Below are 57671 nucleotides of genomic sequence, written 5' to 3'. Positions count from 1 at the left end.
CGGCCACCACATCGTGGCAGGATAGGCCACCCACGGCCCTATCGCGCAAAAGGGGCCAGCACAGGCTGCTCGGCTCACCGCAGGCAAGCCCTGCCATGATGGTTCGCATATGGCCGCTGACCGCGCGGGGAGCGCTGTTTCCGGCCATGAAGGAACGGAAAAAGCAGTCGGCAGCCTGCGGCTCCACAGTAATGACCTGCGGCGCGGCATCACCCCACACGGCAGCAAAATACCCAAGCACCGCCGCCGCAAAGGACCCCACCCCGGCCTGCAGAAAAATATGGGTCGGCGGGCGCAGTCCGCAATCCCGCCACTGTTCGTCTGCTTCCAGAGCCAGGGTCGTATACCCCTGCATGATCCAGAGCGGCACCTCTTCATACCCGTCCCAGGCCGTGTCCTGCACAAGCACGCCGTCCGTTTCCTGCGCGTGCTGCATGGCCAGACGCACGGTATCATCATAGTTGAGGTCGGTTATGGTGCATTGCGCTCCGGTCTTGCGGATGTTTTCAGCCCTGACCGGCGCGGAGCCTGCGGGCATGAAGACCGTGGCCCCCATGCCGAGCTGCTGGGCAGTCCAGGCTACGCCCCGGCCGTGATTGCCGTCAGTAGCCGTCACCAGGGTAATCTTTCCCAGCTGCTCATGCACCTCGGCGGAGCGCAGCAGTTGCGGGCTGACCCGGCTCATGGGCAAATCAAGCCGCCGGGCCAGATAACGCGCCACCGCGTAAGAACCGCCCAGCACCTTGAAAGCATTGAGGCCAAAGCGTTGCGACTCGTCCTTGACCAGAATTTCGCCAAGCCCCAGTTCATGAGCAAGATTTTTCAGTCGTACCAGCGGCGTGGGCGCATAGCGGTCAAAGCCCTGATGAAAGGCGCGGGCAACACGGGCAACTTCCGGCCCATAGACCTCAACATCCGCCGCATCGGCAGTGCCTGTGCACAGGCTGTTGGGACAATAGCTGACAGTATTCACGGCTGCTCTCCTGTAGGGCGTGGCTGCCCGATTGATATATACCGAGGCTTGTGTCCGGCAGCGGGCAGACCCGCCGCAGCATGGCGACAATATCTTCTGGACCAGTTTCGCGTTGAAACGCCCTGACAGCTGCGCGGGCAGACATATGCCACAAAAGTGCAGGACAGTTCCGCTACCGAAGGGCGTATGGATAAAGACCGCAACACATATGCTTGCCATGGCAAACGCGTAGTGAGTGTCTTCAAAAGAGAGTAGCAAGAAAGGCCCCTTATGCAAAAGGGGCCTTTTTCGCTCTTTTCATAAAACCTTGCGCTGCGCCTTGCAGGCCGCAGGGATTTTTGCCCTGTCTGAAAATGCCGCACTGCTTTCCGCGCCGGAAAGGCCTGTTCAGTTGGAATTGGCCGTGCGTACAAAAATATTATAGGCCTGACGACTTTCCTGGGCGGTATTGTTCAGTTCCTGCCGCACCGGGCTGTAAAAGCCTTCGTCCAGCCCCCGGGCCAGAAAAACCTCATACCGGGCAGCCTGTTTAAGAAAATCACGATAGGCCCGCTCCACCTCCGGGGCAGCCGGAAATGGCGGCTGCCCGGCCCGGCGCAGCCCGGCCTCAAGCCTGCTCCGCACCTGCCCGAGAGCCTGGCGGTCGGGTGTCTGGGCGGCCAGCAGCTCCGCCGCGGTGACGTACAGGCTGAAAATATTTCTGGCTTCCAGAATCTGCCGCCTGAGCGGATGCCCGTAAAGCAGCGCTTCTTCGGCTTTGACGGCCCGCTCCTCCACAAGGGCCAGATACCCGTCCCGGGCGGCCATAAAGCGCTCATGCCCCTTTTCCAGACTGGCCGCCAGGGCGCGGCCCTTCACGCCATCATCGCGGATATTTTCATCCCGCACATAGCGCCCCAGCGTCGCGTAGTCGGCCCGCATGCTCTGGATGCTCTTTTCCATATCTTCGACCCACTGGGAAAGGGCCGCGGCTGCATCCTCGCCGAACATATCCGCAGGAGCCGCCAGACGACGCGCAAGCACCTTGCCATCCCCGCCAGGCGCAGGACGCGGGGGCAACGTCCATTCCCGCAGGTAATGGCGCACATTTTCCAGCATAGCCTCAGCCTGGGCATAGTAGGGTTCGGCCAGAGTGGCCGCAGCCACGTTATAGAAAGCCACCAGGGCGTCGGCTTTTTCAAGCTCTTCCTGTGAGGGCGGCGGCCCCTGAACCTGCTCTTCATAGGGCAAGCGGTCCTGCGAAGCCCTGTCGGCCCCGGCGCGATCCGTTTCCGGCGCTTGCCGTGCCTGTTCCTTTGCTGCGGAAAAGGCGTCTTCATTGCCGCCGGAGTCGCAACCCGCAAGGAGCAGAGCCATAAGGCAGGCAAGCAGTATATATAATCTTTTTTTCATAGTTCAGACGCAAAAGCCCCACAGGCAACCTGCGGGGCGTGCTGTTATACGTTGCTCAGGCCGAGGCCACGCGGGCCGCAATCCAGTCATTGAGACCCGTAAGGTCTTCGGCCCAGGGGTAGGCGGTGTCCGAAGCCGGCTTGATATCCGGCCCCACGCCGTAAAAAAGTGTACCCACTTCTTCCGCTACATCGCGGTCTGTGGGGGCGTCTCCCACCATAAGCACATTTTCCGGGGCCAGGGGCAGGGAGGCCACAATCTGGGCCAGAAGCCGGGCCTTGGCCGGGGGAGAGCCGTGAATGGACGTAAAGTACTGATCCAGCCCGCGCTCGCGCAGCACAGCCTGCACTTCTTCATGGGGCGCACCGGAACAGACATAGAGGGGCAGCCTGCCCTTCCAGGTGTCCAGCACATCCTTGACGCCGGGAATAAGCGGGCAGCGGCGCACTTCGTCCAGGGCGTATTCTGCAAACAGGCGGCCCAGTCTTTCGGACTCGTCCTGCGTTATCTCACGGCCGAGCACTTCGTTGTAAAGCCATTCAAATTTCCTGTATCTGCTCACACCGCCGTGCAGGCTGTGGTACATGACAAAGCGGTCTTGCGCCTCCTGCCCGTAAGGCGCGGCAATGCGGGCAAAGGCGCGGGTTTTTACGGGCACACTGTCCAGTATGACACCGTCACAGTCAAAAACAATACATTGCAGTGACATAATTATCCTTTTCGGCATCCGGGCGTATGCCCTGAAGTGATCTTTTCCCGGCAGGCCGGATGTGTCTGCGCCTGTTTTCTGCAAGAGCTTTTGTACTTTCTTACAAGGTATTCACTAATCCCATTGGTGCAACTCCGGGGAATAGGGCTTTTTTATAGAAAGGTACTTGTGCCATGCCTTAACGGCCAAAACTATCTTTTGACGAAGCGCCCGCACAAAGGGACTTGGCGGCAACAGCCCTTACGCGATCTGGCCGCCCACAGGTTGTCCGCTCTGCCCGCGCATGCCGATGACACGGGCCGGAACCCCGCCCACTATGCTGAAGGGGGCCACATTGCGGGTAACCACGGCCCCCGCTCCCACCACCGCACCGCGCCCGATGCGCACATCGGGCGTAATGACGCAATTGGCCCCTATCCATACGTCTTCTTCAATAATGATCTCGCCCGGCACGTGCCCCTGATGCATCATGGGCACATCCTGACGGGCTATGCAGTGATTGGCCGCGCGTATGACCGTTCCCGGTCCCACGGCCGTGTGCGCGCCGATTTCAATGCGGCCCGCATCGGCCCCCACATGCACATAGGGCGACAGGGCCACGTTGTCGTGCAGCACCAGTTCGCCGTCTGTGGCAGTGATAAAGCAGCCGCGCCCAAGGCGTACGTTGCTGCCCAGGCACATACCCCGGCAGCCTGCAAGGCTCAGCCCCGTGCTGAAGCGCACCGAGCCGCAACGGGCAAAAAGCCAGCGCCAGCCTGCAAGCCGCAGGGCCAGCCCCACGGGCGTGGGTATCCAGCCGAGCAGGGCTATCCACAGCTCTTCCAGCGCAGCCCCGAGACGGCGGCGCCAGCCCGGAGCGCCATGTTCCGGCGCTGCGGTACCGGCGGATTCGGAGGGTACAGCAGGGCCGGCCTGTCCGGCCTGCCCCGCTTCTTGCGTCATGCCCGTTTTTTCGAGCGCAGCCATGATTATTTGCTATATTCCTTCATAAGGTCGTCACCTTCCATAAGGCGGCAAACGCGCACGAGGTCCTCGGGCGTGTCCACGCTCCAGGTGCGGCTGGCCGTGGGAACCATACGCACCTTTTCGCCGTATTCAAGGATACGCATCATGTCCACGGATTCGTAGATCTCCAGGGGGCTTTCTTCCATTTCGTTAAAGCGCAGCAGATAGTCGCGGCGAAAAGGAATGATGCAGACCTGTTTGCGCATGGGCACCTTGTCCGATCCCTTTTTGCGCGAAGGAATCGGCTCGCGCGAGAAGTAGAGGGCATCGTTGAACTTGTCCACCACCACCTTGACTTCATTGGGGTCTTCAAATTCTTCAAGGGTATCCATATCAGCCATGAGGTTGGTCACGTTGATGGACGGATCAGCCAGCATGGGGGCCACGGCGGCGTCGATCATCTCGGGCCGCACCATAGGCTCATCGCCCTGCACCATAACAACAATATCGGCCTTTTTGCCGGTGGCGGCCTCGATCTTGAGCAGGGCTTCGGCCGTGCGCGTAGAACAGCGCACATGATGATCGCCGGTCATGACGCAGGGCAGGCCCGCATCCTTGCAGTAATTTTCTATAATTTCATCGCAGGTGGCCACATAGGTGGAAGAAAGCGTTTTGCTCATGCCCGTGCGAAAGGCCACATGGCCCACCATGGGTACGTTGTGGATGAGGGCAAGCGGCTTGCCGGGATAACGGCTGGACCCCATACGCGCGGGAATAATGGCAATAATGTTCATACAGCGGCTCCTTATGGCCTCAAAATTTCAGAAATATTTTCAGCATGGCTCACCGTACAGGCGTTTTGGCGAGAAAGCCTGTACGAACGAAAGAAAAAAGCCGTGCGCAAACAGCGCCTAGTCGTCTGTAGCCACGAGATAGCCGCCCTCTGACTCCAGATCCGGATGCATTTCCTTATGCTCTTCTTCCATAACGCGCAGGATGCCCTGCCCGAGGTCCACGGTAAGCGGCGGCACCAGCTTGCGCCCCACCTTGGGCATGAAGGCATAGGGCGTTACCTGATAATGCCCGCTGTTGGGGTCGTTCTGGTAATTGATGACCAGTTCCTTGCCCAGCATTTCACCGATCATCTTGAACAGGTCGCCGACCCGCATGGGCTGGTTGCCGGAAATGATGATGTTCTGGTTTTCAAATTCCGGAGCCAGCACGGCCAGGGTGGCGGCGCTGGCATCATCCACATGCACATATTCGCGCAGGGCCGTAGGCGCGCCATAATAGGTAATACCGCCTGTGGAAAGAGCTTCGTACACAAAGCGGTTGATGGCGTTACGCCGGTCTGACCGGGGACCGTACAGCGAACCGTACCGCAGTATGGTGTAAGGCAGGTTGTGCATGGCCTGATAATTTTCAATATACAGCTCGCACGCCTGCTTGCTGCAACGATAAAAACCGCCCGACTTGCCGTACACGTACAGGGAACTGGCAAAGACATAGCGCTGTACCCCGGCCTGACGGCAGGCTTCGAGAATCATGACGTTGCCGAGCACATTGATGCGCGCTGTGTCCACCGGGCGGTTATTGGCTTCGCCGATGTCGGCTATACCCGCGTAGTTGAACACCATGTCTGCGCCTTCCACAGCCCTGCGCACGGTTTCTTCTTCAAGAATATTGCCCGTGAGCATGGCCTGATCAGGTCGCAGCCAGGGAGAGGGATGCAGATCAACAATTGTGACAGCATGCCCGGCATCAGAAAGCTTGTCGCAAATATGCGAACCCAGAAAGCCGGATCCGCCAAAAACGGTTATTTTCACAGTTATTCTCCCTGATCCGGCCGCTCAGCAGCATGCCAGAGAAAGACGGAATCAATGCCGTAGGCAATAAAACGGCTGCCTGCCGCGATCTGCCGCCCGAGTTCAACCGGGTCGGGCTGCACGATATGCAGTCCCATGCGGGCCTTGTGGCGCGCACAGGCGGCCGCGATGCGCTCCATAGCCGCCTTGAAGTCCTTATGGTCAAACTGCCCCGTAAGCCCCATGGAGCCGGAAAGGTCGTATGGACCGACCATTATGGCGTCCAGGCGCGGATGCGACAGGATGGCATCCAGGTTTTCCACAGCGCGGATATGCTCTATCTGCGCCACAAGAAATATTTCGGGCGCGAGGGAGCCGCGATACTCGTCAAAGCATTTGCCGAATGCATTGGCCCGGCAGAAGCCCACTCCCCTGTATTCACCGGCGGTTTCTCCGGCGGAACGCCAATGGTCCTGGCCGGGATAAACGGCCCAGTCAATGGCGCGGTCCAGTTGCTCACGGCTTTCAATCATGGGAAAAATCAGCCCTTGAGCACCCGCCTCCAGAGCGGACTTGATCTGGGTTTTCCCGGCTTCGGGCAGGCGGGCAAAGGGTGCAGCCCCACCGCATTCGATGGCCCGGAAGATGTCCGGCAGCCCGGTGCGGCCAAAGGAGCCGTGTTCCATATCCACAGCCACCCAGTCATAGCCCGCGCGAGCCATAAGCTCCGCCACATCCGCAGAAGGCAGCTGCAGCCATGTACCTACTGTGGCTTTGTCCGCAGCCAGAAGCGCGCGTATTTCATGTACGGTCATATCAAACGGCATGCCGCCGCAGGGTTGAGGTTACATCCGAACCACCAGTATACGCCCAGCCGCAGCGGCACGCAATACAGCCCAGAGGGGTCTGCTCCGGCCCTCCCATATTTGCAAGTAACGCCGGAACATGTATGTTTGCAGTGTGGACATATGCGATCTCGTCTGCCCCGGCCCACCTTTCCGTGGCAGGCCGGATTTGCAGCCCTGTTTCAACGCAGCCGGATGCGCTCCGGCGATTGGCCGCGAACCTGCCGCGTACGCCTTTCCGGCGGGCGCCCGCCCCTGCGGCCGCCAGAGCAACTTCAAGGCAAGATTGCCCGCAAGGAGGATATATGGCTCCCCAAAGCAATATCTACACGCAAACCGTGCCGTTGGGCGACGCGCTCGACAAGCTGCTCGGCGCCCTGGACACGGCCCGCGCCGCTGACGGCCAGAACCGGCTGCCGCAGCCTGTATCCTGCCCGACACAAGCTGCCGACGGGCGCGTGTTGAGTGAATTTGTCATTGCGGCCGCCGACGTTCCTCCTTCGCCCCTGGCCGCCGCGAAGGGATATGCTCTCAGGGCTGCGGACACCTATACCGCCGACAGCAACAATCCCGCTCTGCTGCAGGCGGGAAAAAACTGCTTTGCCGTCCGGCCCGGCGAGATTCTTCCCCCGGGCTGCGATGCCGTGGCCCTGCCGGTTCACGCTGCAGTGGACGGCAAGGGCGGCGTCAGTATTACGGCCCCCATGCTGCCGTGGCTGCATGTGCGCAGAGCCGGAGCGGACATGGCGGCAGGAGAAACCCTCTTCCCGCGCAATCACATCCTCCGCCCCGCGGATATGGGCGCGCTGCTGGCGGCGGGAGTTACCGAAGTTCAGGTGTGGGACCGCCTGCAACTGCACCTCGCGGCTGTGGCTGACCCTGCCCCAACGCCCGAAAAAAACGGGCCTGCCGTAACTGCCGCTGCGGACGGCATCATCCCGGCCCTGGCAGCCCTGGCTCAGGATATTGACTGTCACGTGCAAACAGCGCCCTGCCTGCCCGCCGATGCCGGTGCTGTGCGTGATTTTTTGCAGTCCGCCCTGAAGGCCGGGGCCCACGTCCTGCTGTTGTGCGCCACAGGTGATGACGCCCTGACGGCCGTACGCGACCTGATGGAACGTGAAGGAAGAATTGTGGCCCCCGCCATCGGCCTGCTGCCCGGGGCACCGGCCATGACGGCCGTATATGAAGGCAGGCCTGTCTTTTGCCTGCCGTGCTCGCCCGCAGGCAGTCTCACGGCTTTTGACGCATTGGTGGCCCCGGCCCTGCTGCTCATGTCGCGTCGCCCGGGCCTGTGTTATGCCAAAACACTTGCCGGCGATGCCGATGCTGCCGGAAAGCTGACGGCGGAGCTGGCGGCCAGTCTGCCCGCGCACCCCGGCCTTGATGTTTTTGCCCCCCTGGCCCTGGCGCGGGTCGCGGAAAAGACGGTAGCCATGCCCCTGCGAATGGGCGAGGGGCATAAAAGCGCGGTCCGGACTCAGGCGCTTGCCCACATCACGGCCAGCGGCAAGGGTATAGCCCTTGGCAGCACGGTGCGCGCCCGGCCCCTGCGCCCGGCCGACAGCCTGTACAACACGCTGTTCTGCGCCGGGGGCGATGATGTGGCGCTGGACCTGCTCGCCGACGGGTTATTGCGCCTGCCGCACGCCGTGCATCTTGTCTGCGCGGGCGCGGATGCCGCCGATGCCGTACAGGCCCTGAAAAACCGGCACTGCCATATGGCCGTGCTGCATATGGCTGACGACGACAAGGGCGGCTTCAACTTCGTCTTTGTGCAACAGCACTGGCCCGAGGGCAAGATTGCCCTGATCAATCTGGTTATCCGTCAGGTCGGGCTGGTGGTTCCTGCGGGCAATCCACGCGGACTCAAAAGCGTGGCCGACATTAAAAACATGAAGCTGCGCTGCGTTAACCGTCAGGCAGGTTCAAGCACCCGCATGCAGTTTGACGCCCTTTTGCGCCATGCCGGCATGACCCCGCAGGATGTTCCGGGCTATGAAAATGAGGTGGAAAGCCAGCTTGCCGTAGCCGCCGCCGTACTTACGGGAAAGGCCGACTGTGGTCCCGGCGTGGCGGCCGCAGCCAGAGCCGTGGGACTGGATTTTATACCCCTGGCGGGCGAGCGCTGGGACCTTGCCGTTCCCGAAGCATTCAGGGAGGATCCCCGAGTGGTCAGTGTAGAAAGCCTGCTGCAGAAACCGGAATTCAAAAAACGCCTTGAGGCCCTTGGCGGCTACAACACCCGTCTGACCGGGCAAAAACTTGAGCTTGGCGTCCGCCTTGGGGCGTGATAAGAAAAAGCCCCGCCGTCGGCAAACGGAGGGGCTGGGTATGGACCGGACTGCGGCAGATCAGTCCGGCCCTGGAGGAGGATGGGCAATTTCACATCATGGGGCGCAACGATTCAGTGTAAATTCTTGCCACAAGCTGGCGGGAAACACTGACCGGCGCTACCGAGAGCAGAAGACCCAGCGAAGGCGTCTGCTCGACGAAGTTGCAAAACTCTTCCACATCGAACTCCTGGACTCCCAAGTCCAGGAGTTTTTGCGTTATGCCCAAGCTGAATATCCAGCGTTCCACAGCCCGCGCCGCTTGGTCAGCTTCTTCGGGCATGCCCCGCAGGCCCGGGGCCACCGGCCCAAGCACATGCGCCAGCACATCGGGCTTGGCGGCGTAACATGCGCCAATCACAGCAGGCAGCAGAATGGCCAGACGCATGCCGTGAGGCAGATTTCGCAAGCGGCCCAAAGGCTGCTCCAGCGCGTGCGCCAGGTGCAGATGGCTGTTGTCAAAAGCCACCCCGGCCTGAAGGGCTGCCAGGCACAGCCCGTAACGGGCCTTGAGATTTTCCGGCTCATCCAGCGCCACCGGCAACCAGTGATGAACCAGGCGCACGGTTTCGCGGGCCAGCGTAACCGCCAGGGGGTTGGCTGCCGTGGCTGTGGCAGCTTCCACAACCCTGCAGAACGCATTTATGGACACATAGCGGCTCTGCTCTGCCGAAAGCCCGGTCATAAGGGCGGGGTCGTCAATGGCGTACCGGGGGTACATGCAGTCATGCCCCACAATGGACCTGTGGCTGCGCCCCGATACGGTGACCACGGCAAAACGGTTTACTTCACTGCCCGTGCCGTGGGTGAGATTGACGGCAACTAGAGGAAGGGCCTTCTGGGGCGTGAAGCGAAAACAAAAAAGATCTTCAGCGCTTTTACCAGGATTGGCCAGCAGTATGGCCGCACTCTTGCCACAGTCCAGAGGGCTGCCCCCGCCTATGGCAAGCACCGCTCCGGCATTGATGGCCCGCCCAAGGGCTGCGGCGTCATCCACAGTATCTGTGGTGGGGCTGGGGGTAACCCTGTTGTACAGGGCCAGCACAATGCCGTGCCTGAGGGCGGCGGCCTCGGCTTTATCCCACGCGCCCGAAGCACGGTAGGCATGCCCGCCGCAAACACAAAGAACTGCTGTTATCCCTTCGCTTTTCAACCTGCCCAGGATGGGGTCTATCTTGTCTATGGCTCCCACACCGAGGTAAGCAATGCCTTTTACCCGTACTTCGCGAACCATATTGTAATCGCAGCAGTCATCCCACATGGCAACCTCCCGCGATCACGCTGGGCTTTTATTGCGCTGCATCAAGCTAGAACGAATATAAGCTTAGGTCAAGGAGCTGCGCAATTTTTCACATAATTTTCGCGCAAATAATCCTATTGATAAAAAATTCACAACAGTGTAAATATAAAGATTATGCATTTTTTGTAATCTTTTGATGAACTTTTTTACGCCAACTCCCTGCCCCGTATCATCTTTTTTTCTCGACCTTTTTTTCTGCGCGCCGTGCGGCAAAATCTGCGCCAAATTCTCCAGAACAATATTCAAAAAACGCGTATCCCGCTACGCCGCCAACAAGCCCCATGCCCCGGCCATATCCTGCCCTCCAAAAAGCCGGATCAGCCAGCCCCGCACAATCTGCCGCACCCGCCTGCTCCCGGAATACCCGCGCAGCACGCCCTCTTCCCACTCTCCTGCGTTCGTCGGAACAGCAACATTTGCCCCGCCGGCCACATACGCCGCATTTCCGGCACATCCCCCCGCCCGCCCGCAGCTTGCCCACAGACCGGCCCGGCGGGACGGCATGGACACCCCAGGAGCCAACAGCCTGTGCCTGCGAAATACACAAGGCCCGGAGCCTTTCATGCTCCGGGCCTTTCTGCGCCAGTTGCCTGTGCGTTCACATGAACATGCGGGCAGCAGATTGCGCACAATAAAAACAGGGCTATTTGGGCACGGCCAGAATAACCTGCGAAGCCTTCACAATGGCCGTCACTTTTTTCCCGGCGGCCAGGGCCAGCTTTTCCACACTGCCCATGGTCACAATGGACGTAATGCCCGCGCCGCCGGGCAGGTCTACCTGCACTTCGGCGTTGACCGCACCGGGCGTGACCTTGCTGACAGTACCCGGAAACTGGTTGCGGGTGGAAAGAAGATAATTTTCGGCGTCATTCATCAGCAGCACAAAGCTCGCCTTGATCAGGGCCATCGCTTCAACACCGGGCTTGAGTCCAAGCTTGCGGGTGCTCACCTGGGTAATGGAAGCCACGATGGTAAGCCCGCCGTCAACGGCCAGCTCCACTTCGTCATTGACAGCACCGGAACGCACCGCCACCACTTTACCTTTGAAAACATTTCTCGCGCTGGTTTCCATAGTTTTATCCTCGTATGGGGTACTCTTTCACCCGTGACGGGCAAAAGCATGTTTTACATGTTGCCAGTATAGAGCAGGACAACACACAGCGCCACCATGACACGCTGAACAGCATAAACTGCAACAAAGGCTGCAATGACCGCCAGTTAGATCCACACGAACAGGAATCATTCCTGAAACGACAAAAAATAAAAAGATTCTCCGGCTGCGGAAGCAGACACACATCACACCGCCGCGCAATTTCTGCCATTGGCAGACGACATGCGGCGGAGATGGCTGCCGCGCTTCGCCTCTCACGCACGGCGCGAACTCTTTGCAAGCCAGCGGGGATGGTCGCAATACGGCACGCCCCAAAAAACCACAGGAATCCATACAGGAAAAGCCGGTCCAGGGACCGGCCTTTCATCATTTACGGCTTCTGCTCACATGGCCGACCGCTAAAAATATTGCCCGTGCAGATCGCAAGAGCGGCTTCAGCCAGCACGGCCGGCGTTCATGCAGGAGCGCAGCATGCCTCTGGTCCGACCTAAATATTTTCCGTTACCCAGTCCACCACCTGAGCCATGCGCTTGAGCGTATAACGCTGATGCGGATTTTTCTGGGCCAGATCTTCCAGCGTGCCGTCCAGCCGGTAGATGCGCCAGTCACCTTCGGGCAGCGCACCCTTTTCCATGCCCTCATTGATGGCGGTACGGGCCGCGCCGGGCGAACAGAAAAGCTCAAACTCCTGTACTCCGGGGTCAAGCACCACCTGCGAGCCGCTTGCAATGTCTACAATGTAATTGCCCGGAGCAAAAACATAGACAAAGGGGCAAGGCTCTGCCTGGAATTCCTGCTCCGGCTCGGGCGCCGGGCCAGCCTTGACGCAGGCCAGCAGGGGCAGGGCCAACAGTGTAACCAGCAAAAGGCGTGCTTGCATTGTCTACCTCAGTATGACGGGCGCTCGCGCCCGGTTATATGCCGCCTTTGGACGGACTGTCAGCGCCGGGAAGCAGCCATGGCCTGAAGCCTGCGGATACGCTCTTCCAGAGGCGGATGTGTGCTGAAAAGATTGGCCATGCTGCCATGGGCAAACATGGGGGACACAATGAACATCTGCTCGGTGCTGGGATTGCCTTCACGCATGGGTATGCGCCCGCTGGCCGCGCCCAGTTTGGCAAGGGCGCCTGCCAGGGCCAGGGGCTGCCCGCAAAGCTCCGCCCCGGTATCGTCGGCCAGATATTCGCGCGAGCGCGAAATGGCCATCTGCACCAGACCTGCAGCCATAGGGGCCAGCAGGGCCATCACCAGCGCCGCGATGGGGTTGACGCCGTTACCCTCGCTGTCGCGGTTGCCGCCGAAAATGGCCGTAAACTGAAAAATATTCGCCATGGTCACAATGGCGGAAGCCATCACCCCGGCAATGGTCTGGATAAGTATGTCGCGGTTGACGATATGCCCGATTTCATGCGCTACCACGCCGCGCAGCTCTTCGGGCGGCAACAGGCGCATAAGCCCTTCTGTAACGGCAACCACGGCATTTTCAGGATTACGCCCCGTGGCGAAAGCATTGGGGGCCTCTTCGGGAACCACGCAGACGCGGGGCTTGGGAATGCCCGCATTGTGCGACAGCTCTTCGACGATCCTGTGCAGGTATGGGGCTTCCTCCGGCGCGAGTTCACGCGCACGGTACATGGATAGCACGATCTTGTCCGAGTACCAGTAACTGCCCACGTTCATGATCAGGGCCATGCCAAAAGCGATGATGATGCCCGTGCGCCCGCCCAGCAGGCCGCCAAGCACAATGATGATCCCCGAAAGCAAACCCAGAAGAAGAACGGTCTTGATCTGGCTGGTCATGCAAACTCCTCACCTTGCGGAAATTATACAAACGCGTTTCACGGTGTATTGCCGGAAAATCCTCATGCCGCGCGCTGAAACGCCCTGACAGCATATAAGCATCGGGGCACGGCTGGCAAGAAGAGGCACCACGAAAAAGGCAGCAGGGACCGCACTGACCGCGCAACTGCCAGGCAACCGGATACCGCGGAAATAAAAAACGCCGCGCGGCCCCGGCGGGGGGCACTCCCCGGCAGCCCTTCTATTGCCGCCGGGCAGGCGGCCCGGCAACGATGATGAAAGCATTTCCAATGGCGGCTGTCTATATACCTGTTCCGCTTCCGTTGCGCGCCTGCCACCAGAGCTGGAAGACCAGCAGGGTCCAGAGCGGCTTGCGCAGGTCCGCCCTGCCCGAAACATGTTCGTCCACAAGGGCGCGCACGGCGGCAGGGTCAAAAATACCCTGCACCCTGAGGCTGTCTGCGCTGAGCAGGTCTTCCACAAGCGGCCGCATGCGTCCGCGCAGCCATTCAGCAACGGGAATCTGAAAACCCCGCTTGTTGCGATACAGTATCTCTCTGGGCAACAGGTCGGCAAACGCCCGCTTGAGCAGCCACTTGCGCTTGAAGCCGTGCAGTTTGCGGTCCACAGGCAGACGGGCGGCGAATTCGGCCACATCCCTGTCCAGAAACGGTGCGCGCACCTCAAGGCTGTGCAGCATGGAGCAACGGTCTACCTTGACCAGAATGTCATCCAGCATGAACTGGCGCACGTACACATGAAAGGCTCTCGCCAGCGGCGCGGCCGTGTTATGGGGCCAGTGCTCATACTGTTCGCACGTGGGCGCAAACAGGCGTTCCGGCGCAAGAAATCCCGGAGCCTGCGCCCTGAAGGAGCCGGACAATATCTCCGCCTGCATGTCGGGCGTAAAGGCCGTCAGCATGGTCTGCACCCGCTGCCAGGCCGGAGCCTGCGCGGCGCGCAAAAACGTGGCTACCGCAAGGCGCGGATTGATATATCCGGCGGACGACGGCAGGCGGCGGGCCAGAGGCTCCACAACCTTGCGCCGCAGCACGGCGGGCAAAGCGTTATACCACTCCGCCACCTTAAAGCCGATATAGTGCTCATACCCGGCCCACAGTTCGTCCGCGCCATCGCCCCCGAGCGCCACAGTGACCTTTTCGCGGGTCACGCCCGAAAGCAGCCAGGTGGGCGCAACCGAAGCGTCCGCCATGGGTACGTCCATTTTGCTGATGATGCCGGGCAGATTGTCGGCGCATTCTTCTGCCGAAAGTACGCGCTCGTGGTGGTCCGTGCCGAAGGTCCCGGCAACAATACGGGCATAGCGGGACTCGTCGTAGCTGGCCTCGGTAAAGCCTATGGAAAAGGTCTTTACCGGCGAGGACGACTGCCGGGCCATCAGCCCTGCCACAATGGACGAGTCAATGCCGCCCGAAAGAAAAACGCCCAGCGGCACATCGCTGACCATACGGCGGCGCACGGCCCGGGCCAGCAGAACCCGCAGCTCTTCGCAAAGTTCATCGGTGCTGCGGCGGTCGTTTTCGTCCGGCACGGGCATGTCCCAGTAACGGCCGGTGCGCAGGCTTCCGCCTTCAAGCACAAGCCAGTGCGCCGGGGGCAGGCTTTCCACCTCACCATACACCGTCTGCGGGGTCGGCACATATTCATAGGCCAGATAGCGCATGACGGCTTCGGGCCGCAGGGTCAGGTTCAGCCCGGCGCCCCGGCCGCGCAGTTGCTCAAGGGCCGTCAGCTCCGAGGCGAAATGCAGCCTGCCCTGCTGCACCGTATAAAAAAAGGGCTTCTTGCCGAAAGGATCACGCGCGCAAAAAAGGCGCTGCTCCACAGCATCCCACAGGGCAAAGGCAAACATGCCGTTAAAACGGGCAAGGCAGTCCACGCCCCACTGGCGGTAGCCCTCAAGGATGACCTCTGTATCCGAACTGGTCTGAAAGCACGCCCCGGCGCTGGAAAGCTCTTCTTTCAGTTCCGCAAAATTGTATATTTCACCATTGAAGACGATGGTATAACGCCCATCAACACTGTGCATGGGCTGACCGCCCGTGCCGAGGTCAATAATGGAGAGCCGCCTGTGCCCAAGGCAGACCGGGCCGTTCAGCCACTGCCCTTCGCCATCCGGTCCCCGGTGGGCGATGCGGTCGGTCATGGCCTGCACCCAGTGGCGGGCCTGGGGATCAAGGGGCGAAGCGTCCAATCGGCAGATACCGGCTATTCCACACATGATTCTTTCCAGCATTTGTAATTATTGGTAAATATGCGGGCCAAACGATCATTGTTGGCTTCAGGATCAAACATATGGGCTGCCAGCAACCGGCCGTTGCGGGCCAGGTGCGCCGCCAGGGCCGTGTCTCCGGCAAGCAGGGCAATGGCTTCGGCCAGGGCTTCGGCATCTCCCGGAGGCACGGCCAGACCTGTTTTGCCGTGCCGTACCACCTCGGGCAGGGCGTTGACCGTGGTGCTGACCACGGGCAAGCCGTAGGCCAGCGCCTCGATAACCGTATTGGGGATGCCGTCGCGGCGGCCCGAGGCGTGCACTACGCAGGGAGCGGCAAAAATATCATGCTCACCAAGAAGCCGGGGCAGTTCGTTATGCGAGATCAGACCGGGCATGGTCACATACCCTTCCAGTTTCAGCTCCTTGTACAGACGCATCAGTTCTGCCTGCATGCAGCCAAGGCCCATGGCCTTGCCGCCGCCGCCCGCCAGCGTCAGCCTGAAGTCCAGCCCCTGCCGGCGCAGAATGCCGCAGGCACGGAGCAGTACGTCAAAACCCTTGGTAACGTCAAAACGACCCAGGGCCAGCAAACGCACAGGCCGCGTCATGGGTTCGGGTACGGCTGAAGGCCGGGCTTCTTCCAGATGCGGCATCGCGCAGGCATAACCGTGCACACCGTCGCGTACGGGGGTGGCCGCAGACGCATCCTCAGCGGCCGATCCGCTCCTGCCGGGGGGTGGCGGCAGGGTCAGGCCGTTATAGACCAGTTCCACCTTGCCCTTGGCCTGTCCCCTGTCGAAATTCTCAATACGCCCCTTATCGGCGGCATTGTTGGCGCGCACAAGAAAGGCAGCCTCCAGCTTGTCACCAAGGTCCGGGTCGGCAGGCTCAAGGTTGTCGCCCCGCGCGCAGGTGGCAAAGGGCAGTCCGGCAAGGCTCCCGGCCACCCAGGCGGCAGTGGCTGTACCGCGCGGCCAGGGGGCATAAATCATGTCTATGCCTGCCTCCTTGAAACGGCGAGCCAGATAGACGCCGGCGCAAAAAGCCCAGAGATTTTCACCCAGGGTTTCAATGCAGCGCCAGCGGCGGAACATGGTGCGCCTGAAAAGCCGCCCCAGCCGCAAGGGATGTGCGACCATCTGGCGTAGCAGTTCACCCAGTATGGCCGGTAGCGCACGCGTACCCATAGTGATGGTTTCTCGCGCCGCACTGCGCATTTCCGTAGAACAGTGGCGCAGGTTGGGACCATACAGGCTGTAAACCGAAACGGGGAGGCGCTGACGCAGGCCCTGCACTTCACGGAATATAAAAGGCTGGGTGAAAAGTGGGTACCAGAGCAGCACACAGGCCACATGGGGCAGGCCGGGCGCAAATGGCGGCGAGGTGGGTTTTCCGCTTGTCGTGTCTTTTGTCATTACTTGCTCCTGAGCGTCTGCAAGGGGCAAATCCACAGGTTGTATTCCAGGGCATGCGCTTTGTTTCAAAGACAAAATGCCCTAAGGCCGCACATGATGCAACGCGCCGCGAGGCGGCGTTGATTCCGCCGGGAGCCACCTGAAAAATGGAATACGCCATTGAAACGCACAGCATGGCAGCGCTGTTCCGTTGTATGGCAACTGTGCGTGAACATTTTCCTGCCCGCAACAGTTTATGAAAAGCAGGCCCAGTCATTTGGACTGCCGTCTGCGGCCCGGTGCAGACTGCTGCTGTCCGGAGCAACTGGCCCCAGGGTTTCGCGCAGCTGTGCCATCGTCAGGCAACGCACGTTCCAGCGGGCCATGAGCCAGTCTGTCCAGGCCAGTATTTTGCCCATAAGCCTGTCCACAGCGGCGGCATCGGGCAGATGCGGCGCGCCGCCCGGCATCATTTCTGAAGAGTGCCACGTAAGGGACAACACCCGGCCGCCCCGTGCCACAAACAGCCTGGTTATGGCCTGCATGGCCCACAAGGGATGATAGACGGGCAAAAGACTCAGGGCGCCCCAGTTTTTGAATCCGGGACGCAGGCGCGGCGCAGCGCGGCCCAGCAGGCGGGGCAGGCACGGCAAAAGCGGGGTTACGCTGAGGGGAACTTCAAAAATCCGGCCCTCCGGCATGGATACCCAGTACGGATCGCGCGGTGCGCTAAAATGGTCCGGCCCGGCCTGCGGTGTGGCCCCGCAATGCAGCGGACGCACCGAGGCATCCACCAGGATACCGGCTTCAGCCAGCAACGGCCAGAGGGCGCGGTGCAGGTCCCAGCGCCCCATACGAAACGATGTCAGCGCTGCGCCCTGAAAATCCCGGCCGGCGGCCATGAGGCTTGCAAGCTTGGCAGCCATGAGAGGGCCGGGAACTGCGGCCGCGGGTACACTGGCGGCATTGTCGGCAAGGGCGGCGTCGGCCTCGGGTCCGTCAAGGGTCAGAGGCGGCGTGTTCCAGTGGTGCAGATGCGCGCCGATTTCCGCCCCGTACCTGTCGCGGGCATGAGCCAGAGCGCTGCGGGAAGCCGCATCGGCCAGCACACTGTGCGCACAGAACAGTGTGGGCCGCACCCCCCGTTCGCACAAGGGGGCAAGGCGCGTCAGACTGGCCGTATTGGCAGTGGAACAGCCCCGGCGGGCGTACTGCCCGCCGAACAGCCCTTCCTCTTCCACATCAAGGCTGACGGCAAGATAAAGATCCGGACGGCTCATGCGCCCTCTTCCGCCATGCCGGTTACGGCAAAGCTCCGGCCGGCTGCATCGTGACCATTGTCCCGTTTCCGGGCGGCGCGGGCGCATTCCGCTACATACAGGTCGTATACGGCCGTAATGTTGCGGGTGGGGTCAAAAAGGTTTTCCACCAGGGCGCGGCCCGCTTCGGCCATATCCAGCGCAGCCTGCCTGTCGGCAAGCATGCGGCGCACGGCCCCGGCCAGAGCGCGCGGATCGCGCTGCTGCACCAGCAGGCCGGTCTCACCATCAATGATCACCTCGGAAATACCGCACACATCGGTGGCAATAACCGGCATGCGGTGTGAAAGGGCCTCCATGATCACATTGGGGATGCCGTCGCGGTCGCCGTTGGTATGCACAACGCTGGGCATGACAAGCATGTCGTGATCCAGCATGAAGTCGCAGATTTTATCGTGGGGGATGAAGCCGGGCATGTCCACAAAACCGGCAAGCCCAAGCGCATCACGCATTTTTGTCAGCTTGCGCCGCCAGTTGCCGTCCCCCACAAGGGTCAGGGTCACCGGCACGTTTTCACGCCGCAGACGGGCCATGGTCGTGAGCAGTTCGGGAAAGCCCTTGGTACGGGCAAAGCGCCCCACGGCCAGCAGGCGGTACGGCGGCTGCATGGGCATGGCACACCGCCCGCGCGGGCGGAATGTGAGGCTGTTATAGATGGCGTGCACCTTGTCCCCGCCTTCGGGCGGGCAAAAGCTGCGCAGCCACTGCACGTTGGTGCGGTTATTGGTGCGGATGAAGAGCGCATCGCGCGATTTTTCCTGCAACAGGCCGTCTTCGGGATAGATATCACCCGCACGCCCCGTAAAGGCAAAAGGAATACCGGACATACGGGAGGCCACCCAGGCGGCAGTGGCAGGCCCGTTGGCCCAGGCCGCATGAATAAGCTGCACACCGTCCCGGCGACACTGCTCGGCCAGCAGAAAACCCGCCAGAAAACACCAGGTATTCTCGCCCACGGCCTCAAGGTTGCGCATGCGCCGGAAAAGCCCCTCGCGCATAAGCCCCCACACCTTGCCCGGCCGCTGTCGCAAGGCGCGCCAGAAAGCGGCCAGAACCCTGCCCGCAGCCCTGAAACCCATGCGCCGCACAGGGCCGTCATAATCGCGCATCTCTTCGCTGCAGCCCTTCAGGTTTTCACCGTACATACTGTAGGCATAGACCGGAAGGCCCCGCTGCCTGAGCTGCACAACCTCACGGAATATGAAGGTCTCCGAGGATAAGGGGAACCATAGAAGCACATAGGCGACAGCCGGAGGTGCTGCCGGCCGGCCGCGTTCCGCTCCCGCTTCTGTGGCATCGCCACTGGTAAAAGACATGTCGGTCTCCGCAGCAAACGAGAGCCGGGCCATAAGGCCCGGCCGGAGTGTTATTTTTTATTCGCCCAGGGATTCTTCGGCGTGGTCGTTTTTGTATTTTTCAACAATGGCCTGCGCCTTGGGAATCTCTTCTTTCACAGCATCGAGCGCCTTGCGGATATGCTCTTCCGTATGGGCGGCCGAAAGGAAGAAACGCAGCCGGTCTGTGCCTTCCTTGACGGCGGGGAAGGTGATGGGCATGACGTAGATGCCGCGCTTGAACAGGGCGTTGGACAGAAAACCCGCCACCATGGGGTCACCCACCATGACAGGTACAATGGCGTAGCCCTGGGCCGCGCCCGTATCAAGGCCGATGCTCGAAGCATACTCCACAAAAAACTTGGAAATCCGCTGCAGCTTGTGTACCCGTTCCGGTTCGCGCAGCATGATGTCCAGAGCCTTGTGGCAGGCCACGGCAATAACCGGGGGCATACCCACGCTGAACACAAAGCCCGGCGAACCATACTTGAGAAATTCCACCAGCTCATGCCGGCCGGCGATAAAACCGCCGCACCCGCACATGGACTTGGAGAGCGTGCTCATCCACATGTCCACTTCGTTGGCGTCAATGCCGAAGTGCTCGTGAGCGCCGCGCCCGGTTGCGCCCAGCACGCCCAGCGAGTGCGCCTCGTCCACCAGCAGCATGCAGTCGTACTGCTTTTTCAGCTGAATGATGCGGGGCAGGTCGGGAATGTTGCCGTCCATGCTGAACAGGCCTTCGGTAACGATAATGGCCCGTTTATGCTCTGCGCGCTTGGCCTTGAGAATCTCCTCAAGGGCATCGCAGTCGTTGTGATTATACGAGTAGCGCGCCGCATGGGACAGGCGTGCGCCCTGAATCAGCGAATTGTGGGCCAGACCGTCGTGAAAGATGGCGTCGCGGTGGCCAAGCAGAAAACCCAGAGTGGATACGTTGGTGGCGTGGCCGCTCACGTATACGATACTGTCTTCCACGCCGTACAGGTCAGCGAAGGCGCGCTCCAGCGCACGGTGGGGCGGGCGCTCGCCACCCACAAGACGGCTGGCTCCGGCAGAAGTGCCGTACACGGCGGCGGCCTCGGTGACGACCTCGGTTATTTCCGGATGGGCGTTGATATCCAGATAATCGTAGGTGGAAAAGTTCAGATATTCCTTGCCTTCAATGAGCGTTGTGGCCTTGGCCGCGCGCTCGTGGCAAAGAAAAAGAGGATTCTCCATCCCCATCTTGGCTCCCATCTCCACAAGCCGGTCAAAGGCGAGCTTGGAACGCATGCGGCTGAAACCGCCGGCGGAGCTTTCAGTAGCGGCAGCGGTTGTTGATGCCGCCTCTTTTCCGGCCTGACAGGAATGGTCTTTCTTCATGCCTTGTCCTCTTAATTTGTCCAAAAAACGCGCCTATCCGCACCCTGCGGCGAGCCGCCGGGCACAGAGCGCAACTTTGTAAGGATTTAGTATAGCCAAAGCGCGAAACTATGGCAAGTGCGGAATGACAAATACACAGCAGACCGCAAAACCGGCTTCCAGCAAGACTTCAGGGCACTGCGGCCGGTTTCCCGCGCGCATTTCCGGCGCATATTTACCGCTGCTCTTCTGGACAAGCACTGCGATATAACCTAACATAACGCCCTTAGCCGATCTGAGATCACGGTTCGGCCCCTTTTGACCAACCGCGCTCCACAGGCTTGAAACTTTATGCAGCAAGATCCTGCTCCTCAATACGGTAAAAACCGTACAGCGCAAAGCGCCGTTCTTTCCGGCGGGCTGCTCGTTGTGTCGCTTCCCGGCGCAACGTTTTCACGTCCCGGCTCCGAGGATTCCGGCCCTGCCCGGCAGTCTGCCCTTGCAGGGCAGGCCTGCGCCCAGACCATGGCCCGCCAGTGCTTTGACTGGCTCACCCATGCGGAAGATTCCGGCCCTGTCATGCTCTGGCTTTGCTGGAACGAGCAGAAAACCCCCACCCCGTTGGCCCAGCCTCTGGCGCTGGCCCTTGAAGGCCTGCAAAACCTCTGGCGCATCGGTCCGGTCCGGCTGCAGTGCGACCCCTTCGCCCCCGGCCTTGTGCAGGAGGCCGAAAAACTTTTGCGCCATATGCCGGAACAGGGAAGCGACGCCGTGGAAGCCCCTGGCGAAAGCGCCTCCGAAGCCCCGCCACAATGCCCTCTGGGAGTAGACCAGCCCCTATGGCCCCAGACAGGTCGCGTACCTACCATCCTTCTGCTGGACTTCACGGCTGATGAGGACAACAGGCTGCATTGCCAACCCCTGCTGCTGCGCCTGCCCACAATCACCCCGCCCTGCTGCGACACGCTTACGTGCCGCAAAAACCCGGCACGCGACACACCGGAGCAAACAGCGCCGGCGCACGCCGCCCCCGCGCTCCGCCAGCAGCCCGAAACAGACACGTCTGCCGCGCCCGACATGCCCGGCACATCCGGCGCCCATGCCGCGCCAGGCGAGATCATTCTTGACGGAGTGCGCTACGCGGAACTTCCCCAGGACGGCACAGTATGGCGCATAGGCGCCACCAGTCCCCTGTGGCGGCAGGAGCTGCTCGCCCTGCCGCGCAACCCCGATGCTGCCGCCCTTGCGGCCCTTGAGCCGCGCGGCCTGTGGCTGTCCCCTGCCCATACGCCGCCGCCCCTGGCCGTCATGTGCTGCGGGCTTGGTTCGGTCTGGCCGGGCATGGGCCGTGAGCTGTACGACAGTTTTCCTGTGGCGCGCGCGGCCATGGACCGCATCGCCGCCGTGGCGGACTGGGACGTGCTTGGCCTTATGGATGAAAAGGATGTGGAAAAGATCAGCCTCACCCGCTGGCAGTCACCCTACCTTTTCATGCTCGAATTTGCGCAGTGGAGCGTACTTTCCTCCTTGGGCCTGCGTCCCTCGCTCTTTTGCGGTCACAGCCTGGGCGAACTTATCGCCCTCTGCTTCAGCGGCATCTATTCGCCCGAAGTGGCCTGGTATATCCTGGACACGCGCGCAGTGCACATGGCCGAGCTGGAAGCCGCGGCCACGCGTGAGACAGGCATGATGGCCGTGCACGCCAGCGCGGAAATCGTGGAAGAAATCCGCGCCGCCTGGCCGACCTTGTATGTATCCAATTACAATACGCCCCAGCAATTCATCCTCAGCGGCCCGCGCGAGGCCCTGCAGGAAGCCCGCAAGAACCTGCGCAAGCGGCGCATACCGGCCATTGTGCTCAACGTAAGCCTGGCATTCCATCATCCGAGCATGCGCGTACTGCGCGATCTTTCGCTGCGCCGCCTCAATGCCCTTGAGATGCACGCTCCCAGCAGTCCCATGCTGAGCTGCATCACCACCGACTTCTACCCGGATGACCAGCCTTCCATCTGCCGCCACATCACCGACCTGGACGAAAATTCCGTTCGCTGGACCGAGTGTGTGCATGCCATGTGGGGCAGGGACGGTATCCGCCATTTTGTGGAGCTGGGTCCTCAGGATACCCTTTGCGGCCTTGCCCGAGACAATGAAGCCCGGGCCCTCTGCCTGTCGGCCGGACGCAAGGGCAAAGAAATTGAAGGGATGCGGCAGACGTGCGCCCGGCTCTACGCCCTCGGCCATCTGCGCGAAAGCGCCATCCGCGCGCGCTTCACCGCCATGCATGACGGCGAAGATGCCACAGATGCCGCGCGCATGCCGCTGCCCCACTGCGGCCTTGTGCCCGCCGGAACTCCTGACGCCGCCTGCCCCGTGGAGCACGGCGCGCAAGACACGCCATCCGCCGAACATGCGCTGCCGCCCGAAAGCCGGTCCGTTCCCCTTTCAGGAACCGAAGCAACGGCTGCCTCCGTTTCCGCCTCCGCGGCCCTGCCCGTGGTCATGGACGTGCTGGCGCGCGCCAGCGGGCGTCCTGTGGAAGATCTGCGTCCTGAAATGGACCTGCGCTATGATCTGGCCCTGCGCTCCAGCCGTTTTCCGCTCATTATCCAGGAAGTGGAAAAAGCGCTGGATATCACTGTCAATTTTGAAGACCTGCTCAAGGTTTCCACCATAGGCGATCTGGCGCGCATTCTGGGCGGTCACCCCCTTGCCGAAGGCAGGCAGGAACGCGCATCAACAGGCGCAAACCCTTCCCGTCGTGCAGCCCAGGCCTGCGCCTGCGCGCCCCTGTGCCGTTTTGCGCCCTTGCTACGGCATCAGCCGGAAGAAAGCGCCCGGGCCGAAGATGACGGAAGTCAGGCACAAGGTGCCCCTGCCCAACTGCCGCTGGATCCCTGCGGGCAGGGACTGCCCATACGCAAGGGCGACGTGCTGGCCCTGCTCTTTTTTGAACCCGATCTTTTGCCCGCGCTCATGAGCGGGCTCGCCCCGCTGGGCTGCGTGCTGGCCGTGCCGAAGGAGCAGCTTGAAGCCTGCGCTCCCCTGGTCAAGGCCGGCTCGCGCCTTGTGCCTCTTGACCTGCGTATACGCCTGCCGCAAAGCGCCACAGAAGCCTTGGCCCTGGCCGAAGAAGCCCGCATGGTTCTTGACGCGCTGGCCCACCGCGAAGGCCGCGTGGACGGCCTCATCTTCGCGCCCGCCGCCCTTGCGCAGCCGGCCGGAACAGCCCGCGGCCCGGCCTCTTCAGATGCCGGTTTCGCCGCCGCCCGCATGCCGGAGGTTCTGGAAGCTGCCATGCGCTCCGCCCTGGGGCATGGCTTGCGCTATGCCTGCCTGTGCAGCCTGCTTCTGCCCACGCAGGAAAACATGTATTGCGACGGCCCGCTGGAAAAGCGCCTTGACACTCTGGGACAGGAAGCGGGAGTAGCCGTACGCGCCGTACGCCTGCTTGAACGCGGCCTGCGAGCCGGGCTTAACGAGTGGGGCGACCTGCTGGCCCGCGAACTGCTGCGTGGCACAACGGAGCGTGTATTCTGGGCGCGGCACACCACCCTGCCGTGCAGCGATGAACCCGGCCGCCGGGGGGAGCATCCCTCTGCGAGCACCAGTCTGGCCATGGTCGAGCGGCCACGCTTCTACCCCCTGGTTTTTCCCGATCCGCACCCGCCATACCGCGGCACGGCCACACTGTTTCAGGGCGGCTGCCATTACTCCCGCTTTGCCGACACTGATCTGGCCCTGCATGGCGGCCAGCCTGGCAATGCCCTTGACGGAAACACTCCCTGGCTGCCGCCCGGCCGCGCTCTTGCGGCCCTGCTGGAAGCCTCCAGCCTGTGGCTGCCCTGGCTTACCGTAACCGGATTTTCAGACCTGCGCTTTCATGAACCGCCGCTGTTGCCGCCCGGCATCACACGCGAATGCCGCCTGACCGTGGAGGCCGAACCCTGGCTCATGCAGGACGGCGTCATGACCAGAATGTGCCGCGGCGAGCTGGCCGTACGCGAAATCACGGCCAACGGCAGGCATCTCGGCCAGTACACCCCTGTAGCCGGAGGCATGACCTTACTGGCTGCGGGCAGTGGGCAGGTGCCCCCCCTGTGGTCGCACGAGACCGGAATTTCCGGAAAAAACAGCGCTGCCGCAGTTCCCGGTCTGGACACCGAACTTTTTTATGAGGCCACCGGCCTTGGTGCGCCCTGGCGCATGTTACGAAATTTTTTGGTTTTACCAGAGCACAGATACGCGGCGCGCCTCAATCCGCCGCATGCGGCCATTGCCCCCGAGGGCAATAAAGGCTATGCTGATGTTCTGCATGTGGTGGAGGGAATGGTGCAGGCTGCCTGGCTGTCTATAGCCCAGGAAGCTGAACATGCCAGCGCGGGCATAACAGCAGTGGCCGATGCGGTACGCTGCTGGCGGCTGCACGCGGCTGGTTTTATCCGATTCGGGGCCGAAAGGGGCAAAGGGCCGTGGCATGTGGTGCTGCGCCGCTCCTGGTCGGATCCCCGACTGCTGCGTTTTGACGGCCAGGCCGTTGACGAGCGCGGCCGCGTCTTTCTCACCCTTCATCATCTGGAATTTGACCGGCGGGACCACGGACCCACCGCGCCTTAGCGCGTTCCCGCCGCAACAACCGTGACCATACCAACGCGCCGGGCGCGCGAGCCTGTAAAGGGTGCCAGATGCCGCATAACGCACGTACTTTCCTTCCAGCGCGGACCTATCTTCCGCTGCTGCTCGTTCTGACCCTTCTTTTCTCTGCCTGCGCCTCCAACAAGGCCGGACTCAAGTCGCCGGAACTCCCCGCCAGGCACTGGCTGGAAGAGGCTCCCGGGGTGCCGGTGGAAAACAAGGCCAAGCTCGAGGCTGCGGTTCCCAACCTTTATGATCCCGCCAAGGTCTTCACCTTTGAGGACTGCGTCTTTCTTACCATCCAGCAGTCGCCGCTTCTGGTCAACAGCGCGGTGGATCTGGAAATCAAGCGTGTTGCCCTTACCGACGCCGTGTGGAAATACCTGCCCGAACCACGCATGACCATGCAGGTTACCAACAACCTCACGCGCTACAACATGGACCACAAGGACACCCCCGGCGACTACGGGCGCGCCAAGTTTACCGTGGGCTTTCACGCTGCCTTTCCCAATCCTGTGGCCGCCTATTTTGAACATCAGGTGCAAAAGGCCATGGTCAATCTGGCCATCTCCACCCACCGCAAGGCCGTGGGCGAGGCTATCTACAAGATCGGTCAGGCCTACCTGCAGCTGCAGGCGCAGAAAAAAATCGTCAAAGCACAGAAAGATCTGCTGCCCATCGGCAAGGAACTGGTTTCCTACTGGCAGCAGGTGGAAGCCGTTGACGGCCGCCAGGGGGTTTCCCTCAATCTGGCAATGCAGCACCAGCGCGAGCTTGAGCTTATGCTGGAGCAGACCAAGATGAAAGAAACCATGCAGCTTACCCAGCTCAAGATCCTCGCGGGCGTGGACCCCCAGCAGCGTCTGGATGTGGACACCTCCAGCGCCGAAGAAATCCTGCGCGGTTTCAACGGGCGCAAACTCAAATGGGATGAACGCTGGACCACTACCGAAGACGACCTGCTGCTGCGCGGCCAGATCAAGCTCGGTGACTATAACATCATGGTTGCCTGGGCACAGTATATTCCCGACATGAGCATCGCCATCGACAAAAACCCGCCCGCCGGTCAGTATCAGCCGGCCAGCGGCAGTGAGGATACCTTCCTGCACCTGAACTTCAGCTTCCCCCTGCTGGACTGGGGGCGCCGTTACCGCGGTGTGCAGACTGCCCGCATGCAGAAGGCGCAGGCATTCCACGAAATGGCACGCAAGCGCACCGACTATTCCAACCGGTGGCTGCAGGCCGAACAGAGCGTGGCCCTGGCCGAAACCGAACTCAAGCTGGCACGTACGCGCTTTGACACAGCGGCCATGCAGTTCAAGGAAGCCCATATTTCTTTCAACGAAGGCATCGCCGAACTGCCCGCCGTGGCCGACAGGCAGGAAGCCATGGTGCAGGCCCAGGTGGCCCTTATCCGCGCCGAGCTGTCCTGCGAGCTGGCCCAGCTTGAATGGATGTATCTTTCCACGGCCCTTCAGGAACATTTCCTCGGCCTGCCCGCCAAAGAGGTGCTGTAATGCAACGCCTTGCCCGTCTACGCTTTTTCGCCGCGCCCGGCCTGTTTCTGACACTGGTCCTGCTGTGCAGCCTGGCATTCGCTGCCGCTGCCTCCGCGGCCGAAGGCGGCAAAAGCGGCGTGACCATCCTTACCGGCAAAGTGGTGACTACTGTTATGCGCGCCATACCCATGCCCTTTAACGGGGTGGTGGATGATGTGCTTGTCAAACCCGGCGAAGCCGTTGAAGAAAATGCCCCGCTCATGCGCTATCACCTGCACGAAGACGCCGAACGCGCCTTGCAGCGCGAAGTTATGCAGGGGCCCGGCACAGAAAGCCTCAAGAGCCAGGTGCTTGACCTTGAACGCAAACTGGCCGAAACCATCGCCCAGCGCAACAAGGCGCGTCAGCTTGCCGCCTCGGGCCTTGGCTCCCGTCAGGCTTCCGGCCGCCTTGAAGAAGACGTAACCTCTTTGCAGCGCCGTATCGAACTCACCACCACTACCATCAAAAAAGCTGAGAACAGCTTTGCCATTCGCCTCAAGGAACTGAGCAGCTATTTTGGTCAGGAAATCAGGGAGGGCGAAATCCTGCCTGAAACCCTCACCCTGACCTCCCCCATCAAGGGTTATGTGCTCTCGCTTGACGCCACCCTCAATCCCGGCACCCTGCTGCAGGCAGGGAGCATGCCCATCAGGGTAGGACAGCTTGACCCCGTGCTGATTCAGGTGCCTGTGTACGAGGCCGAAATCAGCGGCATTTCGGAAGGGGATAAGGTAGACGTGGAGATTCCCTCGCTCGGCAACAAGGTATTTCCCGGCAAGGTCAATGAAATATCCTGGGTTTCCAATGACATGAGTGTCTCAAATCCGTCCTATTACACGGTGGAGATCACTGTTCCCAACCCTGATCTGGAACTCAAGCCCGGCTTCAAGGCCGTTGTGCGTTTCGGGGGCGGCAGGTAAAGCCGAGGCATGAAGCTCAAAAGCATCCCCCGCAGGCTCGGGTACATTCTGGGTGCGCAATGGACGCGCGACCTGGCATGGACGGCCTTTACCATATTGCTGGCCCGCCGCAGCCCGGATATTATGGGTCAGATCGTGTTGGCCCTCACGTTTGGCTATCTGGTGAAAACCATTGCCGATGTAGGGCTTAACGATTTTCTGCTGTCCACCTTCGCCCGGCGTGAGGGCCGCCCCCGGGCGCTGCTCGGCGAGGTTACATGGCTCAAGCTTGTTGTGCTGGTGCTGGCGCTGGTCACCACATGGCTGGTGACAGGCTGGCAGAACTACAGCCCGGAACTGCGCCTCATCGTGCTCTGCATTGCTGCAGGCCTCGGCCTCGACGGCGTCAGCGACTCCTTTTTTGCCCTGTGCCAGGCCCGTGGGCGGCAGGATGTCGAAATGCGCATCCGTGTGCCGTCGGCCCTCATCGGCATCGGCTTTGGTATTGCCTGCGTGGTTATGGGCGCCCCGCCCATTGTCATCGCCTTGTACAAGCCCATCGAGTCCGTGCTCTGCATCATCTTCGCGCTGGTAGCGCTGGGGCGCAATCCCCTGACCGGCGTCGGCAAGGCCGGTATGCTTGACCTTGCACGCCAGATGAAACACGGCCTTATTTTTACCTGCATGGCCGCCTGCGCCATGTTCTACAACAAGATCAACGTTATTTTTCTCAAACAGTACGGCGGCAATGCCGATGTGGGCGGTTACGGCGTTGCCTGGGAAACCATTGAGGGGCTGTCGGTTCTGGTTTCCAGCGCCCTGCTGGGCAAGGTCATATTTCCCCTGCTGGCCAGGCACTGGCAGCAAGATCGGGCAGCCTTCAGCCAGCTGGCCGGCCAGACCGCCCGGACACTCTGGGCCGCAGCCCTGCCCATAATTTTTCTTATCTGTGTGGAAAGTGACCGTTTTTTGCCCTTCATCTACGGGCAGAACTATGAAAGCGCCGTCCGCGCCCAGCAACTGCTCACCCCGTGCCTGGCTACAGCCTTTCTGCACAATCTGGCAGCCTATGCCATGATAGGCATGCGCCGCCACCGGCTGCTGCTGGCCTTTTATGTGAGCGGACTTGTACTCAACATCATCTGCTGCTTTACGCTCATTCCGGCCATGCCGCTGGAAGGCGCTGCCCTGTCTCTGACCATCACCAAGGTGTGGGTCGCCATTCTGACGGTGGGTTTTTTCCAGTGGGCCGCCCGCCCAATGAGCGCAGGGCAATGGCTGCTTATGCTGGCGGCCATTATGGTGAGCCTGGCCCTGTGGTGGCTCACCGGCAAGATGGCCCCGCGCGAGGTGGCAGAACTTGTCGGGCTTGTTCCCCTGCTGGCCCTTTTCTGGCGCTGGCGGCCGCCGCCGCCCTTTGAAAAAAAGGCGGCCTGACCCGCCCATCCGCTTTCCGGCGCACCGTACGCCTGAACAACTCTGCCTGCACGGTTGCAACAAAGGACCATCGCAACAGCTGCCGCGCCGCCGGCATCGCTGCATCAAGCGGCGATTCCGGCATGGCGCTCTTCTCTTTTTCCCATTTCTGCCGGGCCGCGCGTTGACGCGAACATCTCGCTACGCGTACTATGTGTATATAATCCATAAAAAGACATGGCAAAGAATCTCTCAAGGGGCAGCATGGCAAAGGATTTTCTACCAGAACGCAGGCGCCTGCTCAAAGGGCTGACATCCGCCGCGGGAGTCGCCGGTCTCGGACTAGCAGGCTTTCAGCCCGCCCAGGCCATGGCCCTGCGGCTGTCTACCGATGATGTGGACTGCTGTACCATTATTGATGTGGACCGTTGCACCGGCTGCGGTGCGTGTGTCGCTGCCTGCCGGGAGCGCAACCTTGCCGGCCTGCCGCTACCGCAGAAACCCATCCCCCGCACGGTTCCCTCCTGGAAACCTGTCATCGACTGGTCTGACCGGCAGGATGTGACAAACCGCCTTACCCCGTACAACTGGCTGTACATCCAGTCCTGCACCCTTTCCGGCCGCCGGGAGGGACACAAGGTGTTCATGCCGCGACGCTGCCTGCATTGCCTCAATCCTCAATGTGTGAGCCTGTGCCCTTCCGGTGCGGCCCGGCAAAGCCCACAGGGGGCTGCATACATTGATGAATCCATGTGCCTGGGAGATGGCCCCTGCCATCGGGCCTGCCCCTGGGGCATTCCCCAGCGCCAGTCAGGCGTTGGCCCTTATCTCAAACTGGCACCCCGCTATATCGGTTATGGACTTGTATTCAAGTGCGATTATTGCCGGGACTTGCTGGCACAGGGGCAGCCGCCCGTTTGTGTGGCTGCCTGCCCGTCCGGAGCACAAAGCATCGGCCCGCGCAACAAAATGGTGAGCCGTGCAAAAGAAATGGCGAGCCTGCGGCGTGGAGAACTCTTCGGCCTTACGGAAAACGGCGGAACCAACACCATCTACGTTTCTTCCATCCCTTTCAGGGACATTGAAGCCGCCATGCTGCAGCAGGAACAGGTAGACTTTGGGCAGCCGAGCCTGCGCCCGGCCAGGGCCAGTATGGAGAAAGAAAACAGCCTGCTTGATATCGTGCTGGCGGCCCCCCTGGCCGGAGCCGCCCTTGCTTCATTGCGCCTGTGGCGCGACCGGAAAAAGGAGCGCAAGCCATGATGCGGTCGCAGCACCGGAACCGGAAGCTTTTTTCCGGCCTGTTTCATATCCTGTGGCCTGCAAGCCTGATGGCCGCAGTGCTTTCCGGCCTGGCCCATTTGCCTTTTGCCGTACGCTACGGCCTGGTGGACTGGGACAACCGGGCCTCCCTGTGGCACTACTATGCGGCTGCGGCCCTGCTCATGCTCAGCACCTACGCCGTCATCATCTGGTGGCGGCAGGGCCGGGGGTATCTGCGTCTCACCCTTGGGGGATGCCTGCGGGTGGTACTGCTCGGCGCCCTTATCCTCAGCGGCCTGACCCTGGTGCTGCACAATCTTCCGGACGTGGCTTTTTTTGGTAAAACCTATGCCGTGATCAAACTCTGCCACCTGTTTTGCGCCCTTATACTTGTGCCGGTTCTGCTGGTGCAGATAGGCCTGCGCCTGGCCGGACGCTCGCCCTGCCTCATACCTCGTGAGGCCTCGGCAGCACAAACCACGCAGCCCTCGCCACCACAGGATAATTGAAAGGCCTGGGGTGCGAGTACGCCCGGGCAATGGCGGCCCGAGCAATGAGGGAAAGGGCTTGTCTTCGGCAAGGAGGCTTGCTGATCAACGGGGAAAGGAGTTGTCCTGCGGCAGGTTCGTTATTTTCGGTCTTGCAACGGACCCGAATTTTTCATGCAAGGCGAAAGCGATGGATGGTATTGCGCGGCGCGCAGGGAGATCACCCGAGCGACCAGCGAGGGAAGCTCCCGCAGCAGAGGCCGCGCAGCCCTCGCGGAATTACGGAAGCAGGAAAACCCAACAGGATTGCCCGGAGTGAGCGCAGATGTAGCCTGGAGGGCTGATGGAATATGGAAAGCCCGGCGGGGGTGCTTCGGGGGGGGCTGCAAGGGGGGCCGAGAAGGGGGCGCAGCCCCATAACCGGCCCCGCCTTGCCGCACGCCGCGCAGGCGGCCAAAATAACAAACAAAGAAAAAGCCCTCGCGCACGCAGGGCGACAAAAAACCTATCTCAAAGAACAAGCTCTTTCCCACCCCAGCCTGTTACAGCGCAAAGCCGCCCAATGCATAGGCGCACCCCCGCAGGGCGGCAAAATTCCCATCCCAAAGGGCAAGCCTTCTCTCTTTCAATCCCTGCGGATCACGCAATACTGCCCGCCGCGAGGCGGCCCACCACCACCGCAGAGGCGTCCCTTATGAGCGGTAATCGGCGTTTTCCGTCACATACTCATGCCCAAGATCCGAAGCCTTGAACGTATACGAGCCGGATCCGCCGCCAAGATCAATATCCACCTGCACATCCTCACCCTTGAGCAGCTCGGTAAGCGCGGTTTCCTGGTCCTCATTGACCGGGCAGCCCTTGCGAAAGCGCTCAATGCCGCAGAGCTTCATACTCACCGCCGCCGGATCAAACCTGGCCCCGCTGTACCCCACGGCCGTCACGATACGGCCCCAGTTGGCGTCCCCGCCATAAATGGCCGTCTTGACCAGTTGCGAATGCCCCACGCTGCGGGCCACCAGCTCGGCATCAGCGTCGTTTGCCGCTCCGCTGACCGTAATATGAATAACCTTGCGCGCGCCTTCGCCGTCCTTGACCAGCATGTAAGAGACCTGCCCCAGAATGGCTGTAAGCGCCTCCTCGAGCAGGCCGATATCTTCCGGTCCCTGCGCAGCCACGCCCGAGGCTCCGTTGGCAAGGCCCAGAATGGTGTCGTTGGTGGAGGTGTCGCCGTCCACACTCACCCTGTTAAAGGTCTTGTTCACGGCGCGCCCAAACATGGCCTGCCAGGGTTCGGCGGCTACCTGCGCATCTGTCAGGGCCACGCAGAGCATGGTTGCCATGTTGGGGCAGATCATGCCGGCTCCCTTTGCCATAACCGTCAGGCGCACGGTTCCGCCGGCAAGCGCCACATCGCGCGTGGCAAACTTGGGAAAAGCGTCGGTAGTCATGAAAGAGCGGGTAAAACCCTCGGCATCGCGGCTGCCAAGGCTTTGCACCAGCGCAGGAACAGCATCAAGCCAAAGGTCCATCTTGAGATGCGCACCCACAACGCCCGTGGAAAGAGGCAGGATTTCATCCTGCCCAAGCCCGATAAGGCCAGCCACCATAGCCTGCGTGGCACGGCAGTTGGCAAGCCCCTCTTCGCCAGTGCAGGCATTGGCCTGCCCCGCATTGGCAAGCACGGCGCGTACTGCCCGCCCGCGCGCCAGAATCTCCTGGCAAACCAGCACGGGCGCAGCCTTGAAAAGATTTTGTGTAAACATGCCCGCCAGCACGGCGGGCGTGTCGGAAACAATGAGGCCCAGATCGTCGCGGCCTGCTTTCTTGAAGCTGGCTGCTGCGGCCCCGGCCCTGAACCCTTTGGGCAAATCATTCTGCATGGGTGCTCTCCTCAAAGTATGCCGTCGGCATCAGTGCCGGACGTCTGCACCAAAACCCCGGGCTACGCGCCATTGTGCTGTTTTCGCATGGCACAGGCACGTGCGCCCAGGAAGGAACCTTCCGGCTACTACGCCAGCCGCGTAACCTGTGCCGTTTTTTACAGCAATGCCCGCGGCGCTAAAAGCAAAGGGAAGGACCCCGCACCCGCGCGCCGGATATCCTTCCCCGGCCTTCGCTGCCAATGGGCGGCAGCAGCCTGCCCGTGACGCGAAGGACAAGGGCGGGCGCTCCGAGGAACGCCCGCCCGCATAATGCCTATGTCCTGCTTTTCTGAATTTCTTCAGAAATGGCCTGGGGCACTTTTTCGTAATGGTCAAACTGCATGGTGAAGGTGGCGCGGCCCTGAGTGCGCGAACGCAGGTCAGTGGCGTAGCCGAACATGGCGGACAGCGGCACCTGAGCGCGCACGCTCTGCGCACCGCCGGCGCGGGCTTCCATGCTCTGCACACGGCCGCGGCGGCCGTTGAGGTCACCCATGACGTCGCCGAGGTATTCCTCGGGCGTCACCACTTCCACGTCCATTATGGGTTCAAGCAGCACGGGGCTGGCCTTGTGCATGGCGTCCTTGATGGCCATGGAGCCTGCCACGTAGAAGGCCTGTTCCGACGAGTCCACTTCGTGGTAGGAACCGAAGACCAGATTGACCTTCACGTCCACCACGGGGAAACCGGCCAGAACACCGGACTTCAGGGCATCGTTGATACCCTTGTCCACCGGGGTGATGTATTCCTTGGGAATGACGCCGCCGGTGATGGAGTTGATGAACTCATAGCCATTGCCCGGGTTTGGCTCGATCTCGATAACAACGTGGCCGTACTGGCCGCGCCCGCCGGACTGCTTGGCGTGCTTGAGGTCGGACTTGGCGGGCTTGGAAATGGTTTCGCGATAGGCCACCTGAGGCTTGCCCACGTTGGCGTTCACGTTGAATTCACGGGTCAGGCGGTCAACGATGATTTCCAGATGCAGTTCGCCCATGCCGGCGATGAGGGTCTGGTTGGTTTCTTCGTCGCCCTTGACGCGGAAAGAGGGGTCTTCCTTGGCGAGCTTGTTGAGCGCGGCGGAAAGGGCGTCGCGGTCAGCCTTGGTCTTGGGCTCAATGGCCACTTCAATGACCGGCTCGGGAATATTCAGTGACTCCAGAATGACCGGGCGCTTTTCATCGCACAGGGTGTCGCCGGTGGCGGCGTTCTTGAGGCCCACAAGAGCCACAATGTCGCCCGCGCCGGCCCATTTCACGTCTTCACGCTTATTGGCGTGCATCTTGAGGATGCGGCCGATGCGCTCGCGCTTGCCGGTGTTGGAGTTGTACACCGTGCTGCCGGACTCAAGGAAGCCCGAGTAAATGCGGAAGAACGAAAGATGCCCGATGAAGGGGTCGGAGAACAGCTTGAACAGCAGGCCGGCCAGGGGTTCCTTGTCGGTGCAGTGGCATTCGATGATTTCATCTTCCTTGCCGGGCACATGACCGGGCATGGGCGGAATGTCCACAGGTGAAGGCAGATAGTCCACCACGGCGTCCAGCAGGGGCTGCACGCCCATGTTGCGGAAAGCCGAGCCGCACATGACAGGAACGATGGAGCGGGCAATGGTGGCCTTGCGGATGCAGGAAACTATTTCCTCTTCCGTAAGGGTTTCGCCGCTCAGGTACTTTTCGAGCAGTACTTCATCTTCTTCCGCCACGGCTTCAAGCAGTTCGTGCCGCTTTTCCTCAAAGAGGTCCTTCATGTCGGCGGGCACGTCTTCAACCAGAAATTCCTGACCCTTGCTGAGCTTGTCAAAGCGGATGGCCTTGCCGCGCACGAGGTCCACGACGCCTTCAAACTTGTCTTCAGCGCCGATGGGCAGTTCCAGCGGCACCGCCTTGGCGCCCAGGCGGTCATGGATCATGCCCACGCAGCGGAAGAAGTTGGCGCCGATGCGGTCCATCTTGTTCACAAAGCAGATGCGGGGCACACCGTAGTGGTCGGCCTGGCGCCACACGGTTTCAGACTGGGGTTCAACACCGGCCACGGCGTCAAACACGCAGATGGCGCCGTCAAGCACACGCAGCGAACGTTCCACTTCAATAGTGAAGTCAACGTGGCCCGGGGTGTCGATGATGTTGATGCGGCAGTCTTTCCAGAAGCAGGTGGTGGCAGCGGAGGTAATGGTGATGCCACGCTCCTGTTCCTGCTCCATCCAGTCCATGGTGGCCTGGCCTTCGTGCGTTTCGCCAATCTTGTGGCTCACGCCGGTATAGAAAAGAATGCGCTCGGTGGTGGTGGTTTTGCCGGCGTCAATATGGGCCATGATGCCGATATTGCGCTGTTTGTCTACAGGAACGGTGCGGGACACGGGGTTATCCTCCATACTGCGGATGCGGTGTGGTGTGGTGCAAAACCGACGCCGCTTCCTTACGGATGCGGCGTCGGGATACATTCATGAGAAAATCGGGACGGCCTCTTACCAGCGGTAATGAGAGAAGGCCTTGTTGGCATCAGCCATGCGGTGGGTGTCTTCGCGTTTTTTCACCGCGCCACCGCGCCCGTTGAAAGCATCCAGCAGTTCTGCGGAGAGTTTCGCGGTCATGCCTTTTTCGCCACGGGAACGGGCGTAGTTGATGAGCCAGCGGATAGACAGGGAAACCTGGCGTTCGGGACGCACTTCCATGGGAACCTGATAGGTAGCGCCGCCTACGCGACGGGCCTTGACTTCCATGTGGGGCTTCACGTTGTCCAGGGCCTTTTCAAAGGCGCGCATGGGTTCTTCACCGGTCTTTTCGGCCAGGTGCTCCAACGAGCTGTAGAAAATTTTTTCAGCGGCGCCCTTTTTGCCGTCATACATGAGCCGGTTCACGAACTTGGTGATGAGACGGCTGGAATAAATCGGATCGGGCAGCACTTCCCTTTTGGGAACAGGACCTTTACGGGGCATGGGGTTTCTCCTTCATGCGGGTTTTCGGCGTCACCAACCCCGCAACGCACCGGCGCTCGAAACAACGGGCGGCCAGGCGCGCCGCATGGCGCACGCCGTACAGATACAAAAGGCTACTTGGGACGCTTGGCGCCGTACTTGGAGCGGCTCTTGCGACGGTCGGCCACACCGGAGGTATCCAGGGTGCCGCGCACAATGTGGTAACGCACGCCGGGCAAGTCTTTTACACGGCCGCCGCGGATGATGACCACAGAGTGTTCCTGAAGGTTGTGGCCTTCGCCGGGGATGTACGCTGTCACTTCAATGCCGTTGGTCAGGCGCACACGGGCAACCTTACGCAGAGCGGAGTTAGGCTTTTTAGGGGTGGTGGTGTAAACGCGTGTGCACACGCCGCGGCGCTGCGGGCAGGCCTGCAGGGCGGGGGTCTTCTTGCGTTTCAGCACGGCCTTCCGCTCGATGCGGATAAGCTGGTTAATCGTGGGCATTCTTTCCCTCCATTTGGGATTTTTCAAAAACTAGACACCTGAAGAGGACAGGACATAGCTTACCTGTCAAAGGCTGTCAATAGCGCCCCCCCGGCGAAAAGCCGTGATCCGGGCATGAAAACACCGTCTGACGTCACGTCGGCAATGTCTTTTTACCGTATCATTGCGCCACGTTGCCCGCTCGTGATCAATGCGGCACGGAGCTGGAAAAAAAATTGATGACAAGCACGCCCACAACAATAAATCCAAGCCCTATGCAGGCCGCCATGTCAAGTTTTTGCCCGAAAAAAACAAGGCCGATGATAGAGACAATAACGATGCCCACGCCACTCCAGATGCCGTAGGAAACCCCCATGGGTATAACCTTGAGCACCAGTGACAGCAGGAAAAATGAAAAGCCGTAACCGACCAGGGCAGTCACAGTGGGGACAAGACGGCTCATGCCCTCGGACTGCTTGAGGCATGACGTGGCAATAACCTCAAGCAGAATGGCTCCGCCCAGTTGCAGATAGGCCAAGGTGGCGGGATGCATACTTTCCTCATACAGGCCGTCATAAGCGGCCACAACTAGAGCTTCAACATTGAGAAAGCGTACAAAGCCTGCATGCTCGCCCGGCACATGACCGCCAGAAAGGCGCTACGCCCCTGTGCGCCACGTGGCGGGATCTGCCCGGGCACCCGCAGAAGGCAGCATGAGGCAAAACAGCATAAAGGCATGGCGCGGGCATACTGTGCCACACGCCCGCGCCATGTCCTTCTATTCTTCGTTCAGGGCCTCGGCAAAACGGGTACGCAGAGCTTCCAGCTTGGCCTTGGCGTCCAGCAGCTTCCCGGCGCGCTCGCGCTCGCGCTCGACCACGTCGGCCGGGGCGCGGCTTATGAAGCTCTCGTTGCTGAGCTTCTTGTTCACGCCCACAATGTCTTTTTCAAGCTTGGCAAGTTCTTTGTCCAGCCGGGCCAGTTCGCCATTAAGGTCCACTGCCCCCCTGAGCGGCACAATGACCTGGCAACCTTCCACCACGGCCGAAGCCGAGGCCTTGGGCGCCTGTACGTCCGCTCCCACGGTGAGCTCTTCCAGACGGGCCAGGGTGAGCATGAGGTCGCGGTTTTCTTCCAGCAGGGCCTGCTGGGCCGCATCCACGGGATGCAAAAGCAGGCCTACGCGATGCGCGGGGCTGATGCCAAGCTCGGCCTTGATGGTACGCACGGCCACGATAATACCCTGAACAAGCTCCATGCGGGCAGCCTCGGCCGGGCGCACGCAGGCCGGGCGCAACGCGGGGTAAAGCTCACAGGCCAGGTCAGTGCTTTTTTCACCGGCAGGCACGGGCAGGGCCGCCCATATCTCGGCCGTGACAAAAGGCATGACCGGATGCAGCAGCAGCAGTATTTCCCGCAGGGCCAGCCACAGCACGTACTGGGCGGCAGCCTTGCGCTGCTCGTCTTCACTCTGCATGTCCGGCTTGACAAGCTCAAGATACCAGTCGCAAAACTCGTTCCAGAGAAACTTGTACCCAAGCTGGGCCGCATCGTTAAAGCGGTAGTCCTCAAGGGCCTGGTCCATGTCCTGCTTGACCATCTCAAGCCTGTGCAGCAGCCACTGATGGTGCAGCCCCTGTATGGCTGCAAGGTCCACGCGGGCCGGGGCCTCTTCGGGCAGGTTCATGAGAGTGAAACGCGCGGCATTCCAGAGCTTGTTGACAAAATGGCGGTAGCCTTCGATACGGTCTTCGGAAAGACGGATATCGCGCCCCATGGCGGCAAAGGCCGTCAACGTGAAGCGCAGGGCATCACAACCATACTTGTCTATCATTTCCAGCGGGTTGATGACATTGCCCGTGGATTTGGACATTTTGCGGCCGGATGCGTCACGCACCAGCGCGTGCAGGTACACGTCAGCAAAGGGCGGCTTGCCCATAAAGTGGATGCCCATCATCATCATGCGGGCCACCCAGAAAAACAGGATGTCAAAACCCGTTACCAGTACGGATGTGGGGTACCAGCGGTGCATCTCTCTGGTATCGGCAGGCCAGCCCATGGTCGAAAACGGCCAGAGCGCCGAAGAAAACCAGGTGTCCAGCACGTCCTCATCCTGCTTCAGGGCGGTGCTGCCGCAGTGGGGGCAGACGTCCGGGGCCTCTTCGGCCACGATAAGCTGGCTGCACGCCTCGCAGGTCCAGGCGGGGATGCGATGGCCCCACCATATCTGGCGGCTGATGCACCAGTCGCGGATATTGTCCAGCCAGTGATAATAGGTCTTGAGCCAGGATTCCGGCAAAATGCGGGTCATGCCTGGCACGGCGTCACGGGCAGCCGGGACCATCTTTGTGGCGGCCACGAACCACTGGGTGGAAACATGGGGTTCCACCACGGTGTGGCAGCGGTAGCAATGGCCCACGGCGTGTTCCAGTTCTTCCACGCCTTCGAGCTGTCCGGCGGCTTCAATGTCGGCCACGATTTTTTCGCGGCATGCCGCCTTTTCCAGCCCCTGATAGATTCCGGCTTCAGCCTTCATGATGCCGTTTTCGTCAATGGCCTGAATAAAGAGCAGATCGTGCTTCTTGCCCAGCATCCAGTCGTTGGGATCGTGGCAGGGCGTCACCTTGAGTGCGCCGGTGCCGAACTCGCGATCCACGTAGGCATCGGCAATGATGGGAATTTCGCGGCCCAGTACGGGAACCAGCGCCGTCTTGCCCACCATGTGGGCGTAGCGTTCATCCTCGGGATGCACGCAGATGGCCGTATCGCCGGGGATGGTTTCAGGCCTGGTGGTGGCGATGGTGATGGAGCCGGAGCCGTCCGCAAGGGCGTAGCGCACCTTCCAGAGCCTGTCCCTGCTCTGCTCGTGCTCGACCTCGTCATCGGCAAGCGCCGTATGGCATCGGGAGCACCAGTTGATGATATAATCGCCCTTATAGATAAGGCCGTCGTTGTACAGTTGCACAAAAACCTTGCGCACGGCGGCAGAAAGGCCTTCATCCATAGTGAAGCGCAGGCGCGACCAGTCCACCGAAGCGCCCATGGCGCGGATCTGGTCAAGGATGCGGTGGCCGTAGTCTTCACGCCATTCCCACACGCGGTCAATAAAAGCCTCGCGGCCCAGGTCCTTGCGGCCTTTGCCCTCAGCAGCCAAAGCACGCTCCACCACGTTCTGGGTGGCAATGCCCGCGTGGTCAGTACCGGGAACCCAAAGCACATTCTTGCCCTTCTGACGGGCGTGACGGCAGAGCACGTCAATGAGCGTCAGGTTGAGGGCGTGGCCGATGTGCAGCGCGCCGGTGACGTTGGGCGGCGGAATGACTATGGAAAAAGGTTCGCCAGGGGCATCCGGGTCGGGCGTGAAGGTTTTGTCTTCTTCCCAGTGCTTGCGCCACCGGGCTTCCACGTCATGGGGCTCGTAGCCCTTGGGTAGGGTATCCGCCATCTTGCATTCTCCGTAAAAGGCGGCAATAGTGCAGCATTATGCATGCCGCTCAGCCAATCTGTATTTTATGGGATTCGTCTCACATCTGGGGCCTCATGGCCTGGCGCGCCGTGCGCGCCATGGGACTGCCCTGCCGCCTGGTTAAGGGAAAAGAGATAGCTCAAGGCGCTCTTTTAGGCAAGCCGCACGGCGGCAATGCCCCTGACACTACGCAACCGCCCGCTCATACGGAAAAACAGCCGTCCGGGCGCGCCTCCCTGCTGCTGGTTCCCGGCGGCAACGCGCGCCTCAAGGCCGCCGGTCTGGGCGACAACGGCATACGGGCCGTGCGCCGCTGGATGGAAGAAGGCGGCAACTACCTGGGGTTCTGCGGCGGAGCAGGGCTGGCCCTGAGTCATGCAGCGCCGCAGCAGGGCCTGGGCATCTGCCCCTGGGGGCGGGCCACCTATCCAGAAAGGCTGCACCATCTTATTTCAGGCCATGCGCGGGTGCGCGTCTGCGATAACGGCGAATTTTCCTTCCGCCCACCACCACGCCCCAACAGCGTCTCCCCCAAAAAACAGCAGGCCGCAGCGGCCCCGGCAGCCAGAACCTGCCCCGGCGCGGGAAAAGCTGCGGGCAGGGTTTCCGCTCGCTGTCTACCCCTGTCCGCCGGAACGGAGCGCCCCCCAAGCCTGCCCGTGTGGTGGCCCGGGCGCTTTGCTGCCGAAGACAACAGTGGTGTGCATGTGCTGGCCTCCTATGATGCGCCCGATGCCGACTTCTGGCTGGCCGACCTGCCGCTGCAAAGCATACCGCCGCATATTTTCGGGCAGTGGCAGGAGCTTTACGGCGTGAACCTTCTGCCCGACTTTCTCAAGGGCCAGCCTCTCGTGGTCAGCGGCCGCCATGGCCGGGGAAACTATGTACTGAGCTATTCACATCTTGAAACACCGCACAGTCCCGATGCCAACGCATGGCTGGCCCAGCTGCTGCACCAGCTTACCGGCCTTGAGCCGGACAGGGCGGACGTACCCCTGTGGCAACTGCGCCACCCATGCCATGCCTGGCCCGAAGACAGCGCCCCCCTGCTGGACGCCCTGCGCCACATGCGCGACCTGCTGGATCTTGCCGTGGAGCACCATCTTTTTTTTGCACGCACCCACTGGCTGTGGGGCTGGCGCACGGGCCTGCCCGGCGCGGCGTGCAACAACCTGCATGCGGCCCTGTGCACGGCGGCCAGCCTCGAACCTTCTGCGACGGCCCTGGCCTACTGGCGCGTAGTGCGCCCACGTTTCAGCGATCTGGCAGACCGCTTCGCCGCCGGGGCCGAAGGGTATTTTCTGGCCTGCCGCCTGGCCGAAACCCTTTCGCCCAGCCTGCCGGACGCCGTGAACAGGCGCGGACTGGACTGTCAGCGGCAGGCGCTTTTCGGCCATCCCATGAGCGGCGGCGGCCTTATGGAAGAACTGCTGGATATTACGGAAGAACTGGTTTTTCTTTCGCAGGATTCGACTCCCTGCGACTTGCGGTAACAGGACAGCCCGCGTAAACAAAACGAAAAACAGCAGAAACAACATGCTTGCATTCGATCTGGGCCGCACAGGCTATGAAGACGCCTTTACCCTGCAAAAACAGGTACAGGCAATGGTACAGTCCGGCGGGGACGACATCCTGCTTCTTCTCGAGCACCCGCCCACCGTCAGCATCGGCAAAAATTCCGGTGCAGAGAATGTTCCGCCGCACCTGCAAGACATGTGGAACGGGCATGTGGACATTGTGCACAGCACCCGGGGCGGCAATGTGACCTGCCATTTTCCGGGCCAGCTTGTGGCCTATCCGGTTATCAGCCTGAAAAAGCGTTCCGGCGGCATCCGCGCCTATGTGCATGACCTTGAAGAAGCCGCCATACGCATGCTGGCCCGCTTTGGCGTAACGGCAGCACGCCGTCAGGGCTTTCCCGGCGTGTGGACGGGCGAAAGAAAGATCGCGTCGCTGGGCATCGCGGTGAGCCGCTACGTCACCATGCATGGCATGGCTCTCAACGTGGCGGAAGACCTGTCCCTGTTCAATATTATCTCGCCCTGCGGTCTGGAAGGCGTGGCCGCCACATCCATAGCGCGGGAAACCGCTGGCCCGGTTCCGGACATGCCCGCCGTAAAAACAGCTTTTCTCGAAGAATTTTACCATATTTTCCAGCCCGCCGGGGACCATGCCCAGCCTCTGCCCACCCTGCGGACCACCCAAGACCTCATGACACTGTTGCAAGACGCGCAAAGGACTGAAAAGTGACCTGCAAAACCTCCACATCCGGCTCCTGCGGCGACAGGCCGCAAAAAGCCATGCGCATGCCGCCCTGGCTGCGCCGACCACTGGCCTCGGACAAACGCTTTTTTTCCACCACCGGCCTTGTGGATGACCTGGGCCTTTTCACCGTCTGCAAGGCGGCCAACTGCCCCAACCGGCAGGAATGCTACTCCGCCGGAACAGCTACCTTTCTGATTCTGGGCGAAACCTGCACGCGAAACTGCCGCTTCTGTAACATCCACCCCGGTCAGACCGCTGCCCCCAGCCCCGATGAGCCGGAGCGCGTGGCCAAGGCCGCACGCACCCTGGGCCTGCGGCATATTGTCATCACCTCGGTCACGCGGGACGATCTGGAAGACGGCGGAGCCGGGCATTTTGCCCGCACCATCACCGCCGTGCGCATGGCGCTGCCCCAGAGCAGCATCGAGGTACTCATTCCCGATTTTCAGGGCAACGAACAGGCCCTGCGTACGGTTATGGACGCCGCCCCCCATGTGATCAACCACAATGTGGAAACCCATCCGGCGCTGTACAGCAGGGTGCGCCCGCAGGCCCGCTACGAGCAGAGCCTGGAACTGCTGCGCAGGGTACATGCTGCCGGGGGTACGGCCAAAAGCGGCCTTATGGTGGGCCTTGGCGAAACTGATGACCAGGTGCGCGAAGTCATCCGCGACCTGCACGCCGCAGGCTGCTCCATCATCACCATCGGCCAGTACCTGCCCCCCAGCAAGGAGCACCACCCCCTTGACCGCTATGTAACGCCGGAACAGTTTGAAGCCTATGCCGACTACGGAAAATCACTGGGCGTCAGGCACGTCTTTTCTGCCCCGCTGGTGCGCAGCAGCTACCAGGCGGGAAGTTTCGTGCAGCCCGGGGCGTAACACGCCGCGCATTGAAAACACGCACTCCCGCGCCGGAGCGGATTTTTTGCTGAAATAATGCCGCAACTCACCTGCGGGTAAAGTGTATCCACAAGTAAAGCCCCGGCCTTTTCCCGTGAAAGTCTACCTCGCGGGAAAGGGCCGGGGCTTCGCCTGTCGGAAAAACCCCTGTTTTTCAGGCTGTCTTCGCAGCGTTTGCACGTGCGCCTGCTAACGCATCGCAGCTTTGAGAACATGTATTCCCGGCATTGAAAACACGCTCGTTATGGCACTTAACCGCGCAGACAAATTGCTCTAAACCATGCCCAAGGTCTGAAACAGCCAGACAAAACCAGTGAGGGTCAGTATGCTCAGGCCGTTATTGACCACAGCAGTCAGGGCGGCTTCTTCCGGCACAGCGTTGTAAACCTGGGCCAGCACGCTGACCAGCAGGGCTGTAGCTGTAGCGCTGATAAGCACACCAATGGTCAGCCACAGGCCCGTAATGCCGAGCGCGTACATAATCCCCCAGCACAGCAGGGGGTGCAGCACAAGCTTGCACAGAGAAAACCATATCTGGCGCAGCAGCACTCCCCCCTGGGCGCGGCGTGTCGCCACGGCCAGTTTTTGCTGCAGATCCAGCCCGAGCGCCAGCAGCATGCAGGGGGCGGCGGTGTAGCCCACAAGGCTGATGGCACGGTCCAGCGGCTCCCACAGGCCAAGCCCGGTCAGGGAAAGCGCCCCCCCGGCCAGTGTAGCCAGCAGGATGGGATTACCCAGAATGAAGATACGCGCCACGCTGCCCGCAAAAACCAACGGATTACCGCCCTTCCAGGCCAGAGAGCCGGACAGGATGTCCAGCCGGGTCTGCGCCATGATCATGACCACATTGGGCGTGAGGATAGCCAGACCCGCAACCAGCATGGCCTCGCTGTTGCCCGGCCAGAGGTTTGACACAATGGGCAGCCCCACAAAGGCCGCGTTGCAGGCCGAGCAGGAAAGCCCGCTGATTACCGCCGGACCGGCCCCACGACGGCAAAACAGCCTGTCGCCCACATAGCCGAGCATGTAGACAATAACCTGAGAGCCGATAACGGCCAGCCAGAAGCCACCTCTGGCCAGGTCCTCCGGACTCGCTCCGGCCAGCAGGTGAAAAATGAGCAGGGGCAGGGCCAGCTTGAGCACATACACGCCGAGTACCGGCCCGGCGTTTTCGGGCAATACATCACGCGCCCTGAGCAGCACTCCGAGGGCGATAATGCAAAACACCGGAAAAACAGCAAAAAAAGCATGAAACATGGCAATTCTCAAGAACGGAAAAGGTGAAAAACACAAACGGCCGCACACTGTCGCGCGGCCGCATCATGACCCTGCGGGCCGCTGCTGTCCAGCACGCACAGCCGGAGCACAGTACACCCTGGCAGGATCGCGCCAGCGCTTACAGGATACCCCACGAGATGTTCAGAAAATGCCCGCGCGCACCCCTGAGGAGCCGATCACGCTGACGCCAGAAAAACAGCTACACGCACTGCTTCAGCCGTGGGGGGACAAAGACCTTTCGGCCGGACACCCGAAAATATTGCCATGAAGCATGTTGCGGTTCCGCCAGGGCGAGGCGGCACTGCGCGTGCAGGCCGGACAAAAAAACAAAAACCCCGCTGCTTGGAACGGGGTTTTTGAACAGTCATTATCCGGCCTTGGGCCGGCAATGGAAAGCGCGGTGCTCAGGTTATTTTTTGTCGGCCTTCGCAGCCTTGTCAGCCTTTGCGGCAGGCTTTTCAGCAGCTTTTTCAGCGGGCTTTTCGGCCTGTCCGGCGTCCTTGCCGGCTTCGGCTTCAGGGGCCTTTTCGGCCTCGGCCGCGGGCTTGAAGTCGACCTTCTGCTTGTCCATGGCCGTGATGATATCGTTGGTCACGTCAGCCTTGGGGTCAAAAGAAGCGGCAGCCTCGGAGCTGATGATGAGGGCGTAGCCCTTGTCGGCACGGTAAGCGTTGATGATGCGCTGCATGGTGTCATACAGCACGTTCACAACGTTCTGCTGCTCCACCTGCATGCGCTGCTGCGAGGCCATATATACGGTCTGCAGTTCTTTCTGTGCATCGGCGTCGTCGGCGTTCTGCTCCAGACGCTTCTGGATGTCGTTCAGCTGGGCCTGCATGTCGGCCTGCAGACTTTCAAGGTGCTTCACGCCGGCCTTGCCGGCTTCGCTGTCGCGCATGACGCGCGTCATATCAACGACCGCCAGTTTGGCCTGGGACGAGCCTTCACCCTGTTGGCAGGCAATAAGCATCAGGCTCAGCAGAAGGGCCAGCGGCATAAAATAACGGATACGCATGGTAATGAACACTCCTCTCAGAATTTCCGCGTGGCGTTGCACGGCCTGCGCGGCGTGTTGTCAATGGTGTACGTTGTTTTTACTGCCACCTCAACCGTTTTTTCCCGGCGGGCCTTGCTTTCTGTTCAAAAACATTGCCGCCGCCGCAAGCGCGCATCCATCCGCCCGCGCACCTCGCCACCGGGTGGCCTGCCGGAGGCCGCGCCCCGAAACATATCAATCTTACGATATATGTTTCAAGGTTCTTGAATACGCGCATCTGGGCCTGGCAACGAAAGCACCTGCCGCCGTCTTCATCCGCAAGCCCTTCGCCAACGGCCAAAGCCGGGCTACAACCTTGTGCCTGTCCCGCGCAGCAGCAGACAGGATTACGGCAAAACCCTTTATTGCAGCGCGGCGTAATGCCCTTTCATCCTGGCGACCTTGGCGACATAGGCGCGGGTTTCGGCCACGGGCAGGCGGATGGTCAGGTCTTCGTACAACTGTTCTGCTGTCAGGGCGTTAATGGCGTCAACAGCTTCTTCCGGACTGTTGCCGAAAAGCCGCAAAAAGCGGTTCGGCCCCATATTGTATGCGGCTACGGCACAGTATTCACGCGCCCTCGGGTCGTGCACCCCGGCGAAATACCGCGTGAGCAGAATGTGCAGATAGGTCGTACCGTAGCGGATATTTGTTTCCGGCACGCGCAGGTCTTCAAAGCTTACGTCGCCCGTGCGCCCGTACAGATAACGGTGCACCTCGCCCCCGGCCGTGTCCGGCAAAATCTGCATCAGGCCCATGGCCGACTTGTGGCTCACAAGGGTGGGGGAAAACGAGCTTTCGCTGTGGATAATGGCGTACACAAGTTCGGTGCTCAGATTATAGCGCCCGGCAAAGCTTTCCACTATCTGCTGGTAGCGCCGCGCCCTGGGCGGGAGCATATCGTTACCGTAAAAGGCATTGGCCGCAGACATACCCCTTGTACCGCCCTGCCCGGCGGTCTTGCCGGTACGCGGCGGCAGGGGGCTGTAGCCCTCAAGCAATGTTTCGGCAGCCAGCCAGCGCAGGGGCAGCCCCCTGGCGTCAACAGCGTCCCCGAAGCGCGAGGGCTGTACAGCCAGCAGCGGCGGCATGGAAAATCCATCAAGCGCCAGCAGAGAAGCCAACTGCCCCGTGCCTGCCGGAACCTGGCTGAAAAAACCGTCGCCGTCCTCTGTCTCAGCCCGTGACGAAGCATCGGCCAAAGACACCGGCGCCACCACGGGCGATGCCGCGCGGCGCAAGGACCACTGGCGCGAACCGTCGCCCTGCGGAACGATGGGAACAGGCATGTCTTCGGGCCGCAGGCTGACCACAACAGGGCTTGCGCGGCGGCGCACCTCATACCCTTCATGCTGCGGCACAAAACCCGCCAGCAAGCCCAGGAGCAGCAATGTACTGCCAAGGCAACCGGCAAGGATGGCAAGGGTTTTATGGCGCTTCATGAAAAATCCTCAAATCTGATGGCCTTGGCCTGTTCTTTGCCGACGCGCCGTCACACGACGCAGGCCGCACAACAACGCAACCGGGCAAAACGAGCGCTCCCGCCTCTTTGGCGCAGGCAGCGCGCGATGCGCACCACGGAGCGTGAAAAGCTTAATGCAAATTTGCTGCCATTAATAAAATAGCTTATGGTTCTAAAATATTACAGATAGTATCCGCAGCTGTCACGTGAGCGGGTCAAAATAATGAATGCCGTTGACCTGCCGTCCGTTCAGGACTATGCTGGCTACCCTGCGGCAAGTCCTGTTTTTACTCGACCGGCGCGGCTCTGCGCCTTACAGACCACAGACAGCCCCTGCCAGAAGTTTTCAGGCGGCTGCGGCTTGACAAGGCCGCAGCCTTCTGCATTTCCATGCAATGGAGCATATGGTGCCACAGCACACGAAAGAATATATCCGTGAGGAGATCATCCGCCTTTTAAAGTACGCCCCGCCGGAAATGCGCGTGGCCGTCCTGGGCCTTTTGCCTGCCGCCAGGAGAACGCTTAACCAGGGCTATCGCCCCTCGGTGCGCGGCGTTCCCCTGCGCAGCTGGCGCTGCCTTTTGCACCTGCTGTCTTCTGTTGCGTCCATGCAGAGCGATACGGAAATGCTGCTGCGCGTCTCAAGCGACCTGCTGGCCATTGCCGACCGCATGGCTCCTCCGGGCGAGGTACTGCGCCAGAGTGCCGAAATTCTTGTGCACGCCCTGCACGCCGAACTCTACGTCTGCCGCCTGCGCAACAAACAAGGAGAGTGGGTGGCGCGCTCGGCCAGCCATGTGAACGGCAAGGCCATCCCCATCGTGGCGCCCATGCTGGAAGAAGGCCTGCGAGAACACCCCGTGATGAACGCCATTCTTCAGGGGCACACCCGGTATGTGGTTTCCAACAATCTTCAGGCCATTGAAAAGGGCGGCGACTCCTTTGACTGCATGATTTACAAGGAAGGCTACCGCTCCCGCCTGGCATTTGTGCTGCGCGAACGCAACGACCGCCCGCCCTTCGGCCTTGTCATGCTCTATACCAAGCGTGAATACGGTTTTGAAAATTATGACGAGCGCTTTCTCGGCAAATGCGCCCGCCTTGTTTCGCTTACCGTGGGGCGCCGCATTGCCGTGGCCCGTGACGCGCTGGAAAAAGCCGCCGGGGCCATGGCCCACTACGGCAACAATGCCATCAACGTCATGCGCAACCAGGCCGAATACTGCGGCGAACTTGTCGAAGATATTGACGCAACCCAGGCTCGCGCCCTGCGCCTCACCCGCGAACTGATGGCGGAATTTCCCGAAAACACCCGGGGGCGCATCCTGGCCGAAGAGCTGGAAAGTGCCCTGGCCCGTGCCGACCTTACCGAGCTTGCGGGGCATCTGGGCGGAGTGCTTGAAGGCACGCGGCGCATGACCCGTATTATCAGTTCCCTCAAAAAATCCGTGGAGCGTCCGCGCCTTATGCATTACGCGCTGGGACATGATGTCCTGCGGCTGGAAGACGACGCGCCAAGGGAGGACTAGCATGCGCCTGTCGGCCATCTTTCCTTTTCTGTCCACACTCAAAACCTACTCGCCCCGGGACTTCAGGGCAGACATAACGGCCGCCCTTACCGTCACGCCCATGGCAGTGCCGCAGGCCATGGCCTATGCCATCATTGCCGGGGTTCATCCGCAATACGGCATCTACGCCTGCATGCTGCCGGTGGTCATGGCGGCCCTGTGGGGGTCTTCGCGCTTTATGGCCGCCGGCCCTACCAATGCCATCTCTATGGTACTTTTCTCCACTATGGCCACCATCAGCGTGGGCGGCACCCTCATCATCAACATGCCCGAAGAAATACGCATGACGTATATCTTCGGGCTGGCGCTTTTTTGCGGGCTGATACAGGTGGGCATGGGCCTTGCCAGACTGGGCGACCTTGCCAACTTTATCTCGCATTCCGTCATGGTGGCCTTTACCACGGGCGCGGCCCTGCTTATCGGCATGGGTCAGCTCAAAACGGTTTTCGGCATCCCCGGCCCCAAGAAAGCGGGATTTTTTCACCAGATGTTCGATGTGCTGCACGGCCTGCCCCAACTGAACGAATGGTGCGTGGGCCTGGCTGCCCTGACCATTGTGCTTGCGCTGGGCCTCAAACGCATTTCGCGGCGCTTTCCGTCCTCACTGGCGGCCCTGGCCCTGGTTACCGCAGTTTCGTGGTATCTTGAGGCAGACAAACACGGCGTACCGCTGGTGGGGGCCATTCCCAGCGTCATCCCGCCGCTGTCCATGCCTCCGGCTTTTGATCTTGCCGCCGTGCGCGACCTTTTCATGCCTGCGCTGGCCCTGGCCCTGCTGGGAACCGTAGAATCCCTGGCCATCGGCAAACAGCTCGCCAGCGTCAAGAACGACAACTTTGACGGCAGCCAGGAACTTATCGGGCAGGGGCTGGGCAATATGGCCGCGGGCATTACCTCCGGCATACCGGGCTGCGGCTCCTTTACACGCAGCGCCCTTATGGTCACCTCCGGCGGGCGCACCCGCATGGGCACGGTATTTTCCGGCCTGCTGGCCCTGCCCATGCTTTTTGCGCTGGCCCCGTTCATTGCATGGCTGCCCTTACCCGCGCTGGGCGGCATTCTGCTCATCATCGCCGCACAGATGATCGATATCGAGGCCATACGCCTGTGCCTGGTAGCTACGCGCATCGACAGGCTGGTGCTGTCCCTTACCTTTGCCTCCACACTTATCTTTGATCTTGAAAAAGCCATCTTCATCGGCGTGCTGCTGTCGCTGGTGCTTTTCATCTACAAAACAGCCCATCCCCGCGTACGCCGCCTGCGCCCCAATGATCCCCTGCTGCGCGAGGCCCCGGCGGACCGGCCCGACGGCATCGCCGTATATGTTGTTGAAGGCACACTCTTTTTCGGCGCCATCCACGAGCTTGAGCGCCAGCTTTATGAAGAAGATGACGAGCCGACACGCCTTGTGGTCCTGCACCTCACCCGCGTTTTCTGGCTGGATGCCTCGGGCGCGTACGCCCTTTCGCAGTTTGTGGAACGCTGCTACGCCCGCAGCATTCCCGTCATTCTGGTTGTGGGCAGCCGTTCCGTAAACAGGATACTTCAGCGCACGGGCATACTGGATTATCTGAGCAATGGCTTTGTGGCCGAAACCATCAACGAAGGGCTGCGGCAGGCTGCCCAGCTGCTGAGCCGCATTACCTGCCGCGACGGCCTGTGCACCTATCCCGTGCCGGGCATTGCGCCCCTTGCCGAAACCGCCGCCGCAACCTATGCCGGGGCCTTGCCGGAAAACGCCGCCGGCAAGGATGCAGATGAAGACGACACCCCGCCCCTGCTTGAAGCGACGGAAGCCGGAGCCGCCGCCAGCACCGCCCCCACGCAGATCGACCAGCTGCCCCTGGATATGGACCATCATGACGACGAAGAGCACGGCGAAGCTGGCGAAACTGATGGGACCGATGCAACAGGCCTGGAAAGCCGGACTGACTGCGACGGCAACGCTCACACAGCCTCCAGCGCTTCTGCCGCGAGCGCTTCCGGCCCGCGCTGCGAAGACTCCGCCCCGGCGGGCAAGGCCGTTCCTCTGCCCGATGATGCACCCCAGGGCAGCATTCTTATTGTCGGGCCGCGGCCCCCGGCAGAATTTCCCGGCGTGGATGACCTGCAAGGCCCCCCCATGCCCGAGGACGAACGCAAGGCCCCGTAACCCTGAACCAGCAACTGAAGCCAGCGTGTCGCCGTAACGGCGTATGCCCTTCTCCGCAGAAAAACCCGGCAGCCTTGAAGCTGCGGCGTACGCCGGCACGGTCCCGAACGCCGGCACGCCCTGCCGCAGCCGGGGCAGGACATCCGCGGGACGACACGCTTCTCCATAAAGGATCACCGTGAGCAAGGCCTTTTCCCTGCCCGTCTGCCCCTGTAACCCGGCAAGCCTGCCCATTGGTCGCGAACATCCCTGGCTGGCCCCGCTGGCGGGCTACAGCGACCTGCCTTTCAGGCTGCTCTGCCGCCAGTACGGAGCCGCCGTTTGCGTGACGGAAATGGTCAGCGCCAAGGGGCTGGTGTACCAAAGCCCCGGCACCAACGAGCTTCTGGCGAGCCTGCCCGAAGACCAACCGCTTGTTGTACAGCTTTTCGGAGCCGAAGCCCCGTTTCTTTCCCGCGCCGTCAGCCTGCTGCGCGATGCGGGCTACGGCTGGTTTGACCTCAACATGGGCTGTTCTGTGGCAAAAGTGCTGCGTCAGGGCGCGGGAGCGGCCATGCTTGGCGATACAGGCAATATTCTTGAAGTGGCCCGCGGCATGATCGCAGCCGCCGGCCCCGGCCGCGTGGGTTTCAAGCTGCGCCTCGGCCTTGACGACACGCGCCCGGTACTGCCTGACCTGGCCCTGCGGCTTGAAGACGCGGGTGCGGGCTGGCTTGTGCTGCATCCGCGCACGGCCCGTCAGGGTTTTGGCGGCACAGCACAGTGGGAAGCGCTGGCCGACCTTGCCCCGCGCCTGTCCATTCCCCTGCTGGCCAGCGGCGATCTTTTTTCCGCCGCCGAGGGTATGGCCTGCCTCGAACAGACCGGCGCTGCAGGCCTCATGTATGCGCGCGGGGCCATGTACAATCCCGCTATTTTCGCTGATCATGCCGCCCTGTGCGCAGGCGGCCATCCGCAGGCCCATGACGCAGCCTCGCTCAAGGCCATGATTTTGCGCCACATGGAACTTGCACGCCTGCACTGCCCCGGCAAGGCCGCGGTATGGAAGATGCGCAGCGTCGTGCCGCGCTACGTGCGCGCCCTGCCCGGCGCACGGGCCTTGCGGCAGGAACTGTGCCGCTGCTCCACCTGGGAAGAACTGACCGAAGCGCTGGACAGATGCCTGACGGTTTGAGACTCTGGCCGCCTGATACCGGGCAACCGCCCAGATGAGACGCAGGGCCGCGCCTGTAAGCGCGCACGCCCTCCAAGGAGAATATATGAACGTACGCCGTGCCAAAACAGCGGGCTTCTGCATGGGCGTGAGCCTCGCCCTGCAAAAACTCAATACCGCCCTGGAGCGCCGCGCCGGCCAGAGCGCGGGAGCGGGGCGCATATGCACGCTCGGCCCCATTATCCACAACCCGCAGGTACTGGCGGAGTATGAGACCCGTGGTGTGGTCTGCGTCAATGACCCGGCGCAGCTGCGCCAGGATGATGTGGCCGTCATACGCGCGCACGGCATCACCCGGCAGGTGGAACAGGCCGTATGCGCAAGCGGGGCCACCGTGGTGGACGCCACCTGCCCCAAGGTCAAAAAGGCGCAGCTTTCCATCGCCCGCGCCACATCGCAGGGGGCGACCCTGCTGCTTTTCGGCGAAGAAGATCACCCCGAGGTACGCGGCCTCATATCCTACGCCTGCGGCCCGGCCCACGTATTCGGCAATGCCGTAGAACTGGCGGCCCTGCCTCTTGACCCCGCGCAGCCCTACGTGCTGGCTTCGCAGACCACGCAGGACCGCGAAATATTTACTTCTATTCAGGAAAGCCTGAGCCGCGCCCTGGACGACCTCACGATTTTATCCACCATTTGCGATGCCACCCGCGAGCGGCAGGAAGAGGCCAGAAACATTGCCTCATCGGTAGATGTCATGGTAGTCGTTGGTGGACGACAGAGCGGCAATACCCGGCGACTTGCGGATGTGGCCGCACTGAACGGCATCGCCACCTATCATGTGGAGAGCGCCGAAGAGCTTGAACCGAAAAATTTTGCAAATAAACCCCGTGTGGGCCTTACGGCTGGCGCATCTACGCCGAAAAGCCTGATAGACGCCGCCGAAAAGTGGCTTTCTTCGCTATAACGTCCCGCACGCGCGACACGATTTTTGGGAGGCAGCATGTCCCAGACCAATATCCTGCTTGAAGCCGGCACCAATGAGCTGGAAGTGGTAGAATTTTATCTTGACGAATTCGTTCCACCTTCCACCGATGCGCCCCAGACGGACGAAAACGGCCAGCCCGTGGCCCCGGCCTCATACCGGGGGTATTATGGCGTCAACGTAGCCAAGGTGCTGGAGATCATCCGCATGCCCAAGGTTACGGAACTGCCCGAAGTGCAGCACCCCAGTGTACTCGGGGCTTTTAACCTGCGCTCCCGCATCATCCCCCTGGTGGACCTTGCCATGTGGCTCGGCAAAACGCATCCGGCCAATGAAGAGCAGCCCAAAACCATTGTGACGGAATTCAACAATGTCACCACGGCTTTTATGGTATCCGGCGTCAACCGTATCCACCGCATAAGCTGGGAGCAGGTTGAGCCGCCGAACAAATATGTGGCCGCCGTCTCCAACAATACGGTCATCGGCGTGGTCAAGCTTGAAGACCGCATCATTTTTCTGCTGGACCTGGAAAAGGTGGTGGCCAACCTCAATCCCAAGCTGGGCCTGCGCCTGGACGACCTTGGCGAAGACTGGACCAACAAGGGCTACCGTGCCCTTGTGGCTGACGACTCTGCCCTGGTACGCGAAATGCTGCGTGATCTTATGGAAAAAGCAGGCTTTACCGTTGAGGTTGTTTCCAACGGCCGCGCCGCATGGGAACGGCTTGAAGATATCAAGCAGCGCTGTGAAGACAGCGGCAGACCCGTTTCGGACTTTGTGCATGTGATGGTGTCGGACATTGAAATGCCGGTGATGGACGGTCTTAACCTCACCCACCGCATCAAGACCGACCATGTGCTCAACAAGCTGCCCGTGATACTGTTTTCTTCGCTCATCACGGACAAGCTGCGCCACAAGGGCGAAAGCGTGGGCGCGGATGACCAGATATCCAAGCCGGAAGTCACCCAGCTTGCCCGCCGCGCCATGGCCCTTATCAGGGCATGCGAAGAAGAGGCCGCAGCCCGTTAGCGCAATGTGACTGCAAGCTGCGCTGGCGGCTGTGCGGGCAGGCCCCGCCGCAAAGGCGCAAGCGCTTCAGCCGTTACCCGAAGGGTTTATGGCGAAGACAGCAGTGTTGATGATCGCGCTGGCAAACACCGCGGCAGGAGCCTGGCACATCGGGAATATATATTCTCAAATACCGGAGCTGCGGGCGCTGCGCGTCCACCACAACGGCAGGTGTACAAGGGTAGTGCGCACCGGCGGTAACACGTATTTTATTACAATAGCACAATAGCCGGCTCCGCACCCCGCCGGGCCAGCTCGACTCCGCAAGGGGAAAAATGTGAGGCGGAAAAATTCGGCAAAGGCAAGCCATGCCCGCTGCCACGATGTTCTGGCGAGCCTGCCCCGGGGCGGGGGCATCCACATGCCCGCAGACCTCTGGGCCTGCCTGCCGTCAGGTCCGCCGCCATGCCTGCCCGCTGCACCGCCTTCTCCGCACGACCACGGAGAAGATGCCGTCCGCAAAAACGGCGGGCAGACAGGCCGCCTTGCATGGCCGCATGCTGCCTGTTCCGGACAAACCGTGCTTTTTCACCGCGCCCGCGGGGTCCTGGGGCTGGCAGCCTCTCTGTTTCTGCACGCCATTTTTCTGTCGGCCCTGCTGGGCTTATCGTTCCAGGCGGTTCAGAATGCTCCCGGAAACGCCATTGCCGTGTCACTGATGCGCCTTGGCGCTGCCCCGGTTCCTGCCACAGGCACCACCGGGCTTCCTGCGGATGCTCCGCCGCCTCTCGCTGCTCCCGTGCAGCCGGAACCCGCCGCGGCCGAGCGGCAACCCGCAGCGCCCCCGCCGACGGCAGACACCCGGCCCAAAACGGTTTCGCCCCAAAAAACGGCGCTTGCATCCGCCGGCACAAATAAACGCACTACACCTCCATCCGCGCCTGAAAAACACCAATCCGCCACACCGCCCGCAGCCACGCCCGTGCAGGCTTCCACCGGCGGCGCTGCCGCAGACGCTTCAGCCTCCTCCGCCACTGACGCTGCCACAGCGGCAGGCGCTGACAAAGTGTACTCTCCCCGTCAGCTTGACCAGTCCCCCGCCGTGACCAAAGGAGTCAGGCCGGAGTACCCGCCTTCCGCCCGCAGCCGCAAGGTGGAGGGGCGCGTTATCGTGCGCATGGTGGTGGAGACCAACGGGCAGCCCGGACAGTGCAGCATCCACAGCGCCACCCCCCAGGGATATTTTGAAGAAGCCGCCCTGGACGCCGCCCGCCGCATGCGGTTCCGCCCCGGAACCAAAGCCGGTAAAGCCGTCCGCACGCTGGTACTGCTGCCCTTTGACTTCAGTCTCCGCTAAAAAATCTTTCAGGCGTTGACCGTAAACAGATTTGCTGACCGGGGCTTACGCAGCCCCGCGTATTTTCCTGCGCGTACGCAGCAACGCGCCGCTTTGCAAAAAATGCCGCGTCCACACTCCCGGGACAGCGCCGTCATGGGCCGGGTAACACAGATGGCGGCAAGCTGCCCATATTCTGCCGCGGCCCGCGGGTCCCTCCCCGCACAAAAACAGGCCCCGCCGCATTTGCAAAGGCCCGTTGCCGCATGTTATCCTGAAGCCAATAACTTCAGGGGGTACCACATGGCTGTAGTGCTGGGCACAGCCGGACATATCGACCACGGCAAAACCTCTCTGGTGCGCGCGCTCACGGGCATCAACTGCGACCGGCTGGAAGAGGAAAAACGCCGCGGCATCACCATTGAACTGGGCTTCGCCTGGGTGGACATGCCCAGTGGCGAACGTCTGGGTATTGTGGACGTGCCGGGCCACGAACGGTTCGTAAAAAATATGGTTGCCGGGGCTGCCGGGGTGGACTTTGTAATGCTGGTCATCGCGGCGGACGAGGGCGTCATGCCCCAGACCCGAGAACACCTTGAAATATGCTCTCTGCTCGGCATCCGGAACGGCTTTGTGGCCCTGACCAAGACAGACATGGTGGACGCCGACTGGCTTGAAATGGTCACCGAGGATGTGCGTGGTTTTCTGGCCGGAACCTTTCTTGAGGATGCGCCGGTTTTTCCTGTCTCGTCGGCAACGGGTGACGGGGTAGACGCGCTGCGCACCCATATTTTTCAACTGGCTGCCGACCTTCCCGCCCGGCGTCGTGTTGATATCTTCCGCCAGCCCGTGGACCGCGTGTTCAGCATGAAAGGCTACGGCACGGTTATCACGGGCACGGTCATTTCCGGCAGCGTCAAGGTCGGTGATGACCTCCGCTTCATGCCGCCCGGCACTCCCACCAGGGCGCGCGGCCTGCAGCGCCACGGAAAAAGCGTTGACGACGTGCCGGCCGGGCAGCGCTGCGCCACCAACGTTCAGGGGCTGGAGGTCGGTGATATCGAGCGCGGCCAGGTGCTGGCCCATCCCGATGAGCTTTTTCCGGCCCGGCGCTGGCTCATGCGCCTGACCTGCCTTTCCTCATCCCCGCGCGCCCTGCGCCAGCGGGTGGAGATACATTTTCACCACGGCACAAAAGAATGCGCGGCCCGCGTGGTTTTTTGGGACAGGGACAAGTTGGCCCCCGGCGAAACCGCACTGGCGGAAATCCGCTTCAAGGACGAAATGGTGGGTGTTTTCGGCGACCACTGCGTACTGCGCGCCTATTCTCCCCTGCGCACTGTGGCAGGCGGCCTGCTTTTAAGCCCCCTGCCGCCCGACCTGCGCCGCAAGGATCCGGACCTGCAAAACAAGCTGACCCTGCTGGAAAAACTGCCAGTTCTGGACAGAGAGACTGAATCCACCCCTGCCGGCAAGGCCGGGGCAAAAGCACGAGACGAAGCCCGGGCCGCCTTTATTGACACGGTGCTGGCCCTGCGCGGGACCACAGGCGCGGACGAAGCGCGCCTGCGTGTGCTTACGGGCTTTCCGCGGGCAGTGCTCGAATCGGGCCTGCAACTGCTTTCCACACGCGGCGCCGCTTTTTGCTGGGACAAGGAAGGACGCCTCTGGATAGGCAGGCAGGCGTTTGAAAGCCTGCAACAGGCCTGTCTTGAACGTGGGGCGGAACTGCACCACAAAGATCCCCTCAAGCCGGGCTTCACCCGGGGAGCACTATGCTCGGGCTGGAGCAAGGGCCTGCCGCAACGCCTTATCCAGCGCGTGCTGGACACGGCGCTCAAGCAGGGGCATCTTGCTCTTGAAGGCGAAGGATTGCGGCTGGCCGAGCACAAGGTCAGTCTTGCGGCGGATCAGGCGGGCCTGCGGCAGAAGCTGCTGGACGCCCACGCCGGAGCGGGCCTTGCCCCGCCCAACGCCAAGGACGTACTGGAAGAACTGGGCGTCAGCGCCAAGGAGGCCGCCCCCGTGCTGCGCCTTCTCTGCGAAGAAGGCGCGCTGGTCAAGATCAAGGACGGCCTTTACTATCACGGCCCGGCCCTGAACGATATCATGGAGCGTGTGCGCCGCTGGTTCGAGACCAACGACAATCTGGACGTGGGCGGCCTTAAAGAAATACTGGGGCTTTCGCGCAAGTATCTCATTGCCCTTCTGGAATATATGGACAATGAACGTATTACCGTGCGTGTGGGCGACCAGCGCCGCTACCGGGGGCGCTGAACGCCGGGCGGCCCGCAACGCGGAAGTGTCCTTGCCGTACCCCGGCGCAGGACGGACCAGGGCTGTCGCCAACACGGCAGACCTGCACATGACGCTGCGCAAACCCTGCGTAAGGGCGCGCTCCAGCCCCATGCGGGATATGCCCCGGCCGCAAACGGACGGCGCCGGGTGGCCGGTGTCTATCGCATCCGATGGTATCGTGTCAGATGCTATCATGCCAGCACGGCTGCAAGGCCTGCCGCAGACCATCTGAAAACCGCACAAAATATGGGCGACAGCCCCCTGTTTTTATTGCGGTGCATACATAGTGTACGTTAATAATGCTCATTTGCTCATAATACTCACAAGTAAGGAGCGCAGAAATGCCCGAAAAAATTCTGGTAGTGGGC

At 61.3% G+C, this 57671-nt stretch carries 44 protein-coding genes (2 of these 44 only partly in view); 18 read left to right on the top strand and 26 right to left on the bottom strand.

The window, feature by feature from the left end; all coding sequences use genetic code 11:
- The 7 genes from dpaL to ACZ495_RS13530 form a co-directional block, all read right to left on the bottom strand.
- Positions 1–973: the 5' portion of a diaminopropionate ammonia-lyase gene (gene dpaL, locus ACZ495_RS13560; RefSeq protein ID WP_072311073.1), read on the bottom strand. The gene continues 260 nt to the left of window position 1, outside the view; only the first 973 of its 1233 coding nucleotides appear in the window; it begins with the start codon at positions 971–973; the stop codon falls past the left edge of the window.
- A 387-nt stretch (positions 974–1360) separates the two neighbouring features.
- Positions 1361–2365 (bottom strand): hypothetical protein, encoded by a 1005-nt coding sequence (locus ACZ495_RS13555; protein WP_407843985.1) that lies wholly within the window; start codon positions 2363–2365, stop codon positions 1361–1363.
- A gap of 55 nt (positions 2366–2420) precedes the next feature.
- A complete protein-coding gene (locus tag ACZ495_RS13550; protein WP_464262419.1) occupies positions 2421–3074 on the bottom strand; it encodes an HAD family hydrolase in 654 nt (217 codons plus the stop codon).
- Between the two features lie 240 nt (positions 3075–3314).
- Complete coding sequence (locus tag ACZ495_RS13545) at positions 3315–4040, bottom strand: acyltransferase (protein WP_464262418.1); 726 nt, start codon at positions 4038–4040, stop codon at positions 3315–3317.
- Between the two features lie 2 nt (positions 4041–4042).
- Entirely contained in the window at positions 4043–4813 is a 771-nt protein-coding gene (locus tag ACZ495_RS13540; protein ID WP_012625667.1) for a 3-deoxy-manno-octulosonate cytidylyltransferase, read from the bottom strand.
- A gap of 117 nt (positions 4814–4930) precedes the next feature.
- Positions 4931–5845, bottom strand: a complete 915-nt coding sequence (locus ACZ495_RS13535; RefSeq protein ID WP_012625668.1) for an NAD-dependent epimerase/dehydratase family protein — start codon at positions 5843–5845, stop codon at positions 4931–4933.
- A 2-nt stretch (positions 5846–5847) separates the two neighbouring features.
- Positions 5848–6639 carry an HpcH/HpaI aldolase family protein gene (locus ACZ495_RS13530; RefSeq protein WP_041725021.1) on the bottom strand — a complete coding sequence of 264 codons (792 nt, stop codon included), beginning with the start codon at positions 6637–6639 and terminating at the stop codon, positions 5848–5850.
- A gap of 335 nt (positions 6640–6974) precedes the next feature.
- On the opposite strand from ACZ495_RS13530, the gene ACZ495_RS13525 reads away from it, so the two are divergent.
- A complete protein-coding gene (locus ACZ495_RS13525; RefSeq protein ID WP_464262417.1) occupies positions 6975–8963 on the top strand; it encodes a substrate-binding domain-containing protein in 1989 nt (662 codons plus the stop codon).
- A gap of 91 nt (positions 8964–9054) precedes the next feature.
- On the opposite strand, the gene ACZ495_RS13520 is transcribed toward ACZ495_RS13525, so the two are convergent.
- The 10 genes from ACZ495_RS13520 to ACZ495_RS13475 form a co-directional block, all read right to left on the bottom strand.
- Positions 9055–10263, bottom strand: coding sequence for an iron-containing alcohol dehydrogenase (locus tag ACZ495_RS13520; RefSeq protein ID WP_464262416.1), 1209 nt, complete (start codon positions 10261–10263; stop codon positions 9055–9057).
- A 682-nt stretch (positions 10264–10945) separates the two neighbouring features.
- On the bottom strand, positions 10946–11374 hold the full coding sequence (locus ACZ495_RS13515; protein WP_012625672.1) for a TOBE domain-containing protein: 429 nt from the start codon (positions 11372–11374) through the stop codon (positions 10946–10948).
- 526 nt (positions 11375–11900) lie between these two features.
- The gene (locus tag ACZ495_RS13510; protein ID WP_012625673.1) at positions 11901–12293 is read right to left on the bottom strand and encodes a DVU_2496 family lipoprotein; all 393 of its coding nucleotides are present in this window, start codon (positions 12291–12293) and stop codon (positions 11901–11903) included.
- A gap of 59 nt (positions 12294–12352) precedes the next feature.
- Complete coding sequence (locus tag ACZ495_RS13505) at positions 12353–13213, bottom strand: zinc metalloprotease HtpX (RefSeq protein ID WP_012625674.1); 861 nt, start codon at positions 13211–13213, stop codon at positions 12353–12355.
- 301 nt (positions 13214–13514) lie between these two features.
- A complete protein-coding gene (gene asnB / locus ACZ495_RS13500) occupies positions 13515–15455 on the bottom strand; it encodes an asparagine synthase (glutamine-hydrolyzing) (RefSeq protein ID WP_464262415.1) in 1941 nt (646 codons plus the stop codon).
- Positions 15443–16864, bottom strand: a complete 1422-nt coding sequence (locus ACZ495_RS13495) for a glycosyltransferase family 4 protein (RefSeq protein ID WP_012625676.1) — start codon at positions 16862–16864, stop codon at positions 15443–15445. Before ACZ495_RS13495 ends, asnB begins: the two co-directional genes overlap by 13 nt.
- A 233-nt stretch (positions 16865–17097) precedes the next feature.
- The gene (locus tag ACZ495_RS13490; protein ID WP_296986141.1) at positions 17098–18123 is read right to left on the bottom strand and encodes a polysaccharide deacetylase family protein; all 1026 of its coding nucleotides are present in this window, start codon (positions 18121–18123) and stop codon (positions 17098–17100) included.
- The gene (locus ACZ495_RS13485; protein ID WP_464262414.1) at positions 18120–19478 is read right to left on the bottom strand and encodes a glycosyltransferase; all 1359 of its coding nucleotides are present in this window, start codon (positions 19476–19478) and stop codon (positions 18120–18122) included. The genes ACZ495_RS13490 and ACZ495_RS13485 overlap by 4 nt, the downstream gene beginning before the upstream one ends.
- A gap of 57 nt (positions 19479–19535) precedes the next feature.
- The gene (locus ACZ495_RS13480; RefSeq protein ID WP_012625679.1) at positions 19536–20858 is read right to left on the bottom strand and encodes an aminotransferase class I/II-fold pyridoxal phosphate-dependent enzyme; all 1323 of its coding nucleotides are present in this window, start codon (positions 20856–20858) and stop codon (positions 19536–19538) included.
- Positions 20859–20966: 108 nt separating this feature from the next.
- On the bottom strand, positions 20967–21197 hold the full coding sequence (locus ACZ495_RS13475) for a hypothetical protein (RefSeq protein WP_464262413.1): 231 nt from the start codon (positions 21195–21197) through the stop codon (positions 20967–20969).
- Between ACZ495_RS13475 and ACZ495_RS13470 the strand changes: the two genes are divergently transcribed.
- The 6 genes from ACZ495_RS13470 to ACZ495_RS13445 all read left to right on the top strand — a co-directional run bounded on the left by ACZ495_RS13470 (position 21189) and on the right by ACZ495_RS13445 (position 31097).
- Positions 21189–25451 (top strand): acyltransferase domain-containing protein, encoded by a 4263-nt coding sequence (locus ACZ495_RS13470; protein ID WP_464262412.1) that lies wholly within the window; start codon positions 21189–21191, stop codon positions 25449–25451. The two genes, ACZ495_RS13475 and ACZ495_RS13470, sit on opposite strands and share 9 nt — an antisense overlap.
- Before the next feature lie 68 nt (positions 25452–25519).
- On the top strand, positions 25520–26986 hold the full coding sequence (locus ACZ495_RS13465) for a TolC family protein (RefSeq protein ID WP_012625682.1): 1467 nt from the start codon (positions 25520–25522) through the stop codon (positions 26984–26986).
- Positions 26986–27930, top strand: coding sequence for an HlyD family secretion protein (locus tag ACZ495_RS13460; protein WP_012625683.1), 945 nt, complete (start codon positions 26986–26988; stop codon positions 27928–27930). The genes ACZ495_RS13465 and ACZ495_RS13460 overlap by 1 nt, the downstream gene beginning before the upstream one ends.
- Positions 27931–27939: 9 nt before the next feature.
- Positions 27940–29346 (top strand): oligosaccharide flippase family protein, encoded by a 1407-nt coding sequence (locus ACZ495_RS13455; protein WP_072311084.1) that lies wholly within the window; start codon positions 27940–27942, stop codon positions 29344–29346.
- 243 nt (positions 29347–29589) lie between these two features.
- Complete coding sequence (locus ACZ495_RS13450; protein ID WP_464262411.1) at positions 29590–30588, top strand: 4Fe-4S dicluster domain-containing protein; 999 nt, start codon at positions 29590–29592, stop codon at positions 30586–30588.
- A complete protein-coding gene (locus ACZ495_RS13445) occupies positions 30585–31097 on the top strand; it encodes a FeS-binding protein (RefSeq protein WP_464262410.1) in 513 nt (170 codons plus the stop codon). The genes ACZ495_RS13450 and ACZ495_RS13445 overlap by 4 nt, the downstream gene beginning before the upstream one ends.
- A gap of 671 nt (positions 31098–31768) precedes the next feature.
- Here the strand turns inward: ACZ495_RS13445 and argJ are convergent.
- The 6 genes from argJ to ACZ495_RS13415 all read right to left on the bottom strand — a co-directional run bounded on the left by argJ (position 31769) and on the right by ACZ495_RS13415 (position 39839).
- On the bottom strand, positions 31769–32956 hold the full coding sequence (argJ, locus tag ACZ495_RS13440; protein WP_464262409.1) for a bifunctional glutamate N-acetyltransferase/amino-acid acetyltransferase ArgJ: 1188 nt from the start codon (positions 32954–32956) through the stop codon (positions 31769–31771).
- Between the two features lie 316 nt (positions 32957–33272).
- Positions 33273–35351 (bottom strand): elongation factor G, encoded by a 2079-nt coding sequence (gene fusA, locus ACZ495_RS13435; RefSeq protein WP_012625689.1) that lies wholly within the window; start codon positions 35349–35351, stop codon positions 33273–33275.
- Between the two features lie 108 nt (positions 35352–35459).
- Complete coding sequence (gene rpsG / locus ACZ495_RS13430; RefSeq protein WP_012625690.1) at positions 35460–35930, bottom strand: 30S ribosomal protein S7; 471 nt, start codon at positions 35928–35930, stop codon at positions 35460–35462.
- Between the two features lie 113 nt (positions 35931–36043).
- Entirely contained in the window at positions 36044–36415 is a 372-nt protein-coding gene (rpsL, locus tag ACZ495_RS13425; protein WP_012625691.1) for a 30S ribosomal protein S12, read from the bottom strand.
- Positions 36416–36602: 187 nt separating this feature from the next.
- Complete coding sequence (locus tag ACZ495_RS13420; RefSeq protein WP_012625692.1) at positions 36603–36947, bottom strand: DMT family transporter; 345 nt, start codon at positions 36945–36947, stop codon at positions 36603–36605.
- A 225-nt stretch (positions 36948–37172) separates the two neighbouring features.
- Positions 37173–39839: a valine--tRNA ligase gene (locus ACZ495_RS13415; protein WP_464262408.1), complete on the bottom strand. Its 2667-nt coding sequence runs from the start codon at positions 39837–39839 to the stop codon at positions 37173–37175.
- Positions 39840–39934: 95 nt separating this feature from the next.
- On the opposite strand from ACZ495_RS13415, the gene ACZ495_RS13410 reads away from it, so the two are divergent.
- The 3 genes from ACZ495_RS13410 to lipA are packed head-to-tail and all read left to right on the top strand — an operon-like array spanning position 39935 to position 43006.
- The gene (locus ACZ495_RS13410; RefSeq protein WP_464262407.1) at positions 39935–41353 is read left to right on the top strand and encodes a BPL-N domain-containing protein; all 1419 of its coding nucleotides are present in this window, start codon (positions 39935–39937) and stop codon (positions 41351–41353) included.
- A 43-nt stretch (positions 41354–41396) separates the two neighbouring features.
- Entirely contained in the window at positions 41397–42110 is a 714-nt protein-coding gene (gene lipB, locus ACZ495_RS13405; RefSeq protein ID WP_394027092.1) for a lipoyl(octanoyl) transferase LipB, read from the top strand.
- A 50-nt stretch (positions 42111–42160) separates the two neighbouring features.
- On the top strand, positions 42161–43006 hold the full coding sequence (gene lipA, locus ACZ495_RS13400) for a lipoyl synthase (RefSeq protein WP_041725028.1): 846 nt from the start codon (positions 42161–42163) through the stop codon (positions 43004–43006).
- Between the two features lie 294 nt (positions 43007–43300).
- Here the strand turns inward: lipA and ACZ495_RS13395 are convergent, their stop codons facing one another.
- The 3 genes from ACZ495_RS13395 to ACZ495_RS13385 all read right to left on the bottom strand — a co-directional run bounded on the left by ACZ495_RS13395 (position 43301) and on the right by ACZ495_RS13385 (position 46783).
- Complete coding sequence (locus ACZ495_RS13395) at positions 43301–44284, bottom strand: AEC family transporter (protein ID WP_015939082.1); 984 nt, start codon at positions 44282–44284, stop codon at positions 43301–43303.
- Between the two features lie 430 nt (positions 44285–44714).
- Positions 44715–45320 (bottom strand): OmpH family outer membrane protein, encoded by a 606-nt coding sequence (locus ACZ495_RS13390; RefSeq protein WP_015939083.1) that lies wholly within the window; start codon positions 45318–45320, stop codon positions 44715–44717.
- A gap of 383 nt (positions 45321–45703) precedes the next feature.
- A complete protein-coding gene (locus ACZ495_RS13385) occupies positions 45704–46783 on the bottom strand; it encodes a transglycosylase SLT domain-containing protein (RefSeq protein ID WP_015939084.1) in 1080 nt (359 codons plus the stop codon).
- Between the two features lie 424 nt (positions 46784–47207).
- Here ACZ495_RS13385 and ACZ495_RS13380 point away from each other — a divergent pair, with 424 nt between their 5' ends.
- The 8 genes from ACZ495_RS13380 to ACZ495_RS13345 all read left to right on the top strand — a co-directional run.
- Positions 47208–48332 (top strand): hypothetical protein, encoded by a 1125-nt coding sequence (locus ACZ495_RS13380; protein WP_464262406.1) that lies wholly within the window; start codon positions 47208–47210, stop codon positions 48330–48332.
- A 1-nt stretch (position 48333) separates the two neighbouring features.
- Entirely contained in the window at positions 48334–50523 is a 2190-nt protein-coding gene (locus ACZ495_RS13375; RefSeq protein WP_015939086.1) for a SulP family inorganic anion transporter, read from the top strand.
- Between the two features lie 178 nt (positions 50524–50701).
- Positions 50702–51697: a tRNA dihydrouridine synthase gene (locus ACZ495_RS13370; RefSeq protein WP_015939087.1), complete on the top strand. Its 996-nt coding sequence runs from the start codon at positions 50702–50704 to the stop codon at positions 51695–51697.
- A gap of 85 nt (positions 51698–51782) precedes the next feature.
- The gene (gene ispH / locus ACZ495_RS13365; protein WP_015939088.1) at positions 51783–52643 is read left to right on the top strand and encodes a 4-hydroxy-3-methylbut-2-enyl diphosphate reductase; all 861 of its coding nucleotides are present in this window, start codon (positions 51783–51785) and stop codon (positions 52641–52643) included.
- A 36-nt stretch (positions 52644–52679) separates the two neighbouring features.
- A complete protein-coding gene (locus ACZ495_RS13360) occupies positions 52680–53690 on the top strand; it encodes a chemotaxis protein (protein ID WP_015939089.1) in 1011 nt (336 codons plus the stop codon).
- A gap of 316 nt (positions 53691–54006) precedes the next feature.
- Complete coding sequence (locus ACZ495_RS13355) at positions 54007–55026, top strand: energy transducer TonB (protein ID WP_464262405.1); 1020 nt, start codon at positions 54007–54009, stop codon at positions 55024–55026.
- 282 nt (positions 55027–55308) lie between these two features.
- Entirely contained in the window at positions 55309–57282 is a 1974-nt protein-coding gene (gene selB, locus ACZ495_RS13350) for a selenocysteine-specific translation elongation factor (RefSeq protein WP_464262404.1), read from the top strand.
- A gap of 362 nt (positions 57283–57644) precedes the next feature.
- Positions 57645–57671: the beginning of an FAD-dependent oxidoreductase gene (locus tag ACZ495_RS13345; RefSeq protein WP_072311094.1), read on the top strand. The gene runs 1683 nt beyond the window's last position; only the first 27 of its 1710 coding nucleotides appear in the window; it begins with the start codon at positions 57645–57647; its stop codon lies beyond the right edge, outside the window.

Source organism: Desulfovibrio sp. GTC20076 (assembly GCF_055385905.1).
This window is presented reverse-complemented; position numbering and strand designations above follow the sequence as displayed.

What these genes read in the sequence shown, in the direction of transcription:
- ACZ495_RS13555 (WP_407843985.1), bottom strand. Translation starts at nt 2,365, where the DNA reads ATGAAAAAAAGATTATATATACTGCTTGCCTGCCTTATGGCTCTGCTC.
- ACZ495_RS13550 (WP_464262419.1), bottom strand. Translation starts at nt 3,074, where the DNA reads ATGTCACTGCAATGTATTGTTTTTGACTGTGACGGTGTCATACTGGAC.
- ACZ495_RS13545 (WP_464262418.1), bottom strand. Translation starts at nt 4,040, where the DNA reads ATGGCTGCGCTCGAAAAAACGGGCATGACGCAAGAAGCGGGGCAGGCC.
- ACZ495_RS13540 (WP_012625667.1), bottom strand. Translation starts at nt 4,813, where the DNA reads ATGAACATTATTGCCATTATTCCCGCGCGTATGGGGTCCAGCCGTTAT.
- ACZ495_RS13530 (WP_041725021.1), bottom strand. Translation starts at nt 6,639, where the DNA reads ATGACCGTACATGAAATACGCGCGCTTCTGGCTGCGGACAAAGCCACA.
- ACZ495_RS13525 (WP_464262417.1), top strand. Translation starts at nt 6,975, where the DNA reads ATGGCTCCCCAAAGCAATATCTACACGCAAACCGTGCCGTTGGGCGAC.
- ACZ495_RS13520 (WP_464262416.1), bottom strand. Translation starts at nt 10,263, where the DNA reads ATGTGGGATGACTGCTGCGATTACAATATGGTTCGCGAAGTACGGGTA.
- ACZ495_RS13515 (WP_012625672.1), bottom strand. Translation starts at nt 11,374, where the DNA reads ATGGAAACCAGCGCGAGAAATGTTTTCAAAGGTAAAGTGGTGGCGGTG.
- ACZ495_RS13510 (WP_012625673.1), bottom strand. Translation starts at nt 12,293, where the DNA reads ATGCAAGCACGCCTTTTGCTGGTTACACTGTTGGCCCTGCCCCTGCTG.
- ACZ495_RS13505 (WP_012625674.1), bottom strand. Translation starts at nt 13,213, where the DNA reads ATGACCAGCCAGATCAAGACCGTTCTTCTTCTGGGTTTGCTTTCGGGG.
- asnB (WP_464262415.1), bottom strand. Translation starts at nt 15,455, where the DNA reads ATGTGTGGAATAGCCGGTATCTGCCGATTGGACGCTTCGCCCCTTGAT.
- ACZ495_RS13495 (WP_012625676.1), bottom strand. Translation starts at nt 16,864, where the DNA reads ATGACAAAAGACACGACAAGCGGAAAACCCACCTCGCCGCCATTTGCG.
- ACZ495_RS13490 (WP_296986141.1), bottom strand. Translation starts at nt 18,123, where the DNA reads ATGAGCCGTCCGGATCTTTATCTTGCCGTCAGCCTTGATGTGGAAGAG.
- ACZ495_RS13485 (WP_464262414.1), bottom strand. Translation starts at nt 19,478, where the DNA reads ATGTCTTTTACCAGTGGCGATGCCACAGAAGCGGGAGCGGAACGCGGC.
- ACZ495_RS13480 (WP_012625679.1), bottom strand. Translation starts at nt 20,858, where the DNA reads ATGAAGAAAGACCATTCCTGTCAGGCCGGAAAAGAGGCGGCATCAACA.
- ACZ495_RS13470 (WP_464262412.1), top strand. Translation starts at nt 21,189, where the DNA reads ATGCAGCAAGATCCTGCTCCTCAATACGGTAAAAACCGTACAGCGCAA.
- ACZ495_RS13465 (WP_012625682.1), top strand. Translation starts at nt 25,520, where the DNA reads ATGCCGCATAACGCACGTACTTTCCTTCCAGCGCGGACCTATCTTCCG.
- ACZ495_RS13460 (WP_012625683.1), top strand. Translation starts at nt 26,986, where the DNA reads ATGCAACGCCTTGCCCGTCTACGCTTTTTCGCCGCGCCCGGCCTGTTT.
- ACZ495_RS13455 (WP_072311084.1), top strand. Translation starts at nt 27,940, where the DNA reads ATGAAGCTCAAAAGCATCCCCCGCAGGCTCGGGTACATTCTGGGTGCG.
- ACZ495_RS13450 (WP_464262411.1), top strand. Translation starts at nt 29,590, where the DNA reads ATGGCAAAGGATTTTCTACCAGAACGCAGGCGCCTGCTCAAAGGGCTG.
- ACZ495_RS13445 (WP_464262410.1), top strand. Translation starts at nt 30,585, where the DNA reads ATGATGCGGTCGCAGCACCGGAACCGGAAGCTTTTTTCCGGCCTGTTT.
- argJ (WP_464262409.1), bottom strand. Translation starts at nt 32,956, where the DNA reads ATGCAGAATGATTTGCCCAAAGGGTTCAGGGCCGGGGCCGCAGCAGCC.
- rpsG (WP_012625690.1), bottom strand. Translation starts at nt 35,930, where the DNA reads ATGCCCCGTAAAGGTCCTGTTCCCAAAAGGGAAGTGCTGCCCGATCCG.
- rpsL (WP_012625691.1), bottom strand. Translation starts at nt 36,415, where the DNA reads ATGCCCACGATTAACCAGCTTATCCGCATCGAGCGGAAGGCCGTGCTG.
- ACZ495_RS13420 (WP_012625692.1), bottom strand. Translation starts at nt 36,947, where the DNA reads ATGCATCCCGCCACCTTGGCCTATCTGCAACTGGGCGGAGCCATTCTG.
- ACZ495_RS13415 (WP_464262408.1), bottom strand. Translation starts at nt 39,839, where the DNA reads ATGGCGGATACCCTACCCAAGGGCTACGAGCCCCATGACGTGGAAGCC.
- ACZ495_RS13410 (WP_464262407.1), top strand. Translation starts at nt 39,935, where the DNA reads ATGGCCTGGCGCGCCGTGCGCGCCATGGGACTGCCCTGCCGCCTGGTT.
- lipB (WP_394027092.1), top strand. Translation starts at nt 41,397, where the DNA reads ATGCTTGCATTCGATCTGGGCCGCACAGGCTATGAAGACGCCTTTACC.
- lipA (WP_041725028.1), top strand. Translation starts at nt 42,161, where the DNA reads ATGCGCATGCCGCCCTGGCTGCGCCGACCACTGGCCTCGGACAAACGC.
- ACZ495_RS13395 (WP_015939082.1), bottom strand. Translation starts at nt 44,284, where the DNA reads ATGTTTCATGCTTTTTTTGCTGTTTTTCCGGTGTTTTGCATTATCGCC.
- ACZ495_RS13390 (WP_015939083.1), bottom strand. Translation starts at nt 45,320, where the DNA reads ATGCGTATCCGTTATTTTATGCCGCTGGCCCTTCTGCTGAGCCTGATG.
- ACZ495_RS13385 (WP_015939084.1), bottom strand. Translation starts at nt 46,783, where the DNA reads ATGAAGCGCCATAAAACCCTTGCCATCCTTGCCGGTTGCCTTGGCAGT.
- ACZ495_RS13380 (WP_464262406.1), top strand. Translation starts at nt 47,208, where the DNA reads ATGGTGCCACAGCACACGAAAGAATATATCCGTGAGGAGATCATCCGC.
- ACZ495_RS13375 (WP_015939086.1), top strand. Translation starts at nt 48,334, where the DNA reads ATGCGCCTGTCGGCCATCTTTCCTTTTCTGTCCACACTCAAAACCTAC.
- ispH (WP_015939088.1), top strand. Translation starts at nt 51,783, where the DNA reads ATGAACGTACGCCGTGCCAAAACAGCGGGCTTCTGCATGGGCGTGAGC.
- ACZ495_RS13360 (WP_015939089.1), top strand. Translation starts at nt 52,680, where the DNA reads ATGTCCCAGACCAATATCCTGCTTGAAGCCGGCACCAATGAGCTGGAA.
- selB (WP_464262404.1), top strand. Translation starts at nt 55,309, where the DNA reads ATGGCTGTAGTGCTGGGCACAGCCGGACATATCGACCACGGCAAAACC.